Here is a 57,671-nt window from a genome sequence, read left to right on the forward strand (position 1 = left end):
TCAAAGTGACCGATCGCCTCTGGGCGACCAAACTGCGCCAGCGCCAGCGCTCTCAGATAACCGGGATAGATCCACCAGCCATCGAACGGATGGAAAAGACGTCCGAAGTACGCACAGCGCGCTGCAGCCTGAAACCGGTACTGAGCAGCAAGCACCTGGGTCCGGCGAAAGCTAATCAGGGGTAGAACGACGAAAATGACCCACACGGCACCGCCCAGAAGACCAGCGGTTTGCGGTTGATGCAACCACAGCACCCACATCAATCCCAAAATCAGGCCGGACACAGCCACCCACCCACCTGCAGTTCGATAATGCTGCAGTCCGCGAATGAGATTGGCCGTGCAAGAAATGCAGACCAACCAAATTAAAAGGCGATTGAGATCCATATAAAAATTGCGGCGACGAGCCTCAAGGCTCCTGCGAAAGGGTCCACCCCAAAGATAACGATTCTATCTTGGCAATATTAAGACGGCTAAGGTCGCCGCCCTCAAACCACAGCCTCTGCTGGCAGCCGCTCGCCCGTAATGCTGAAAGACCGAACCTCTGTAATCTTAACCGGCACCAGTTGCCCCTGCAGCTCAGCAATGTTCCCTGGGAAAAAGGTTAGGCGGTTCCCTCGAGTGCGCCCCATCACCTGCGCTGGATCTTTGGGATTTTGATCCTCCACCAAAATCTCTTCAACTCGACCAGCATAGCGATGGGAGCGCTCCGTCGCCATTTGGCTCATGAGATGGTTCAGCCGCTGGAGACGATCGCTTTTGACCTCTTCTTCAAGCTGATTCTCCCAAACAGCGGCAGGGGTTCCAGGCCGAGGGGAGTAGGCCGCAGTATTAACCAAATCGAACTCTAGGTGTTCAACCAATCGCAGCGTATTTTCAAACTGCGCCTCTGTTTCACCCGGGAAACCCACAATCGCATCGGCACTGATGGCCGCATCCGGCATTAACGCTCGAATCTTATGAATAATCCTGCGGTATTTTTCATGGGTATAGCCCCGCGCCATCGCTTTCAGAACATCATTATCACCTGACTGAAACGGGATATGAAAATGCTCACACACCTTAGGCAGCTCGTGACAGGCCCGAATCAGCCGCTCCGTGAAATAGCGGGGATGGCTAGTGGCGAACCGAATCCGCTCAATCCCAGGCACATCATGAACGAAGTAGAGTAAGTCCGTCAGCGTGTTCTGCCGCCGTCCTTCGGGGGTGATGCCAGGTAAGTCTCGACCATAGGCGTCAATATTTTGGCCCAGCAGCGTCACTTCCTTATAGCCCTGCTGACCCAACAGCACCATATCCTGCCGAATCGCTTCAGGGGTGCGGGACTGCTCAACGCCGCGAACGCCCGGAACCACACAGTAGGTACAGCGCTCATTACAGCCGTAGATAACGTTAACCCAGGCGGTTACAGAACTATCCCGACGGGGCTTGGTGATGTCTTCAACAATATGGATGGGTTCGGTGGCGACCACTTGATTGCCGTCAAACACCTGCTCCAATAAATCCTGGAGGCGGTTAGCGTGCTGCGGCCCCATGATCAGATCCACTTCGGGGACGCGGCGCAGGAGGGCTTCGCCTTCTTGCTGAGCCACGCATCCAGCGACAATTAACGTTAGCTTTGGATCGTGATGCTTGCGCTTGGCCTGCCGCCCCAAATAGGAATAGACCTTTTGTTCAGCATTGTCTCGAATGGAACAGGTGTTGTAGAGAATCACATCCGCCTGCTCTGGCGTATCAGACCACTGCAGTCCCATATTTTCTAGGACCCCCGCCATCCGTTCGGAATCGGCTTTATTCATTTGGCAGCCGAAGGTGGTGATGTGATAGCGAGACCGAGCAGTCATGAACGTTAATCCGAAAAACAATCTTTTCTATGGTAGTTGACGCTGAGGAAAGTCTTCTAGGCCAGGAGCCTTCTGACAGTGCATAAGGTAGCGAACTCGGATACAGTAGGTAAAGTTACTTAACTTCTATTCATATTAGAAACCCCAAGAATTTTGGGATAAGGTCTTGAGTTCTCTGCATTAGTCTCCGAAAGCCCCCGCTCTAGGGGGCGTTGGGTGTCAGGCCCAAAATTCTGACAGGGCGCCGCGAATGCAGACGTCAGCTACAACGGCTGGCCGTAGAAAGTTAAGGAATATGGCTATCACTGAATACCAGGAGAAATAACCTCAGTTATGACTGCCTCTTTAATTAAGCCTGAATCGAAGCTTCGGAGTCTGGACAATCCCGAAGTGACCATGCAAAAGATTATCCAGTCCCTTCCCAAGGCTTGCTTTGAGAAAAATGCTCGCAAGGCATGGACAGAGGTCGTCGTGACCGTTCTAGGTGTGGCGCTGGGCTATGCAGCCATTGTGTTCTCTCCTTGGTATCTCTTACCCTTCGCCTGGTTTTTCACGGGTACGGCCCTGACGGGATTTTTCGTCATTGGTCATGACTGTGCCCATCGTTCCTTTGCCAAAAAGCGCTGGGTTAACGATGTTGTCGGTCATATTTGCATGATGCCGCTGATCTATCCGTTCCACGGCTGGCGGATTATGCACAATTTTCATCATGTGCATACCAATGAGCTAGACGTTGATAATGCATGGCGGCCCTTTAGCACTGAAGAGTATGACGGGTGTGGTCCCGTTGTGGCTGGCGCTTACAAGGTCATTCGCGGTCGGCTCTGGTGGATCGGTTCGATCATTCACTGGTTCAATTTGCATTTCGACTGGCGACAGTATGACGAGAAGGACCAGGCTGATATCAAGCTGTCGGTGGCTGTTGTAGTTTTGTTTGGTGCGATCGCATTTCCGACTCTGATCCTGACCACTGGCGTCTGGGGCTTTATTAAGTTCTGGCTTCTACCTTGGATGGGCTACCACTTCTGGATGAGCACTTTTACGCTGGTGCACCATACCGCACCTGACGTTGCGTTTAAGCCGACTGACGAATGGAATCCTGCAGAAGCGCAGCTTGTGGGTTCCATTCACTGCGATTATCCCTGGTGGATTACGTTTCTCTGCCACGACATCAACGTCCATATCCCCCACCATGTTTCCACAGCGATTCCGTCCTATAACCTACGCATGGCCCATGAAAGCCTGAAGGAAAACTGGGGTGAGTACGTCTGTGAGACAAAGTTCGATTTGGAACTGATCAAAACCATTACAGATGACTGTCATCTCTATGAGCCGGAGAAGGCCTACCAGTCTTTCAAAGAGCATCAAGCAAAAGCGGCTCGTTCTTAAGGTCCGCTGAATTCACAAAAAATTGATCACAGGATCCCTTCAGTTTTGGAGGGGTCTTTTTATTATCTTTTGCTTCCGAACAAAGGCAGGAATGGTAGAGGAGATTATACATTACGCATATACAACGTATACATTTGGCCGGGAATCCTAACGATAGGGTCCACCAAAATATTCTGCATCTATAGCCGTCGCCAGCTAAGTTAGGACAGCTCTTCTTCAGCAGAGATAGGTTTCAATGACCTTGATGTCCGACTTAGATATGTCGAAGGCTATATTTCAGAGTCATGCTTAGGCAAAGCCCCGTCCAATTTTCTAGAGCTTTTGACTCAGCGCATGGTTTCTCTCCCACATTCTCGTTCCCGTGATTTTGAGTCCAGTTCTATCGAGACCCCGCAGCTACTCTTAAATTCTGAAGCGGGCTTGCAAACATTCCGCCTCAGCAACCTAAGAACTTGGACCCTAGGCCGGAATCAAGCCAATACAATTTGTCTGCAGGATCCCTGTACGTCTCGCTGCCATGCCCGCATTGATGTGCAGCAAAATCACGACTGCTACTTCATTGATCTGGGCAGCGCCAATGGTTCGTCGGTGAACGAGCAGCCGGTGACGGAACCCGTGTTACTGAAGCATGGTGATCGCATCAAGATAGGCCAAACCGATCTATTGTTTCAGCATCGTCCTTCACCCAAGGCTGACGCATACGCTCTCGTTGACCAAGTCCTGATGCTGCATATCTCATCGGTACAGGGCAAAGTTTGGCAAGATATTTTCTGTTCTCAGGGAATTCCGGTGGCGTGGGGCAATCCGGGGGTGAGCCTGCGACAGACGGTGGAGTTCAGCGCCATGTCCTGCAGGTTACCGAAAATCTTGCTGGTGGATATTGCTGCCTATCGCAATCATTTTGGGGAGTTCTGCCGCTGGTGTACGGTTCAGTATCCGCAAATGAGCATTGTTTTTTTTGATCGCAAGCAGGCGGCTCCCAAGCCATCTGCGACCCTGCTGCCCCACGTGCATCGGGTTACGGCATTTCCTGAGCGGCACCTATTTCAACACTTAGGGCGTATTGAGGCACAGACCCAACAGTTACTGCAGATCTATGATGGACGCGGGTTGCGATCTCATCCCCTCCACAAAGCTCTAGAAAGCCTAGAGGAGCTGATACACCAGCTTCCTGATGACAATGCGCTGCAGCCTCACCACCTAAACGTAAGCGACGAAGACGTCACGTCTTTTATGACACCTCGAGATCGCAACACCCCCATCTATCTGTAACTCTCAATGCCGAATAAGTAGGCGAGATAAACTATAGACGTTGTTTGTTGCTAACCCATGAATACCCCTGCCCACATCGTTATCAACCTGCTGTGCTTAGGGCGTTCGGGGCAAGGTCTGAAACCCATCGTCACCGGGGCACTTTTACCTGATGCGCCCATGCTGGTGTTTTATCTCGTAGAGAAATTGCGCGGGACATCGGAACAGGACATTTGGCGTCATGCTTACTACCAACCCCATTGGCAAAATTTCATCGATATTTTCAACTCGATTCCCTTAGTAGTTCTAGGGATGGCGATTATGGTCGCGGCTGGATCGGTCACAGGGTTAATCCTCGGAGCCAGCATGTTGCTTCACCTTTTAGAAGATCTGCCCGTACACCATGACGATGCCCACCGCCACTTCTTCCCGTTGTCGAACTGGCGTTTTGAGAGTCCGATCTCATACTGGGACTCCAATCACTACGGCGGGATTGTCTCAGCCCTAGAGATTGTAGCGGTGATTGTAGGCTGTATTTTTCTATGGCGCATCTATCGAACCTGGGGCGCTAGATTGATGCTGGGCACCATCGGCCTGCTCTATGCCAGCTTCTTTATTTACGCCTTTACAACTTGGATTTGAGTCCTGGAATCTTTTGCCGGAGGCGGTCAAGAAATACGTTAACCTCTGGTAGCTTCAATTGCCAAACCACAAGTATAAACACGATCATTCCGGCTGTACCCGCTGTGGCAAGTTCGCCAACGTAGCTCAAAAGACCATCAGCGGTGACAAGGGCTTCATATCCTTGAGATGTCCCCCAAGCAACAACTCCAGTCAAAAAGCTGCCAATGGCTAATCCTACAATCGGTCCTGCCGTTGTCCGCCAAGGTAGGCCACCTAAGCGACGATTCAAAATCCACAGGAGGGCGATCAAAGAGAATAAATTAACTCCCACCGTTGCCATCGCTAGCCCTTGAGCTTGGAAAGCACTCGTGAACAGATAGCAGAAGAGCGCATGGAAGCCCAAACCCACCAGAGTGATTTTAAATGGAGTCTTCCCATCCCCTAGACCATAGAAAACGCGGACCAATACATCCCGTGCTAGGTAGATAAACATTCCCAGTCCGTAGACAGCCAAAATGGAGGCTACCAACTGAGAATTGGACGCAGTAAATTCTCCTCGCTCCAGCAAGACACGAATGATGGGCAGGGCCAAGGCTGACATTAAGGCTCCGATGGGCATCATGCTCATGGCTGTGATAATTAGGCTTTGGCGAATTCGACCCTTAAGTTCGGGCCAGTTCTCTGGGGCCGATAGCTTGGAGAAAATCGGCATGTAGGGAACCAGAATGACATTAGAGAGAATCCCTAACGGCATTACAAAGAGCCTCTGGGCATACTGAAGCGCCGCAGGTACACCCACACCAATCAAAGAGGCGAACTGGGTACTAATCAATAGGCTGATTAGCAGCATTCCAGATGAAACCGTAGCTGGAATCATGAGGCTAAAGATTTCTCGAACGCCCGGTCGGTTGAAATCAAACCGGAGACGGGGTTTTCCCATTCCAGCTTTAGACTGGGCAACGATCTGCGCCAACCATTGCAAAATACCTCCGGCAAGGGTACCCCAAGCCAGGGCTGCAGGGCCAAGATAATCGGCAAGTAGCAGCGCGCCCAAAATGACCGTTAGGCTGGAGAGTAAGGGACTAATGGCAGGGAGCCAGTACTGATCAGATGCATTTAAGGTCCCAAAGCCAATTCCAATCAGGACGGACAGGACGCCCAGCGGAGCCATGATCCGAAACTGTTCCACAGCGAGCATCTGCACCTCTGGCGGTGCCCCTGGGGCAAAAAAGCCCACGATCGGGGCCGCGAATAGCATCATCCCAGCAACTAGGATCAGCAATAGTCCACCCACAAGGGTATTGACAGTTTCGATTAGGGGAGCCGCTTCTTCCTTGGTTCGCTTCGCCAAGACGGTGATAATGGCGCTGTGAAAAGGACCGTTAATTCCCCCCAGCAAGATAAACAGAAAGCCAGGAACAATGTAGGCGTAGGCAAAGGCATCAACCCCAGCACCTGCTCCAAATTTAGAGGCGATCGCCTGCTCTCTAACTAAGCCCGCGATTTTGCTGATTAGGGTTGCGATCGCAACAATCGTTGCAATACTCGCCAAAGAGCGCTGAGGTTTCGGAGGCAAGGCAATCACCCATACTGAAGGAACGGAATGCTTAAGGAACGTAAAGAATCCTCACCTATTTAACCGTGAATGGGGCATTTAAGGCGACGGTCAGTGGGAGTTGCCCTGGGACTGCTTTGCTTTAGCTGTTACGGTGACAAAAGTATCTGCCTGCGACGCCTGTGAGTAAACCGCTTAACTCAAAGCCTGAATCACCCGAAATCGAACCCCTAAGCCGAAGTCAAGTCCTGATTGCGATGGGGGTCACAGCAGTCTTACTGCTGGTCGCAGCTAAGATTTGGCGCTACTTCGACCCTGTCCCTACCCTACCCTTCGTGTGGGACGTCACCCAGGTCACCATCGGCATCGGCCTAGGGTTTGGAATCACGCTTGCCAGCGCCGTAGTCTATCAACTTTGGCCCAAGTACCGCGAGTCGGCAGACCTCTATTTAAAGCTCATTCTATCGCCGCTCTTTTGGCCCGATCTAATCTGGCTAGGGCTGCTTCCTGGCCTCAGCGAAGAGTTACTCTTTCGCGGCGTCATGCTCCCCGCATTCGGCCTCAATATAGTCGGTCTCATCATCTCTAGCATTTGCTTCGGCGTCCTACACATGAGCGGCCGCAATCAGTGGCCCTACGTCGTCTGGGCCACCGCCGTGGGAATGCTGCTGGGCTACAGCGTTATCTTGACGGGCAACCTTCTGATTCCGGTGATCGCGCACATCGTCACCAATCTCATCTCCAGCATCACCTGGAAATTCAGACATTCAGATCCACCCCCCCTCGAAAAAGTCCAAAATTAGCTCGACTCTCTAGCAGTAAACGGCGGAGCTAGAACAGCCCTTCACCAGCACAGATGGGTTTCAGCTATTTTTATGTCCTAGTCAATACGTGTAGTGCTACAAAACCTGATCGAGCGTGAGCTGTTCTGCCGTTGAAGTAGCCTCACCCTTCGGTAGATAAATCGTCTGAATATCTTCTGGCAGAGCTTCCTGCAGGCATCGATAGGCGTAGCGGAGCTTCGGCTGAATTTGCTCAATTGTGATCTCCTCCCCCTCGGCCTGCAGCACCGCCGCGATTCGGGAATCCGGCCAGCGAAAGACCTGCGAAAGCGTCAGCAATAGGCGAGAGAGCGGCGGCAAATCTTCCAGCGCCATCTGCAAATAGCACCACAGAGGCGGAGAGGCAGCTTCCAAAGAATATTGAATTGTCTCAATGGCCGGGACTTCATCTTGATTAATACATAGAGCAATTTTATTGACCACCCAAGGCTGAAGCGAAAAATCATCGGGTGCGTTGCTGGCATCAACCGGCAGATACCTCAACTCATAAAAAATGTTGCGCCACAGGCGCGCAAATAGGTAATCCACCTGCATTGCCACTCTGGCCTTATTCCGTAATAGCGAGTATGTGAGCACGCCATACCGACAAAAGATCGCCACAAAAAATCGACCCTGCTCGGGGTGTAGCTGAAATCCTTGAGTCAGCTCAAGATCGCTCTGCTCTAGGCAAGGACCTACAAGTGGGTGGCCTGCTTCAGGGAATTCAGGTAGCTTCATGGACTCAACAGGAATGGTGAATGGGCTGGACGGCACAGGGCAGCAGTTCCATCACAGCAAACCTTAGCATCAACTGGAAAATCTGCGAAAGTGGCGACCATTAGCGAAAAGCAGCAGCCATTCACCTAGCGCTCTTAAAGAGACCACTCAATCCAACGATGGATCCCTTTATTAAGAAAAGTAAATATAATAGTTAATAGAACTTAATCATTCTGTTAAGCCTCACGATGAATACCACTCCTTACATACGCTTACGGCGACTCTCAACGCTGATCGCTGTTTCAATCTTGACTTTGTTTACCCTGTCTGGCGTGACCGGCATATTACTAGCGTTTTACTATGACCCAGCAGCAGGAGAAGCCTACAACTCTCTCCAAAATATTGTGGAGAACGTCTCCAGTGGCTGGCTGATCTACAGCATTCACAATCTGGCCGGGAACGGCATCATCACTTTAGCAATGGTGCAAATGGTGATCTTATTTCTAGGACGGCAGTTCAACCGCCACTGGTGGCTGTCTTGGATTAGCGGCGGTCTGTTGCTGCTAAATCTGATGGGCCTGGGCTGGACCTCAATGATTCTGGGCTGGAACCAGGAAGGATTTTGGCGCTTGAAGATCGAGCTGGGCCAAATTTCTGGCATTCCGGTCGTGGGTGAGACCTTGGCTCGCATCTTGACAGGAGGCGTAGGCATCGGCACAGCAACCATTCAGCACCTATATACGCTGCACAGCTATGTCCTAGCCTTGACGGCGCTTGGTTTAGCAGTGACCCACCTGACTGTTCTCATCCGACAGCAGCAAGACGATCGATTGTTCGTCTTGGACAAGCTGGAGAAGCTAGTCCAAGGGTCTGAATTGTCAGAAGAAGCGGCGTCTGAAACAGCAACATCTGAAGAACGAGAGAAGGTGACCTCTGCTTCCTAGCGAAGGATGCCAGGAATCTAGAAGTTTTCCACCATCCACTCTGAGGCTCTGCCCCCTAGCTCAACGGGAATGCTCACGGCTTTACCCAGACGAGGTCGCTCTTTAGTATTCTGAACGTAGTCGGTAATCTGTTGGCCTGCGCCCCAGCCTTTGATGTAGGTTGCGATCGCATCTAAATGCTCTTGATATTCTAGCTCCGTCATCGGGAACGACGCCTGCTCTAAATAGCGCCACATCACCTGGACAAAGACCTTGCCCTGGGTGCGCCGCAGTTGAACATCATAGGAACGGCCCCATTTTTCAAGTAACAACTGGTGTAACTCCGAGCCAGTCATAGGTCAGTCCTTATTGATCATGCGCATCTTCTCAGGCTATACCAGATTTTGAGTCGATGCGACAGGTCAAACTATCACTAAATCCGCATAATTTCCGTTGCAGGTGGAATTGAGACTCAACAAATGGGATAATGATGTCAAGAAATGTAATGATGCCCCTCGAATTTTGGTTGTGACCTCTCTAACGTCAATCTTGCCAGCCCCTCTGTTTGCAACATCAGAGCTGTCGGCAAATGAAGTCATCGCCCAAACGTTAGGGGACCGTGCAAAGCTGTTGATACCCACATTAAGATCATCGTAAATCATGGCTCAAGTCTCTGGATCCGCTGATGTGCCCGATATGGGCCGTCGTCAATTTATGAACTTTTTAGCGTTCGGCGCTGTGACAGGCACGGCTATCGGCGGCCTGTACCCTGTTGTTCGATACTTTATCCCACCTTCAAGTGGTGGATCGGGTGGCGGCATCAACGCAAAAGATGCCCTCGGTAACGACATTGTTGTCAGCGAGTACACCGCCTCTCACCCCGCAGGCGATCGCAACCTAGCCCAGGGACTCAAGGGTGACCCAACCTACGTAATTGTGGATGAAGACGATTCCATTCGCAGCTACGGCCTCAATGCAATCTGCACTCACCTGGGCTGTGTTGTGCCTTGGAATGTGGGTCAAGACCGGTTTATCTGCCCCTGCCACGGTTCTCAGTATGACAACACCGGTAAAGTGGTTCGTGGTCCCGCACCTCGATCCCTAGCCCTTGCCCATGCCGACGTCGTTGATGACAAGCTGGTCTTTAGTACGTGGACAGAAACAGACTTCCGTACCGACGAAGATCCTTGGTGGGCCTAGGCGCACAGGTAAGTTTCAGAACTTTCTAGCAGCGAGAGTTCTGACATTTTATTTTTTTGCTGATTCCTTTGATTTGAGTTTGACTGATAATGAAGCGAAGCTTTTTACCCATAATCACTCGGACGGGCCTTAGTTTCTTGAGTGCGCTCCTTGTCTGCCTTGGCGGCATCGTCGCACTACCCAACGTAGCTCAGGCTTATCCCATCTACGCGCAGCAGGCCTACGACAGCCCGCGCGAGGCCACGGGTCGGATCGTGTGCGCGAACTGTCACCTGGGGGCCAAACCGACTAAGGTGGAAATTCCTCAGGCAATTCTGCCCGACACCGTATTTGAAGCCATTGTCGAAATCCCCTACGACACTGACGTCCAGCAGGTTCTAGGTAACGGAGAGTTAGGGCCGCTCAACGTGGGTGCGGTTATTGACCTGCCCGAAGGCTTCAAGCTAGCGCCTGAAGAGCGGATTCCCGAAGAAATAAAAGAAAAAACCACCGGTCTCTTCTACCAGCCGTACAAAGCTGGCGAAGACGGAACCTACGTGATTGGTCCAATCTCTGGCGCTGATCACCAAGAGATTGTCTTCCCGATTCTGTCTCCTGATCCTAAGACTGACCCCAATGTTCACTTTGGCAAGTATTCCGTTCATGTCGGCGGCAACCGAGGCCGAGGTCAGATTCAGCCAACCGGTGACAAGACTAACAACGCAATCTACACGGCTTCTGTCGCGGGCCAAATCACCGGCATTTCCGCTGGAGACTCCGGTGCAACGGTAACCATTGCTGCGGAAGATGGCGGTACCGTCACTGAGACCATTCCAAATGGACCGCAGATCATTGTTTCTGAAGGTGAGGATATCGCGGCAGGCGCACCACTCACCAACGATCCTAATGTCGGCGGCTTTGGTCAAAAAGATGCCGAGATCGTGCTACAGAACCCCACACGGATTAAGTGGCTGATGGCTTTCTTTGCAGCCATTATGATTTCTCAAGCCATGCTGGTTCTGAAGAAGAAGCAGGTCGAGCAAGTTCAAGCTGCAGAGATGAATTTCTAGCAACGAGTCTGGCTTGCTAAATTGAATGTACGAAAGGCGCTTCCTCATGGTTGCGCCTTTTTTTAGAACGTTTGAAGAATTAGAAATTTGCTTATGTTTTCAGAGCAGTCGCTCGAACAGCCTCAAAGTCATATTCCTTCAGCAGGGTACCGTTTTCATAAACCGTTGCCAGAACACTTTGGTCATGCTGAGCTTGTCCTTCTAGGGCGACTGTGCAATATCCTGTCTTATCTATAATCAGGTCCAGACGACCCGCTTTACTCCGCTTGCCTGGGTCGGTAGCAGGATCTTTAAAGACGGGGGTCGCATCTCCGTCGATATTGATGCTGCTGCACTTGTAGGCAAACCGTTGGGTATCGCGATCCACTCGCTGCAGAAGAGCACCTCCCATACCAAAGGCAACATTAGAGGCACTGAAGCCTTGCTGCATCATGGCATCTAAAACGTCTGCAATACTTTGCGGGTTCATGCCGTCCCCCTGAATTAAGCGGACGTGTTGAAGAACTTTGTATCCCTTTGTATTTTTGACGGTACCGAAGGCATCCTCTAGAAGGTGCAGGCAACGCATGACAACAGTCTTGGGGTCTCCAGAATCAGGACGAATGACAACTGTTGCACCGGAGTCGATCACCTGCTGGCGTAGTTTTTGGCCCCAGAGATTTGCGATCGCACCCCAAATATCATAAGAATCCGACACCACAGCCACCGTTTTTCCCGGCTGAGCAAAACGCTGCAGCATATTCTGATAAGCATCCACCTCTCGAGATCTGCCCCAGGCCGTCATCGTAGAGTGTTCTGCTGCCGGAATCGAGAACCCCGCCATCGGGCAATTGTAATAACGGTTGGCGTATAAAACACCCTGTACAGTATCGCTGCCTTTAAAGTTGACTAAGTTAGCCATGCCGCCAATTCCAGAAGATTCACAGCTAGAGACCCCTCTCGCTCCGAAATCGTGAAGCTTAAAGTCAATCTCTTCGTCAGGCTGATCAGCCGTTTTGACCAGATAGTCATAAATGAGCTGGCGAATGTAGTAGCTTTGGGTCGCCACCGTTGTCGGATACCAGACCCTCAATAGCATCGTTTCTAGCCAAGAGACCAGCCAGAACGATTTGGGATCCGTCGATTCCACCGTCATTAGAACATTGTGAACCGGCACCACAGAGCCTTCGGGGACGGCGCGGATTCTGACCGGCAGTCTACCGTCTAGTCGCTGAACAATATCGGTGAAGCCTTCGGCATTAAAGGGAACACCGTGGGCTTGATAGAAAGCTTGAGCTTCATCCACCATCCACTGTTCGAGGGGCTGGCTGAGGTAGGTTTTGAGAATATACTGCAGGCCAAAAAAGACGGTGGCCGGATAGCGTCCCCCTCGACTTTCGGCGTAGGAGAACATGCTGTCGGTGCCGGGTGGATACTGCAGCCAGTGGCTTGCTTTGTACGAATCAGTATCAAGCAGTAAGTTATACATCGTGAATTCCTTTGTCGCGCTCCGCGACAGATATGTATGCCCTCGGTCTATCTGAGGGTTTGAGGTCCAGTTGATTAGGGGAAATTGGAGCTTGCGATCTTATCGGGGTATTGGTTAGCTGAAGAACGAGCAGAGATTTTGCACTGGCCCCCACTGGCCCCCCTAGCCCCCAATTCTGGGGGAAAGTACTCAAATTGTTTAGGCTTTCCCAGAAAATGATTGTCGTTCGCAGATAAGCAGCATTGTGCCTTAGAAGAAACAGCCTTGAGCGTTTAGATGGCCACTAGAAGAGGGCTTAGCCTTTACGATCTCTCAACACTTACATACACTCTCCCCCCAGAATTGGGGGGCCGGGGGGCCAATGCAGCAGCTCCAAAAAGCAGCCGTTCCCAGAAAAGCCACTCCCACAGGAGGTACGGCTAAATCTGGCTAATAAAGTGCTGAATGATGTGAAAGTGATCCTCATAAAAGCGAGGCTCATCTTTCTCAAGGCTTGATAGCGACATCCACCAGGCTTTATCAGCATCATCACTGCCCTTAACGCGGGGCAAGGGGCCAGACTTGAGCTGAATAAAGAAGGCGTGGGTAATTGTGCGGCCCCTCAGAGAGCGGTCGGGGTTATCAAAAACCTGCCGTCCCACAATCGATCCTTGGAGAACCGGAACCGGAACTTTAATACCTGTTTCTTCTCTCAACTCCCGGATCATGCCATTTTCTAGCGTTTCCAATTGATCAATAAAGCCACCCGGCAGCGCAACCAGACCTTTCCCCGGAGAAGCTTTGCGACGGACCATGAGCACGTGGCCGGACTGCACCACGACCGCATCAACCGTGACGTGGGTCGGCGGATAGGGAGCCACTGACCAGGATTCTTTGTACTGCTGAATGAACCGCCATTCTTCACAAAGGCGCTGGTATTCTGGGTCGGACTGGAAGGTTTTCAGATCATTGAGCACGGAAGGGGGAAGCTGTGAGGACTGCTTCCAATTGTCGCTGCCGCTGAAGTATCGGGTCCGAATTGCAGTGGCGTTTAAGCCCTGATAGTTATCAACAGGCACATAGTCCCACTGGGGAAACAAGTCGAGGTAGTAGGAGCTGTTGTCCTTTTGATGGCCGATGATGGCGACGCTATCGGAGGCGTCGGTGATCATCTCGACCTGTTTTTGAATGTCGGAGACCCAAAGGTTGTCACTGTAGAGGCGATCACGGGCATAGGCAAAGATGATGCGATTCTGGGTTGCAGCATCAAAGCAACCAGAGATCATTGATTGCCGATGCTCAGAACTCCAGGGGTTTTTGATATTGGGAGCAACCTGATGGCTCCCTAAAAAAACAATAACCACCTCTGACAACTGCAACGCCTTCTCGACGGTGTACAGATGTCCTAAGTGGAACGGCTGAAATCTACCAATGTAGACACAGTGGCTGTATTTATAATTCATCCCAGACTCCCTAGGAAAAGTGGTGTCTTCTCTCCGAAGACGTGATACCACGCTAATCAATCAAATTTAATCTGTCAATAGTCAGTGACGAATTCTGTGCATGCTCAGCCTGTGATCTAGACAGCAGGATAAGCTTCTATCCATTCAAAAATTCTGTTGACTTGTGGCAGAGAGACCAGTCCAAACTTCCAAAGAATCACAGGGAGATGATTGAGGCTTGAGATCTCCTGCCGTAACACAAGAGAAATGGCTTCTTGCGAAACGCTCAAGTCTTTTTGCAAGAATTCAGTCAGATGAGCGGTGAGTTGTGGTGACATATCTCTCATGCACTTGCTGATGACAATTCAGAATATATCGGCAAAATCTGAGAGAGTCCTGATACAGTTCTAAATTTAGCGGAGGGAGTCTCTAAGAATAAATGAGCCAAGCAAACTTACCGACTCCAAGACTAATGTACAAGAGAAGTGCGATCGCAAATACTCCGACAAAAGATGAGATCGCAACCCAATCAGCTTTCCCTAACACCGACTCATGCAGATAGGTCCGGTCTGCGCTTCCTGAAAATGCCTTAGACTGGAGCACCACCTCTAGCTTTTGCGACTTCATCATCGCTCCTAGAATCAGCGGTACCGCCACCCCACCATAAACCTGCACCTTCTGCAGCGGATTCATTTGCTCCAATGCCAGTCCTCGCAGGCGCTGCGCCTCCACAATGCTCTGCAGTTCTTCAAACAACAGCGGGAAAAAACGCAGCGTTGAAGAAAAGACAAACACAATCTTGTAAGGCACCTTCGTCTGCACCAGCGCCACGATCATATTGTTGATATCCGTCGTCAGCATCGCCAGCGGAATGACCAAAATCATCGTCAGCGTTTTGAAAACAATATTCAACCCGTAAAGCGTCCCCTCCACTGACAGTTGAGCACCCCCAACCCAAAGCCAATTAACAGGCAGGGTTAGCAACGGCGTCAGCACCTCTTTATTAGTGAGTGCCTTGACCTGGGCAACGTTGAAGAATCCCATACTCAACAGCAAAAAAAAATAGAGCGGAATCATCACCTTGAGCAAAGTTGTCAGATAGCTGCGCTTCACGCCCACCAGTAGGCTAGACACGATGACCGCAAGCGTCAGCAGCCCCCCTGCAATCGGGCTTTCCCACAGGAAGGCAATCACGGTGATGAGAGCGACGATCACAAGCTTGGCGCGGAAGTCTAAACGAGTGAACGCTGATTCACGAGTGACGGTTTGCAGTCGAGTGACGGCCATTATCGTTCCTTGAGGACTAGATGCCAATAGGTCAATACAGCCCTCATCAAAAGAAACAGGCCAGTCGACAGCAGAATCCTGGCAAAAGTGGTGAGTCAATTTGATCAGAAGCTAAGAGTGTTGCCATCAGGAGAAGTTGAGCACCTTCCCGCCGATAAACTTCCAGTTGCTTTAGTCGCCAGTCAACAATCCAGTATTCTTGAACGCCCTTAAGAGAATAAAGTTTCAACTTCGCTTCTCGGTCTCGACGTTCATTGGTGTTGCCCGCCGAAAGCACTTCGATTATGAGTTCAGGTGCATCAGTGAGATGACCTTCATCATCCATAATTTCTTCTAAACGCTCACTGCTGACCCAAACTAAATCTGGAATGACGTTATCGGCATCAGAGAAAATAACTCCCGGCGTAATCAGGGGTATCCCCAACGCTGTCTCATTCGACCAGCTCAACAACTTGGCATAAATTCGCCCAAGGGAATTTTGATGCCCGGCGTGAGGCGCACGGGTCACAAAAAGCTCTCCATCAATAATTTCATAGCGCTTCCACTCATCAGCCGCTAACAACTCTACATCGGCGCTTGTCCAGCGTACTTTACCTGTGGCGGTCTGAATCATAGGTCGTGACGCCTAAAATGAGCGTTGCCAAGTTACTCTTGCTAAATCACAAAATATCTAGCCTTATTCACGATTGTAATCGCAATCACTCCAAGCCTATTCAAGACTACCTCTCCCCAATACGTCAGGCTGGTAGTTACAGTGTTAAACCTCGTTCAATGGCGGAAGATTATGGTTTATTTCGTTCCTTGTCGCTTTCCATCTCCACCAGACGGCGAGAACAGCAAAGCAGGCTAACAGAAGAAGCCATTCAGCCGGTTCAGGAACTGCCGAGACAGGTGCGATCTCATCCTGCGGATCGGGCAACTGCTGATCTTCAACTTCACGATTAAAGCGATCGCTGGCTTCAGCCTCTTTGAGCTGCCGTTTCTGCTCAGGATTGACCAACACCAGCATCGACGAATAGGGCGTCACAATACTGTTCTCTTTCGCCACCTGATGAATGGCATCCAACTGGTTAAGCTGGTCCGGTTTGACTGCTTGACTCACCTGCGCAATCCACTGACGAGCGGCCATCGGAGCCACCGCTTCTACCGTCTTCACATCTGAATCAGGAGTGGAACTGAGAAACCAAGCATAGCCATCCACAACGTTTAGCAGAGAAGTCCCCTGTCCCAGGCTGGGTTGGGTCGCAATTCGAGTCATGACTGTTTTGATGTCAGCCGCCACATTACCGCCGGTTTGCTGAATTGTTGCTAACGTTGCATCGTCATAGGCCGCCTGTAAACCGCCTAAGTGAACCAACCAGAGCGGTGCCGCAAGTGGAAGCGGTGAGCCATCTTGAGTTAGCTCGTAACTACCAGAATCGGTCAGTAAAATAACGGCATCATAGTTTTGAGCTTCAGCCACCTGCTGATATTGATCTAGCATTTGGCGAGTCTGAAGCGAACCATAAAGAACCGTTTTTCCGGGGTCAAACGCGTCCAGGCTGCTTACCTTCTGAGCTTGGGTTCCATCAGCCCTTGTTAGATAAAGATCAGCAGAGTTAGCACCTAGCAGATTATCTTTTAGCCATTGGAAACTATCCTCCAGCTCTTTTCGATGGGCCTCCATGCTGTAAGAGCGATCCACAATAAAGGCAAAATGCTGACCCTGAGGAAGTTGATAATCTTGCTCGGCGAGGGGTTTTGCAACAACGTATCCCCCTGGGAGCTTAGCCTGCAATGCTGACGCGGGTTCACTCACATCAGCAGGGATAGAGGCGGGTAGCCAAGCGTCACTTTTTTGCTGAGGTTTACCATTGAGCGTTCGCTGGGTGTCTTGGGTCCAGAAGATATTGCGTTGTTCATTGAGGACCGGCAACATCCACTGATCGTTTTGCTTCATCACCTTGTAGGTCATCCATAGGTGCATCCGATCAGGCTGACCATCTTGAGGGAGTAAATCCCGACCCGCAGGCGGAATGGGAAAGGCCCGCAAGCGATAATTCCGTGGTCCTACCTGTTCAAGTAAGGCCGGATCAACCTGCCGCCGAACTTGGTCCGTGTAAACCTGTTGGGCTGCACCCCGAGGAGCCACGACATATTCATATCGCTGGGCGAGATCGGCTGTTTCTCCTAGCCACAGTCCTGTGATGGTGGCGCTTTCCGGTAGCGAGAAGTAGTAGAGAATTTCTGTATTTTCAAAGGTAGTATTGGCATAGACTTCGTGCAGTTTGATCTCAGCCCAGTCTCCCTCAGGCGTAATCGAAACATCCTGCTGCTGTAGTCGAACGCGCTCGGCACCAATATCTAAGAGTCCTGCCTTTGCCTCTGTCCGATTAAAGTTTGAGAGGACTGCATTTTGGATTGTGCTGTGTTCGCCGCGAAGGATTGGGGTGTCGAAGAATTCTGCATAGAGCTGGGCCGCCTTATCTTTATCCAGCGCATTCCCTTGATAGGCAAAAGGTGTCAGTACCGTCCGATAGGCATCCTGAACAGTCTCGGCGACTGCGTTTGGTGCTCCTAACAAGTTTGAATACATCCGATACATGCCTTTGTCTTCCAGCAGTGGGTAGCGGTAGGCACTGAGATATGCATTCAGTAAGCCTTTGCGAATGGCATCAGCATTTTGCAAAAGGGCTTGACGCTCTCCTTCAGACTGAGGTTGCTTTTCTAAAAGGGTAAAGGCTTGGGTTTGAGGCTGCTGCTGTAACAGCAAGAGTAAACCTAGCCATACGGCCAATACTGTTCCTACCCAAGCGCGGGGAAGGGTTTTGCCATGCTGTTGAGAGAGAGACTGTAGTGTTTGTCGCCAAGACCTGAGAAACAACCGCAACATCCCCCAGGGCATCATCACTAGACCAGAAAACACCATGATGAAGGGAAAAAAGATGGGAATCAGGACCACTAAGAAAATTGAAAGGTAAAGCGCACTTCCCATAACCACAATCAGCGGCAAAACGTAGAAGAGAGCAATCACGGACAGATACAGCGACAGCACTAGCATGATCGTTAAGCCTGCCAAATGCATCCAGCTGGCCCATGAAGATTGACGGTGATGGCGATGTAATAACCAATGTGCCAAGGCAATCGTCCCGACAGCGAGCGAGATAAACAGGAAAGAACTCGCAGGTGTCAAAGCTCTGAGAAAGAAGAGGCGAATTGTGCAGGCCATCAGCAGCGGCGCTTCTAGCCCAAAGAAGATTTGGAATAGTGAGATCGGCTGGGGCATTGGCCCTAGAGGGGCTGCAGGCTTCAGGTTGCTAATCTTGTTGAGCTGGCGCTTCCGTTGAATGCCGAGCGCGGTGGAGGTCGTGGGCACCCCAATCAGACCAAAAACAGGAATCAGGATGCTGAAGGGGACTTCGCCTCTGAGGGCGTCATTGAGAATATCCATGGCTAAGAACGGGAGGAAGCCAATGAATATCACGAGTAGCAAGGATAGATTAAACAGCCAGAAAAAAGCTGTAAATAGAGAGCGAGACTTGGGCGACACTGAAGTTGTCATGAGAAATACGTCAGATCTTCTAAAGATATTTAAGTGCTGAGTCTCTGAATTTAGACTTCTCACAGAGACTTAGGGATGATGGTGATTTCTGCGGCTCTTCGGAACGGGGGTTAAGTCATGGCGGTTGAGATTGCATCATGCACATCTGCTAACACCGCTTGCACCGCTGCATCATCAGCGGACACTGACTGATCAAAGAGGATAGAAACCATTGTCCAATGGGGTTCTTTGCGAATCATTTCACTCCAGACGCGATCGAGATAGTGATCGGTTGTCCGCTGCGAAGACTGGAACCAGTAGGCTGCTTGACGTTGGCCCTGATCAAGTGAAAGCCAGCGTCCGGTCACTTGGCTCGTCAGCGTTCGCTTCTGCATGTCGTCTATTTTGAAGCCGCTGGCTAAGAAACAGAGTTCAGGCGCATGGTGAGCCTGCCAGCTTGGACTGGCCACAAAAATCATAGACCCTGAAATATTCTGGGTTTTGAAAGCTTGCTTCTGGGCAACAACACCCGGATATTGGGTAAAAAACATCTGTTCCGGCCGCGTCAGATTGACAGATTCGGCCTGCATTGAGGTCGGCCACTGTAGCGAGTCCCAGCCGACAGCAGCGGCAGTTGGATGCGGAATCAAGGCTAGACCCAGCAGCAAACCCAACGTTATGAGCGCATTGCGGATATTTGCAGCGGGCGACTGAGTCTTTCTGGACTCTTGAAGCTTTGTTGTTGAAGGACGCTGATGGGGAACAAATTGGAGCAGCAACAGCGTAAGCAGACAAACGCTGATGAAGCCACATAACCCAAGCGGTACATGCAAAATTTCTGCTACAGTGCGCTGCTGCAGGACAAAGGTGAGGGTGACAATGACAAAGATTCGGGCGATATTAGCGACAATCAGCAAGGCAAAATTCGTTACCCCGACCAAAAACCACCGGAGGCCCATCTGCCTGCGTTCTAGCATTGATGCAGCGATAAAAAACAAGCTGCCAATCTCAATATTTTTGAATCCGCTGCAGGGGATATCAACAAAGGCAACACCGGTACTGAGAACTAAAATGTCTTCAGAAGTGATGGCGTTGACGCTAAAGGGCTGCAGCAAGTATTCAACGATTTCTGCAATTCCGGTACGGGCCAGATGGCCTAAGTCTGTAAGCTCTAGAGCGAACAGAAAAACCAGAATGGCGAAGGCACCCACGAACGGAATGTTACGCTTCCAGGTTTGGGTGTCGCAGAAGAGGCCCATGAGTCCGTAGGCTCCGATAATGGCCCCGACTGCTGAGAGGTTTTCTAGATCGAGAAAGTTTCGAGTCAGGAGAGATGCGATCGCAACTCCAACCATCACCAACAAAGGCAATCCTTGAAAGGTCGGCTCCAGCGAAAACTTCCATTGATCTCGGCAACGAAATCCCTGAATAAAAAGCACTGCAGCCGCCCCGGCTAGCAGCAATATATTGAATAGAGAAAGAATCTTGAGCAGATGCGTGAATCCCATTAACTCTGGCAAGAACAAGACGAGCCAAAGGAGAATGGTTATCACCCCCAGCAGCCGATTGAGCGACAGGACATGCGTGGGGTCAGCTTCAAAACGAGCAAGAGGGTTATCGTAGGTCATAGCTCAGTCCTCCAACCGTCAACTGAGCTGCAGATCGTATTGAGACCATGAGACCGTCCTTCTTCTGAAACCAACGTGCCACCAGCTTAGCCAGCACATAGTCGGATTGTCAGTCGGGCAAAGTCGGACGTTTCGGCATGGGTCTGACAAGCCGAAGAGGAGACATAAATATTATGGTCCTGCCCCGCAAGGTGCCAAGCTGATCCACTCGACCCAAAACTCAAAGCGATTGAGATAAAACTTGCTCTACGAGCGTATTAAGACTGACGCCCTTAATCTGAGCCTTTTGGACGGCTTTTCGATGCAATTCAGGCGGAATTCTCAGATTGAAGCGGCCTGAACAAGGCTTATCTGGATCTTTACCGACGCGTTGACAATCTTCTAGATACTCATCAATGACAGCCTGAAAGGATGATTCCAGCTCGTCTACTGTTTGACCATCAAAAACAATTACATCTCTGGTGCCAACCACTCGACCGAAGAAAATACGATCTTCAGCATCAAACTCAACAGTCACCTCATATCCCCTATATTTCATCTTTGATACCTGCCTTTGTTAGAAAATCACGTACAGCCTGAACTTGATAACGCTTTAGCTCATTCCCAGGATGAGGAGAATGAATATTTAAGGCAACGCTATTAAGATCGAAGCGCGCTCGTGAACCACTCCCTTGCAGGACATCCCCGCCCAGTCCCTTGATCAAATTAACGACATCAGGCCATGAGATATTTCTGCGAATCGGTTTTGCAAAAATTGCCGTTAGCGTTTTTCGCTGCTTGCTGTTCATTGATGCATAGTACCACTACATAGTACCAGACCCTAGTAAGACTGTTCTAGAAACACGTTTAATTCCTGGATAATCCATTCTTTCTCGCAATCGCTGAGCCTTGCACCAAATTTATACGTTTGGTTACCAACATAAATCGTGCAGACCTTTGTGGATGGACCGCTGTAACCAGGAGTTGTCTGGAGTGCAACCTTCTTTAGCTTATTTACGTTGCCTTGAACTTTTCTTTTGAGAAAGAAGAACTGCCACTGAAGTTGAAATTTTCGTTTATGAATCCATAGGCGTGTGCAGCCAGAACTCCAATAGAGCAAGCGTATCCCCATTCCTAAGCCAGCAAGCAAAAACGGGATTAAAAATGGGACAGGTGAAAAAAACAAGGTGCCACCGGAAAGCCAACTGCAGAGATAGACAAAAAGAAAGCCATTCCACACCAAGGTGAAAGTTGCGAGAGATAATGTTTCCCCCCGTAAGCCCGTTGATGGAATAGTTAGCAGCAGTCATGCGTTTGTTCTCTGAAGCTGAACCAAGCTACCAACGGGTTGACTCAGTTCACCTCTTGTCAAAACGGGGGCCATGAACCGAAGAGGAGCTTGGTCTAATGCATTTAATGCTTCCTGTGCGGTCGGAAAGCGATCTTCAAGATGGGGGTTGATCATTTGATCAAGCCAATCTGCAAAGCTTGGCTCAATTTGCCCCTGTAAATGTTCTCTAAACAACAGCTTGAGGCGCTTCTGCGGAAGATCTCCTGGACAGATATGAGTCAATAAAAAGAGTAGAGTTGCTCCTAAAGCATAAAGATCAGTTGCACCATAGGCTTGTCCTTGTAATTGCTCGGGTGCCATATAACCGTAGGTGCCTACAATCGTACTGCCGTGAACTGTTGTGTTGCGAAGCACAGCTTGAACAGCTCCAAAATCTACCAGATGGATGTGACCATCATTGCTATACACAATGTTTTGGGGCTTAATATCCCGATGGACAACGGGTGGCGTTAAACCATGCAAATAAATCAGGATGTTGAGAGTCATACGAGCAATGCGTTGAACCTCAGCCGGATTTGGACACCAGCCTTCTTCAATGAGAGTCGCCAGCGACTTGCCTGGAGCTAAAGCTTGGGCGATATAGAAGAGGCGATCATGCTCACTATCAATCTGGAAGTAATTCAAATATTGAGGAATCGCGGGATGCTTCAGACATGAGAGTACTTGAGCTTCACGTTCAAACAGCTCCAACTGCTTCCAATTCTGCATCCCTCGGAAGGACATAGCCTTAAGAGCTACCCGCTGATAGGTCTCAAGATCCTCCACTTCATAGGTTGTACCAGAACTGCCCTGTCCGATTAGAGTAACGATGCGGTAGCGGCCAAGGACAATCTCATCGGCAGAGTGCAGGGTCTTCAACACAGCAGGTCTCAGTTTTGCCAGAGGTGGCGGTCTATTCTAAGTGTGCCTTGGCAGCATAGAAATCTTTCAGCTTGAACCCGTTGAAGAATATATATTTTATGCTCTAGAGATGCCAAGCTGCTGGCACAGCTCTTGTGAAGATTTCATTGAAAAATAGAGCTTCGTCGGCTTTGGACCGGGATATCGTATCTACTTTGGGCAAGTTGATGGCTTCATCGTCGTTCTGCTTTGTGGCGGTGATAAAAGTACCCAGAAACAGAATATAAAGAGCGCTATCGCATTGTGGGAGCTTTACCGTAATGAAATTGAGAGATATCTCCGAGACTTTTGAGGCAGACCTGCAAGACTCTGAGTTTGTTCAGGTGTATTTAGAGGAAGCCATGCATGATGGCACACCTAATCTTCTCGTAGCTCTACGAAATGTAATTCAGGCCAATGAGGGCATGGCAGACATCGCTCAAGAAGTCGGTGTCGGGCGTGAAAGTCTATACAAAACTCTCTCAGAAACTGGGAACCCCCACTTTGCAACGATAGAGAAAGTAATCAAGGCTCTGGGACTGAGATTGACTATCGCTCCAGCGGCAATGGCGAAAGCTTCATCAATCTGATCTCTTCTGCTTAGCGAAAACAACTAGCCACCTCAGCAGGGGTTAGCAAAGGATAATCTTTCTCTGTCAGTCGGCCTAGATGCTGCGCTAGCAAAACAGCTTGGGGAGGCGCTAAGAAAGTAGATTTCAGAATCTCAGTCTGGTGGTAAGCCTCTCGCAGTGACGTATCAAGCAAGACTGTCCCCTGCCCCATAATGACGGCCCGCTCAGCATAGTCTGGCATTAGATGCAGATGGTGAGTAATTACAATCAGCGTCTTGCCCATCTCATGAAGCTGCCGACTCACCTCCAAGATTGCATTGGCTCCGCGATCATCCTGACCAATAGTGGGTTCATCCAAAATGATGATCTCTGGCTCCATTGCCAAGATGGCAGCAATCACGATCCGGGCACGATCGCCCTTCGGCAGCGAAAGCGGATGAACCTGACGCTCTTCGAGCAAATTCATCGCAGCTAAACTCTCCGTCGCTCGCTGCTGAATCGTTCCCGAGTCATAGCCTAGATTCCGCAGCGCATAGGTGACTTCTTTCTCAACGGTAGAGTTAAAAATCTGGTTGTCTGGATTCTGCGCCACATAGCCAATCCGGCGCGCTAACTCACTCATCTTTAGCTGCGCGGTGGACTGCTGCCCCAGCATTACGTTCCCAGACGTAGGCTTGAGCAAATTGAGAAAGTGCTTCACTAGCGTGCTTTTACCGGCTCCGTTCTGGCCAGCAATCAACAGATATTCACCCGGAAAGATGTCCAAAGAAATATCCGTGAGCGCTTGCGTACCGTCAGTATAGGTATGGCTTAAATTCCGCACTGAGATTTGGGGGGGGGCACCTCTGGGAGAAGACTTCTCAGCTTTCGGGGCTGGAGATAAGTCCCGCAGACGGATCAATTTCTCTAGAGCTTCCAGGCCCTCCGAGAGAGTGACAGGCATCTCTTGCAAGGCCGGTTCATTAATCTGGGCCATCGTCTGCGTCACCTGAGGGGGCCGAAGTCCCAGAGACTGCAAAGGCGCAAACTGACCATAAATTTCTGAGGGCGCTCCGGTGACCTGAAGTTGCCCGTCAGAGAGCAGCGCAAGGCGATCTGCGTAGGTTGCCATCTCTTCAGCGGCGTGGCTGACCATGACGACGGTGACGCCTAGGGTTTGATTAAGATGCTTGACGGTGGCGAAGACTTCTTCGGCCCCAACAGGGTCAAGCTGGGAGGTCGGTTCATCAAGAATGAGGAGATCGGGCTGGAGGGCTAGGGCAGATGCGATCGCAAGTCTCTGTTTTTGCCCCCCCGACAAATCCTGCGGATGCTTATCTTCCGTCCCTTCCAATCTCACCGCTGCCAACACGCGGGGAATCCTAGCTCGAATCTCAGGCGCTGGAACCTTGAGATTCTCTAAGGCAAAGGCAATTTCATTTTCTACTGAGGTCGCCGTGAGCTGTACTTCAGGATCTTCGAAGACAGCGGCAACGTGTCGCGCAAGATCGCTAATCGGATGGCTGAGGGTATCTTTGCCTGCGATGGAGATGTGACCGAAAAAACGACCGCCATAGAACTGCGGCACAATTCCATTGAGCGTCAGGCAAAGGGTGCTTTTCCCCGCTCCTGTGGGGCCAATGATACCTAGAAACTCTCCTCGATAGATCTCTAGGGAAATATCTTTCAGAACCGGGGCTGTGGACTTGGGATAAAGGTAGTAGACATTTTTGAGGGTTGCGATCGCATCCATAGCCACAGGGGTTAAGGGGAAGTCAATAGCATGATCGATCTCAGCGGATAAATGCAACTCAAAGGACTGTGAGCCTAGATTTTGCTGACTGGGAGTCTCTGTCAAAACAGAGCATTGTTTCCATCACAGGAAATAAACAATGATCAACCCAACTCATTCCCGTTCACATTATTTAATTCCTCCTTATTAGTTTTTAACGATTTCAGCACAAAATATGGGAGAAGATGAACGCGAGGATAAAAGCAAGCTGTTTTTCCCTATATTTTATTAGCGAAAAATCATTGAAGCCGACATTTTTGAGTTTCTCACCCGTCCCATTTCTATAGATATCTGCAATGACCCTTGTTAGGCCAGTCCATAACATCAGGTATTTGCTATGAGATTTTCTGAGAGTTTCAACGGTATTCTGTCCAAGAAATATTTTCAAGAAAAGCATCAAAAAAATTCAAGATTAAATCAAGAAGTATTTAAAGAATCCCCAAATTCATTTGGAAAGTATTATCGAGGTCTAGGTCATGGAAGTGCTGCAGTCCTTGCTCAACAATTATCTACTTCTCCCTCTACAAAGAAAGTCTCTCTACCCAATTTCAAAGGAAAAGGACGAGAAATTTTCTCTCGCCGATTTGATCCTGAACGGCTAAATATCGCTGAGCAGCAGCTAGGCTTTTCTGATGAATACAGTGCCCTCATCAGAAGAATAAAGAGTGCTCTGAGCTTAGAAAATCGTCATGACTTAAGGGACTCTATTGTCCAAGTCGACAAAGAGCTATCACAGAAAAACCCTCATCAGAACACACCACAACAACAGATAGCCTTTGAAGGATTTCCCTATCTTTCAAATTTTGTGGAGCTATCCAACGATCTCAACATTCACTATCTAGATGAAGGGAGTGGAGATCCCATCGTTTTACTTCATGGAGTCCCCACATCTTCTTACCTCTGGCGAGATATTATTCCTGAATTAGCAACAAGAGGACGAGTGATTGTTCCAGATCTAATCAATTTTGGGCTTTCAGACAAAACAGAGGATCCACTTAGTTTCGTTGAGCATGGCCAACTTTTTGGTGAATTCGTCGACACCTTAGACCTTGAAGACATTACCTTTGTAGGTCATGACTGGGGTGGTCCGATTGGATTAAACTACATTGTTGATAATCCTGACAATGTGGAAGCACTGGCATTCTTTGAGAGTCCCATCGTTCCTTTACCAAATGTTGACGCCCTCAGAGCATTACCGGGTAATTTTTTCGATACTTTTATCGACCCTGCAAACAGTGCATCCAATATTGTTGATGAAAATTTATTTATCGAAGGATATTTATTTAATCCTGAGTTCGGTGGGGTCGCGGAAAGCCCCACCGACGCGGAGAAGACAATTTACAGAGATCCTTTTTCAAATGCGGAAGATAGAGATCAGCTCCTTTCTTTTCCACTAGAGATACCACTCCTAAATACAACCGGTCATCCCGTCTATGATCCTGATGGTGTAGGTGGCTTACCTCCTGAACCCGTTCCGAATATTGCCGAGTTTTTGAACTTCGCGAACTACCTAAGTACAACAGATATTCCTCGACTGCTCATCGCCGGAACACCAGGCTTTGCTCCAGCAGACGTGGTCCTTCCCCTTGCTGAAGCCATCCCTGGTCTTGAGGTACAGACCGTGGGAGATGAGATCAACAATCCGGCCTTTCACTTTTTACAAGAAGATGTACCAGAGCAACTGAGCGAAGTTTTAGGAGCATGGATTGATTCGACAAACGCTCCTCCTGAACCTGAACCGCCCTCAGCAACAACCTTACAAATTACCGTAGAGAACTTAGCGCCGGAAAATGGCATTGGCTTTGCGGCCCTATGGTTTGGCCTCCACGATGGCAGCTTTGATACATTCAACCCTGACGATCCAGCTTCAGAAGCCCTAGAGTTCCTGTTTGAAGATGGTTTAGTCGGCTTAGAAGAGGCTGTCTTGCCTGGGATTTTAGAAGACATAATTGCCGCCGGTCTAGATCCAGCTCAATTGCCGCTGTCTATCCAACAGGCGTTGACTTTAGGGCTAGATTTACCGACGCTACCTCCTCCTCCAGGAACGCTCGCGGGAGAATTCCTCCTCGATCCTGCAGGCGCAAATGGTGGAACACAGGGGATGGTAGTAACCAGCATCAGAACCAATCCGGAACTGTTTGACTTGCTCGACGACCCGAGTGCCTTCCCCCAAAATGTTTTAGACAGTGTCACGAACCCATTCTTCTTTATCCAAGCCTCGGGAGAGACTGAAACCTTTACGGTCACACTCAACGGCACACCAGAGGAAAATCGCTACTTCAGCTTTGCCTCAATGCTGTTCCCCACCAATGATGGCTTTATCGGCAATGATGATCCTGAAGCGATAGAAATCTTCGATGCGTCAGGCAATTTCGTCGGTGCAGATTTTATTGTGACGGGTGCAGATGCCTGGGATGGTGGCACAGAGGTTAATGACGAAGCTCCCGAAAGCCTCCTTTATACCTTCGAAGCATTTGGAGACGGTATTGATGAAGGTGGAACCATTCAACCTTTCCCTGGTTTTCGGCCTCCGGGTGATGGAGGAGCCTTAGACTTTGAATTCAATGGCAATCTAGTGGCTGAGAATGCTGATTTTTCCAGTACAGACCCAATTGCCAGAATCACTGTTACAGCGGTCGATGCGCCAGAAGTGCCGACTTCACCAGAGCTTGAGCCAGATTTTGGCACCGATGGTGACGACATTTTAGAAGTCGCCAATAGCAACGAATTAGTTTTTGCAGGAGCTGGCAACGATTTAATTGATGCTTCCCCTAGTCAAGGGGGAAATCGTATCTTTGGCGGGGCCGGGAACGACACCTTTATCTTAGGGACAGGAGATGTCTCGGCGGGTGGAGAAGAGAACGATCGCTTCTTCAATCAAGCTGGCGGTGAGAATCAGGTCGCTGGGGGAACCGGGGCGGACCAATTTTGGATAGCGGTGGCGGATCTACCGGGCGTAGCTTTGGTGATTACTGATTTTGAGCTAGAGGCTGATGTGATTGGTATCGCAGGGATTGGTGCGTCATCTGCGGCTGACTTAAGTTTTAGTCAGGAGGGTGATAGCGCAATCATTAGTTTCGGCAATACGGATTTAGCGGTTTTACGAGGTATTGAGAGCAATAGCCTTGAGCAAAATGCAACCTTTGCATTTGTCTGAGGATGGTGGTTTAGGGTTGCGATCGCAACCCTAAAAGAGAACCTGAAGAATAGCTGCCAGAGTGATGGAGATAAGCCGTTCAATATAGTTCAAAGGTCAGTGAGGCTTAGAAAGCCTCACTGACCGACACCGTTCCGAGAACGCTAGGCTAAGTCAAAGCGATCGAGGTTCATCACCTTGTCCCACGCTGCCACGAAATCGTGCACAAATTTCTTCTGAGAGTCCGCACAAGCATAGACTTCCGCGAGGGCGCGGAGTTGAGAGCTAGAACCAAAGATTAGATCAACACGAGTACCGGTCCACTTGAGTTCACCCGTTGCGCGATTGCGTCCCTCAAATACATCTTCAGCCTCAGAAGTTGCCTTCCAGGTCGTGCCCATATCGAGCAAATTCGTGAAGAAGTCATTGGTAAGACTCTCAGGCCGCTTCGTAAACACACCGTGCTGACCCTCGACATTCGTATTTAAGACGCGCAGGCCACCGACAAGGACAGTCATCTCCGGCGCAGACAGCATCAGCAACTGCGATCGATCCAGCAATAACTCTTCCGCAGAGACAGGGTATTGCCCCTTGAGGTAGTTACGGAACCCATCCGCGAACGGCTCAAGAACCGCGAAGGAGGCCACATCGGTCTGTGCCTGCGAGGCATCCGTGCGTCCTGGCTTAAAAGGAACCGTAACGTCATACCAACCCGCCTTCTTCGCCGCCTGCTCAACGCCAGCACATCCACCCAGAACGATTACGTCTGCAAGCGAAACCCGCTTGCCGCCAGACTGCGAGGTGTTGAAGGTTTGCTGAATCGCCTCCAGAGTCTGTAGCACCGTTGCCAACTGAGCAGGCTGGTTGACCGCCCAATCTTTTTGTGGCGAGAGACGAATGCGCGCCCCATTTGCACCGCCGCGCATGTCAGATCCCCTGAACGTTGAAGCCGAGGCCCAAGCCGTCGAAACGAGCTGGGAAACCGATAGACTCGTTGCCAGAATTTGACTCTTAAGAGCAACGATATCTTGCTCATCAATCAGCTCATGCGTAGCTGCGGGAATCGGATCCTGCCATGCAAGCTCCTCTGCAGGAACCTCTGGACCCAGATAGCGCACGCGAGGCCCCATGTCACGGTGGGTCAGCTTGTACCAAGCCCTAGCGAAAGTATCGGCAAACTGATCTGGGTTCTGAAAAAAGCGTCGCGAAATCGGCCCATAGAGGGGGTCCATTCGCATCGCCATATCCGCTGTCGTCATCATTGGCGCATGGCGCTTCGACGGATCGTGGGCGTCGGGCACCGTATTGGCACCCGCGCCCCCCTGAGGTACCCACTGATTAGCACCCGCAGGACTTTTCGTTAGCTCCCACTCATAGTTAAATAGGTTCTCGAAGTAATTGTTGTCCCACTTCACTGGATTGGTGGTCCAGGCACCTTCGATACCGCTGCTGATCGTATCAACGCCTTTGCCCGTACCAAAGCTACTTTTCCAGCCAAGACCTTGCTCTTCAATACTGGCTCCTTCTGGCTCACGACCAACATGTGCATCATCGCCAGCACCGTGGCATTTACCAAAGGTGTGTCCACCCGCAACGAGGGCAACGGTTTCCTCATCGTTCATCGCCATTCGCCCAAAGGTTTCGCGAATGTCTCGTCCAGACGCAACTGGGTCAGGACGACCGTTCGGCCCTTCGGGATTAACGTAGATGAGACCCATTTGCACGGCACCCAGCGTCCCTTCGAGTTCGCGATCGCCTGTATAGCGCTTGTCGCCTAGCCATTCGGCCTCAGTGCCCCAGTAAATATCTTCTTCGGGTTCCCAGATGTCTTCGCGACCACCAGCAAAGCCGAAGGTCTTGAGTCCCATCGACTCTAGGGCGCAGTTGCCGGTGAGGATCATCAGATCGGCCCAAGAGATTTTCGCACCGTATTTTTGCTTGATCGGCCATAGCAGCATACGTGCCTTGTCGAGGTTGGCGTTGTCAGGCCAACTGTTGAGAGGCGCAAAGCGCTGGTTGCCGGTACCTGCACCGCCACGACCGTCACCGATGCGGTACGTGCCAGCGCTATGCCAAGCCATCCGAATAAAGAGCGGTCCATAGTGGCCGTAGTCAGCGGGCCACCAGTCTTGGGACGTGCGCATTAGTTGAAAGATATCTTGCTTCACAGCCTCTAGGTCAAGGCTCTTGAACGCTTCAGCGTAGTTGAACGCCTCACCCATGGGATTAGATTTGGAGGAGTGCTGATGGAGAATATTCAGGTTCAGCTTATTCGGCCACCAGTCTCGGTTAGACGTGCCACCGCCAGCGGTGAACTTTAGATCTCCGCCCATAAACGGACATTTACTTGCGCTGCCATTTGTGCCGCCACTTACGCCGCCAATAGTGCTAGTCATAGTATCGCCTCTCGTGTATTGCAATGTGGATGCTGGGGACTGCGAACCGACAGCCTCTTCGAGCGGTTGTGCCTCGCCAACAACAGGAGCTGACGCTGGAGACTGACTCACAAACAATCCGAACCTTGAAAACAGTGTTAGCACACGCTTAATAACAGCCACACAGCCCTCTCTATTGATTCACTCACTTTTGAAGCAGGGTATCCTGCTCTTATCCACTTATATCAGAATAGTTCTAACTTAAGAGTAAATAAACAAAAATAATTATTCAGATTTAAGTTTTACTCAGAAAGATGAATATCTGTAGACTAGAGAAGTGGGGCTTGTTATAATAAATCCTTAAACTTACGCATTGAGGTGGGGTTTAGCGCGTCTCCGGAGGAATCATCGATGCAGCAAACGGCAGATAGAATTGTTCAGCAAATGAAGTCGAAGGGATTGCGGGTAACGCCCCAACGCTTTGCAGTCTATGCCCACTTACTGGCGCGTTCGGACCATCCGACGGCAGAGCAGATTTCAAGTCATCTGAATCAAGACGTACCGACCTCTTCTCAGGCAACTGTGTACAACTCGCTCCAGGCCCTGCGAGAGGTGGGACTGGTGCAAGAGGTTCTCTTGGAAGAAGGAGTTTGCCGTTATGATGCCAACATTGCCCCTCACCACCATTTTCGATGTCAGTCCTGCGGTGTAATTGAAGATATCGCCTGGGAAAAGCTCCAGAATTTAGAATTCAAGGGGCTGCGCTCAGGATTGCAGGTAGAGAATTATGAGATCACCGTGCGTGGATATTGCGATTGCTGCAGCCCTAGAAGGTAAGCAACAGCAATACATCACCCACAAGCTACCCTGGCAGACCTTTGCATCATTCAATGCTTGGCAAGGTTAATAAAGAGCAGCGGGTGGCTTAATCAAAAAGAGCACCCGCAACCCAGTAATCACCCGTGCACCAATTAGCGTCCCAACGACACAACGCACGACCTGCTCAAAAGGAATAACCGGAATCAGCGTAATCCAGATCTCCTGGGGCCAGTTGAAAACCGCATAGGAAATACTCATCTGGAACAGATGCGCGACGCCTCCAGAAATCCAGGTTCCTAAAACTAGGCCCATCGCCAACTGGATCAGATCAGAACTTTGCAGCCAGCGGCCCACCAGCTTACGAACAGGCAAAATCAGAAAAATCAAAGCTGACCAGTCAATAAAAGTGCCAGCAACAAATATTTTGAGGTCTACCCCATTCTGAATCACAGCCCGAGCCGCCAGAAATAAATAGGCCGGTACTGCAAAACCCACCAAAATCCAGCACCACCAACCCCGCCGTGCCCCCATTAAGCCAGCAGCAAGACTCGCAACAGCAGCCCCTCCCACCGTCAGCGGCAAAATCCCAGCCGTATAGGGAGCCAAAAAGGCACCGATAAACGTGCCAATACTGCAGGCCACAGCCCCTGCTACTGGTCCTAATAAAAAGCCAACTAAAGGTAGAATGCCGCTGCTCAAGGGAATCGCGCTCACAGACGTCCCCAGGGTCACCGAGAACGGAATAAACGAGAGCGCCGTCACCACAGACGCCAGCACAACAATATACGCAATCGGCGTGCCATCAATCGAAGCACTCCCCAAAAAGCGAACCTCACGCTCCTCAGCCTCGGGGGGAATCTGACCTGTCATCGCACCACACTTTTCCGCTAACCTTTGGGGAAGCGTAACACTATATTCTCAGCTCCGCCGTGCAACTTTGTCTGCGACCGACTCCCCTCAAACCCGGAGACCGCCTTTGGGTGACGATGCCCAGCGGTCCCCTACGAGATCCAGACCCCTTTCATAAAGGAATCGAGATGTGGAGGGATCGTGGCTATCAGATCGATCTATCCCCCAGCTATAAGCAGCAGTGGGCTTACCTCGCAGGCACAGACCCAAAACGGCGGGCCTCGCTTGAACAAGGACTGAGAGATCAGCGATACCGGGCGATTCTCTGTGGCCGGGGTGGCTATGGCGGTGCCCGACTGCTCGAAACATGGAAGTGGCCTGCTGTACCGGAAAAATGGCTGATTGGCTTTTCCGATATCACCAGCCTACTCTGGAGCTTGGCACAAACCGGCATATCTGGTGTTCATGGCCCCGTTCTCACAACGCTAGCCCAAGAGCCAGACTGGTCAGTACAGCGTCTATTTGACTGGGTTGAAGGTCGAGCCATCGCTCCGCTCAAGGGCGCTGGCTGGGGCGGTGGCCGTACCACCGGTAAACTTCTGCCAGCCAATCTAACTGTAGCCACTCACCTGCTTGGGACTGCCGTGCAGCCTGATTTATCCGGTGTCATTTTAGCCTTTGAAGACGTAGGCGAAGCTCCCTATCGCATCGACCGCATGCTAACCCAATGGCGAATGACGGGGGCACTACAGTCCATCCGAGGAATTGCTCTCGGGCGGTTCAGTGACTGTGAGAATCCAGGGGAAGAAACCGTTACAGAAACATTACGCGATCGCATCGGCGACTTGGGCATTCCAATCGTCGCGGACTTACCCTTTGGCCATCAAGGTGCCAACGCAGCACTTCCGGTTGGCGTAATGGCGCATCTTGACGGCAACCAAGGAAGTCTTGAAATTGACAGCACTTAGGCTCACCAAACCTTAAACACCTGTCTCAAAAGAGATCTTTGTGTTTACCCAATCCACTGAACTTCATCTTCGTCAGGTGACTAGATTCGAGTCGTTTTCGCTTGCGATAGAGTAACCTTCGCGTCTAGTTTAGGATCCAGCTGAATATTGCTCTTTTCACGCTGAGATGGGGCGGAATGCTTTTTCATTAGCATCCCCGCAAAGCATTCTTCAGGGAATAAATGGAGCAGGAAAAAATCCAGCGTCGGCTGCTTCATCAGCCCGAGCAAAACGACGGCTGTTATCGCTGCTCACAACAGATGCGCTCAACTTGGTCTGTACTCAACAATGCTGCAGCTCACCCAACCAAAGCTTATGGACTTGACCAAGCAAATTGGGCCACTGCTCAACGAAGAAATCAGCTGTCTCCTATTTGAGCTAGCCGCGAAGGGCTAAGATCTCTCCAAAGAGCAGATTGGCATAAGAAGATTCGTCATGAGCTGCGACTTCAATCCGTGCCTCAGAAATCAATTCAGCCCTCAGCAAAAGCTTACCCAAGCGGCGAGGAGGACTCGATTTTAAACCTACCTAGGCTTTGTGATTTAGCGATAACGGCGCACACCACCTTATAAAGGCCCTTTCTTAGCTCAGCAGAAAACTCGAGGCAAATTAGAGAAAGTAATGGATGTGGTGAGCAACTTACTGGATCTGCTCGTTGGGAGAAGTCGTAACAGGCTGCAGTTCAGGCTTGGCTGTGGAGGACTCTAAACTTACCTGGTAGACCTGCCATACGGCGGTACCGCCTAATGCCGTCATCGTGCATAGTAACAACCCCGAGAGAATTTTAATTTGACTGCGAAGCTGCTTGATCTCTCGAACCTGTGAGCGAGGAATTGCGCTTTTTTGAAGTAGTGCGGCTTCAGAATTATCAGATGACACGACTTCAGCAACGGATGGAACAGGCTCCGGATCCGGATCCGGCCGGAGCGAAACCTTGGACTGTAGCCAATTGACGATAAGAGTCGGGCAATTCTTCTTAAACCACCTTAGAGCAAGAACTTTTGCAGCTGGTTTCGACATTCCAGCCAAAGTGCGGGCAACACGATTCTGGCGCTCTCCAGTTACTTTTTGGTTAATTAGATTGACGGCACCTACGTCGTATAGACAACCAATAATTAATTTCAAGGTCGTCTCTTCATTCTCGACTAAATGATTCAGCAGCAGCAAAACGTTCTGCATTTGCTCTGCTTCTTTCTGACGATCCTTGGATATTTTGTCGATGGCCATGGGTCTACTGAGAGTGACGTCTTTAGTATGGAAGAAGAGCCATCAGTTTTCTTCGATGGCTGTTGGCCAACCCTTAGGCCGACCGCAGGACTGACGCTCCTCTCTCACAGACTCAGAAAACATCGCATAGCCTCAACCTGCTCCATAGAGCTGTCTACAAGCCAATGTATGCAGATCTAACTCAATATATAGGAACCATGGAACCTACACCTACCTGATTGTAGACGCACCTCAAATTTTTGAGCAAGATTGAAGGCCAAGCTTTGTATCCCCTACCATAAGGGAAGATACAACCCTACTCTCTTCGAGAAGAAATAGCATGCCTGTACGACTTGACAAAGCAGCCATCACAGAAAAGACATCCACTTTACCAGACTGGAAAACGGATGGCGAAACCCTTCACCAAACAAAAAAATTTCAAGACTTTGTAGAAGCGATCGCATTTGTCAATAAACTTGTATCGCCAGCTGAAGCAATTGGCCACCACCCCGACATCAGCATTAGCTACAACAAAGTCTCAATCACAATCACAACGCACGACGCGGGAGGACTAACTGAGCTGGACTTTCAACTCGCTCAGACAATTTCTAATCTAGTCTAAACAGACCTACGACCAAGCCAAAACAGCAAACAACACCAAAAAGAACCCCAGCATCGCTAGGCGGCCGTTCCAGAGCTCTGCATTGCGGGTCCATCCCCACTTCCATGCTTCATGATGCTCAACGGCTGCAGCCTCCACGACAGAATTTGACCTGGGATTGGCTTGGGTGGATAAGTTAGTGTACATGAAGCAACTCTTAAACTGCAGTAGAAAGACAAAATCGGCAACAATTGCGGCAGCAGCTAAGCTGACACCGAAACCGCTTAAACTATCTTAACAAATTTATGTAAACTTGCTTACCCAGCGCCAAGCGTCGAACACGGAAGCAGAGATTAGTGCATTGACATCAGATAAAGATAAACCCCTAGCCGTCTGCTTGGCTAAGGGTTTGGTGGGGTTGCTTAACCGTGGGGGTACACTGCTAAGCGTTATCTACAATTTAGCCTCCACTTGTGAAGAAGTCGGGAAAAAATCAGCCCATCTAACAGTGCACGTATTCATCAAGACTATTTAGTGGATGACATCAGGCAATACAGTAACTGAAATCAATATTGGCAAAATGAAGAACTACCCCAGCTCAACGGACTACGGCTAAAGTTAAACCCCTAGCCGTCTGCTTGGCTAGGGGTTTGGTGGGGTTGCTTAACCGTGGGGGTACACTGCTAAGCGTTATTTACTAATTTAGCCTCCACTTGTGAAGAAGTCGGGAAAAAACGGGCAGAACAAGAGAGAAAGTTAAACCCCTAGCCGTCTGCTTGGCTAGGGGTTTGGTGGGGTTGCTTAACCGTGGGGGTACACTGCTAAGCGTTATTTACTAATTTAGCCTCCACTTGTGAAGAAGTCGGGAAAAAGCCAAGCCTTGCAAATCGAAATTGATACTGAAGCAACCTTCAGATTGTTCTAAATGCATAGAGTCAATCAATAACGGTCTATTTTGGTGAAAACGACTATAATTAAAATAGTCAAAATTTAACCTAGCCATAAAGGTATTGAGACGTGTTTACTGCTCTTCGTTCGTCGGACACTGCGCTGCCCTTAGACTTAGTCTCAGCAATTCAAGAACTCAAGCGCGAGCTCAACGCCGTAGTTTTAGCTCACTATTACCAAGAGTCTGAAATACAGGATGTTGCGGATTACATCGGTGACTCCTTGGGATTGTCTCGACAGGCAGCCAGCACCGATGCCGATGTGATTGTCTTTGCTGGCGTTCACTTCATGGCGGAGACCGCGAAGATTCTCAATCCAAATAAGCTAGTACTGCTGCCGGATCTAGAGGCGGGTTGCTCTTTGGCAGATAGCTGCCCTCCCGATCAGTTTGCAGCTTTTAAGGCCGTTCACCCCGACCATTTGGTGATCTCTTACGTCAACTGCACTGCTGCGATTAAAGCAATGAGCGATATTATCTGTACTAGCTCTAATGCCGTACAAATTGTGCAGCAAATTCCTGCAGAACAGCCCATTATCTTTGCCCCCGATAAAAATCTGGGTCGGTATGTGATGGCTCAGACCGGACGAGATCTGCTGCTTTGGGACGGAAGCTGTATTGTGCATGAGACTTTTTCTGAACGTAAGCTTATCGATTTAAAAGTTCAGCATCCTGAGGCAGAGGTTGTGGCCCACCCTGAATGTGAACCGACAATTTTGCGCCATGCCCATTTTGTGGGGTCGACAACAGCACTGCTCAACTACACGCAGCAAAGCCCCAAACAGGCGTTTATTGTGGCGACTGAATCCGGCATTTTGCATCAGATGCAGAAGCAGGCTCCAGGGAAAACCTATATTCCCGCCCCGCCAACACAGAATTGTGCCTGTAATGAATGTCCCTATATGCGCCTGAACACTCTAGAAAAGCTTTATACGGCCATGAAGGAACGCTCCCCTGAGATTACTTTGCCTGAAGAGGTGCGTGTTGCGGCTCTAAAACCAATGGAGAGAATGTTAGAAATGAGTGCTTGATTCAGCCCCAAAACATGGGGCAATAACTAACACCCCCCGCAGCTCAAAAGCTGCGGGGGGTATTTGATGCGGATGGCGAGAATCGAACTCGCAAGGCTTACGCCACACGCCCCTCAAGCGTGCGTGTCTACCAATTCCACCACATCCGCTCGCAATTTAACTAGCGATTGAGTTTCAGAACTCTAGGCTAGTTCAGAAGCTCAATTAGTATACCAACATATTTCCAGTCCTGACCGCCATTTTGGGCGATGCTGTAGCGACATCTGCGAAATATACGTATGTAGGGAGTTTGAAGGCTGATGGCAACCGTCAAAAGTTCAGTGGTTTCCCCTTGGGCAATCTACTTGGGAGTGGCGATAGTGGTGTGAACAGGTTATTTCACCTCTTTTGAACACATCTATTCTTCCCAGGCTCCCAAATGTCAGTTTCTTTACAGCAGAAGTTTATTGAGTATCTACAAACCGAGCTAGATATACCGACTAACTCCATTACGGTTGTGCAGCGCTGTAGTGGCTACTGTCCAGGTCAGCTCCACATGCTCCTTTGGCAGTATGGGTTGATTACGCTGCAGCAGCTAGAACGAATTTTTGACTGGCTAGAGACGGCTGCGATGCCTGCGGTACCCGCAGAGCTATAGAAATCGTCAGAAGTTGAGCGATTCAATAAATATTGAGTGAAAAACAGTACGGTCCCCTCATGATCTGCTCTTGGTCTGTTTCGAGGGTATGAAAGATGATGCTCAACGTCAGATTTTAGAGGTATGCCACTCTCCTGATTTCCCGCCCTGTTTGTGCAATAGATGAATGTTCTCAATGCGGATCGATTTTTCCAGTGCTTTGGCCATGTCGTAGAGGGTGAGTGCAGCAATCGAAACAGCGGTCAGTGCTTCCATCTCTACGCCTGTCTCTGATTTCGTTTTCACGATTGCTTGAATAACATAGCCCGAGCGTTGGGCATCAGGGGTAATCTCAACCTTAATTTTCTGCAGCGGTAGGGGATGACAAAGGGGAATAAGCTGAGCTGTTTGCTTCGCTGCCATAATTCCGGCTAAACGGGCAGTGCCGAGAACATCGCCTTTGGGAGCATTGCCAGCTTCAATAGCGGCAAAGGTTGCCGCGGACATCAGGACTTGCCCCTGTGCGATCGCAACTCTAGCAGTCACCACTTTTTCGGAGACATCGACCATATGGGCCTGCCCCTGAACATCTAGATGAGTGAGAGTAGGAGAGTCATCATGGGGGGGCTGAAAGCCAGGCCCACCATTCCCCTCTGTAAATTCTGTTGTCATAGGTACAGCTATGGTAAGATGGAGTTCCTCTGAGGGCTTGTAGCTCAGTGGACTAGAGCACGTGGCTACGGACCACGGTGTCGGGGGTTCGAATCCCTCCTAGCCCGTTTGATTTGTCAGTATACGCTTTCCCCTTGATGTCGGTCAGATGTCTTGGGGGTTTTGCGTATTGGCCGCGTTTTTCAATTTTATTGCCGGCGAACCGCTATTCTAAATCCCGGATAAAATCTAAAAGCTGGTGAGCCATCGATAGCTTGCTACAGTTTGAAACTTCAAGCTGGCGACCGGTTTTATCAATCAGAGTGGCTTGATTCTGACTGCTGCCAAAGCCGCTGTTGGGCTGGTCTACCGGGTTAGTTGAGATCGCATCCAACCCTTTCCTCTGCAGCTTGTCTTTAGCCGGTGTCACAATATCTCCGGTCTGAGCCGCGAACCCAATCAGTCTCTGGTGGGGCTGTTTAAGCCGACTGAGTTCCGACAAAATATCAGGAATAGGCTCTAGAGCTAATGATTCTGGAAGTGACTTTTTGGGAAGCTTTGCCGTCGAGTATTGTGCGGGTTTAACGTCGCCGACTGCTGCTGCCATGATCGTCCAGTCTGCGGTGGGGAATACTTTTAGGAGTTGCGTTCTCATTTCCTCAGCCCCTCTCACCGCAACAGCATCAATATTTGAGACCCGCGACAACGGCTCCACCAACGGCCCATGCACCAAATGCACTCTTGCCCCGCGATGCCAAGCGGCCAACGCCAGTGCTACCCCCATTCTCCCCGTAGACGGATTACCAATAAATCTCACCGGATCGAGATGTTCACGGGTTCCTCCTGCACTAATTAGCAGCGTCTTACCCGCCAAATCTCGGATACCCTGCGAATGCTGAAGTGAAGCTAAATAGCTCAGTATATCTGCTGGCTCTACCATACGCCCCAAACCCACCGTGTCGCAGGCTAGTAAACCGGATCCTGGGCCAACAGAGTGATAGCGCGACTCTTGCTGCAGCTGCTCCCAATTTCGCCGTACTGAAGATTGCTGCCACATCGTCGTATTCATCGCGGGTGCCACTAGAATCGGACAGTCAGACGCTAAAACCGTATTCGTCAATAAATTATCGGCCAGCCCACAGACAAGCTTAGCCAGCGTATTTGCCGTTAACGGAGCCAAAAGCATGAGATCAGCCCAGTCCGCCAGCTCAATATGCAGAGGCCGTTCATGGATCGGTTGCCAAAGGCTCATATCGTCATAGACCGGGTAGCGGCAGAGCGTTGTCACCGTCAGCGGCGTCACGAATGCCTGAGCGGCCTCCGTTAGCATTACCCGCACCTCTACCCCAGACTTAACGAGGGTAGAAATAACCTCACACATCTTATAGGCCGCAATACCACCACCGATGCCAATTAGAATGCGTTGAGCCACAGTTTACCGTAGGAAAAGTTTCCCAAAAATATCAACTTGCTCCCCAGAAGCAGCAAACCAGCGAGATCATCCAGGGTTTGAAGACTACTCCTAGATACAAATCACCAAAGAAATTGCCTAAAAGGTGCCCCATCCCCCCTAGCCACCCTAAAAAGGGAATAAGAATCTAAAAATCACCCATCAAACGAGGGGTTTAGAGAGATCTAGCAAGGCTTGATATTAACCCTCAAGCCTCTCGCCCATCCTCTAGGACTCGTCAAAAGCTTCTAAGTCCAGCAGATGCATATAAGGTTCTGCCAACTCTGGCCGCTGAAAGGCAACAGCTCTTAATAGATGCCAGTCACCTAAAGCCGCAAACGGAGTTTCATAATCATCAGCATCAAGGCGCTGCGCTAGTTGTTCTACATCTGCAGTTGTGTAGTCGGTTAGCTGTGCTTGTTGGGTGTCAGGAACGCTCATAGGGTTGTGCTTCACTCACTGCTACTATCTTAAGATCAATATCCTCATGTGAGATCAAACTGTTACATCCAGCATCATCGCCCCTTGGTTGTGGGCGCAGCAATCTATTACTGCGTACAGCAGTCGTGATACTCTGACACCAGCAAATAGGGCACGGCCCCTCCACAGGCAATCACAAGCGCCACATTTGCATCAGATTATCGGCTAAGGATCAAAGCTTTATGGCAGTTATAGACGCGCAAGGTCGTTTGTTTGGCAAAGTTAACATCCTCGACGTAGGCGCGGCCCTTGTGATCTTGTTCGTCGTTTTAGGGATATTTGTCCTCCCTGGCAGTGGAGGACCCGTTATCGGGAATAGCGGCTCAAAAACCGTTGAGGTTGACGCCGTAGTCCTCGGTCTCAGCGCTCGCAATCCCAAAGAACTCATCAGGGCAGGTGATAAAACCAGCTTCATCATTCGCAATGCCCCAGCCGGTCAAGTCGATATCAAAAACGTTGAATTTCTACCTCGGAACCTGGCGATTACCCAGCCCGATGGCTCCGTTAAGCCTCTGCCCGATCCCAGGGTAGAGGCCCAATTTGTCTCAAACTTATTAATCACCTTAGAAGGCAAAGCCGAAGTCAAGGGCGACAATATTAAGCTGGGCGGCACAGACATCAAAGTGGGCGTCCCCGTCGAACTAGGGGGGCAACAGTACAACTTCAAAGCCAGCATCATTGATATCAGACCCCAATAACCTAGCGGCTCAATATCCTTGAGCCGCAACATCAAGCTGAGGCAGATCAATCTGAACTCGCTGCACCTCGCTTTCAAAAGTGCCATCCGGGTAAAGCTGTAGCAATCGGAATCCTGGCCGGGTTTCGTCAAGGGCAAACGTTTTTTGGTGCGGTGCAAACTGTACACAGGTTGAGGGTGTACTCAGATAAGCAATCCCCCGTCGATGCTGTTCAACCTGCTGATGAATGTGGCCAAAAATGGCGAGCTTCACATGGGGATAGCGCTCGACAACGGCAAAAAACGCTTCTGAATTTTGCAAGCCCAGATTATCTAACCAAGCTGAGTCAATGGTCACAGGCGGATGGTGCAAGGCAATCAAAGTTGGGTTAGTATTTGCCTGCAGTTGCTGCTCTAGCTGCTCTAAGTGCTGCGCTGAGAATTTCCCATGTACCTGCTGAGCGACTGTGGAATCTAGCATCAAAAACTGCCACCCCCCCATTTGAAAAGCCTTATCGAGATAAATCGGAGGTTGGTTCAAAATAGACGCCATACTGGGCGAATGGTCGTGATTCCCCGGCAGCCAGTAGGTGGGAATGTTAAGCGGTGCTATTCGCTGTGCTATTTGCTCATAGGCAGCCGACGATTCATCCTGGGCCAAGTCCCCCGTCAACAGAATCACATCAGGCTGCTGCGGAAGCTGCCTCAGAGCATCTAAAATTGCGGCAAATGACGCCATTGTCTGCAGACCGAGCAGCGTCTGTTCCGGTGTCGAGAACAAATGCAGGTCAGACAGTTGAGCAACAAGGAGCGGCGAGGATGGGGACATGGGTAAACGGGGCGTCTGTAGTAACCTTCACCAGGACAGTCAATACTTCATTTAAAGATGGCAACACAGACTAAGTAACCTGAAAAAATACGGCCATCTAAACTGTTCTAGTTAACCGCGATTGTAGACAGCAAAACACAAAATCAGGGTGATGTATATCACACGGTTGATTGAACCTGCTGTTCAATCAATTGGCAGCAGTCTTCTACAGAAGCACGTTGGTTCATAGCCGTAACCAAGGCATTATAAGTTTCCCAGTGGGTTTGAAGCAGTTGCTGCGCTCGCCGACCGGCAACCCGCTCCTTTAAAACCGCATCTCCGACGTCTAGCTGGGTGAGAACGCTCCGCAGGGTTTCGAGATCGTCAGCGCCTCCTTCCACATTGTCGTAAACCAGCGATTCAGCGACGCCCCCAGCCATCCAGATAGTGCAATAGCGCTCTAGCTCAGAAGCGGTGATGGTTTCGCCAAAATCTGGCGTCTCGACGCGAACGCCACCTTGACCAGAATGGCCCTGACGAAAGGCTTCCCAGGCTGTCAGGGTGTACCCCACCACCGTAGCGCCCAAAAGCTGAGCCGTCAGGAAGTGGCCTGCCTCATGGTGAATGACCCGCTGACGATGGGCTGGAGAAAGCTGGGAGAATCCATCTAGCAGGAGTCTGCTCCCCAAACCATTGAAACCAAAGGTATCGACAGCAGCCAGCACCAACACACCCAGCGTAATCGCGGCTGGAACCGCTGAAGGCAGATTCAGATAGGGACCCAGAAGAACGGAGAAAGAGAGGAGAGCGACGGAAAGTGCGATCGCATTTAAGGAAGTTTGCTCATTCATGGAGCGTCCCCCTCGGCAGCACTAGTCTCTTTGAGCTTCCGAGCACTATAGAATGTTTTAAGACTCGGTTGATCTCCCACATAGCGCCAGTGCCAAGGCTCGTAGCTCACACCCTGGGAATTCCCCTTAGGGAAAGAAAGCTCAAAGCTAAAGCGAGCTGCATTGGCCGCTAACCACTTAAACGCGGGCGTCTGATCAAAAGACTGACTCAAGTTTGTAGCAGATCGCGTAGCATCTCCCAGATCAATGGCATACCCTGTGTGGTGTTCACTATGACCTGGAGGCGCACTCACATCAGCACGCTGCGCCGTCGCTTGGGCACGCTGTTCTTTGACTTTAAAAAAAAGATAGTTCTGCTCTTCAACCGTACGAAACGCAGAGATGGGCTGGAGACTAACGCCTGCGGCTTTAGCAGAGGCCAGCATCCGCTGATAGGCTTGGGCCGCCGAGGTTCGTAGCTTCAGGCGTCCGTCAGCAGAGATGGGCTTCAACTCCTGCGGGGGTGCCTCTTCGTAGGATAGATGTCCCAGCAAGTCATCCGTGGTCGGCTCTGCAGAAGGCGTCGGGCTAGGTGCTGCAGGAGCAACCTCAGAAATACTCTCAGAGGGATTTGTATTCAAAGCACTCAGCGTAAACCATCCCCCCGCAGCCAACACCGCCAGCCCCAAAGCACTCCCCACCCAAACCAAAGGGGTCGCACGCGGTGAGGAGGATTCAGAAACGGGTTGTCGAAAAGCTTCAGGAATATCGTCGTGCATAGATTCAGCACCTGCGAGCTGAGTATGTCATGAATTGTAACGGTTATCGGGTGCCTAAAGATAGGACGATTCTGTGCAGAACAGTCCTTCTGAGGCTGCTACCGGGTGCTTATGCTAGCTCAATCGCAGAGGCAATCGCCACCCTCAAAGGGACTAACACCATAGCCACCCAACTAAAAATAGGGCAAAATTAGCAGTGTTCATCTCAGTGCGCTACGTCATGACTCTTGCATTATTAAAACGCGCTTGGTGTCTCTTGAATAAGAACGCTTGGGCAACTCGCGCATTGGCCGGATTGTGCGCTTCACTACTTTGTCTAGGCGTTTTCAGCGTAGCTCCCGCTGCTGCAGGAATTACCGACGATCATTTTGATGGCAATATTTTCGTTCTGTACGCCAGCAACGGTTCATTAGTGCCACCTAGAAGCAGTCTCGCTGAGTCCAAACAGAGAGAGCGGCCTTCTGTGCTGATGTTCTACACCGACGATAGCTCAGAGTGCAAGGATAATTCCTTGGTGATCTCGCAGCTGCAGGCCTTCTATCGTCAAAACGTTAACTTTATGCCCATTGGCGTTGATACGCTTCCGGCGGAAAACACTTACACCCCTGAAGAAGCAGCCTATTACTACAACGGCTCCTTTGTGCCTCAGTTTGTCGTCATTGACCCTGAAGGCAACGTTGCACTCGATCGGGTGGGACAGACCCCCTACGAAGTCATCGACGATGCACTTCGAGAAATCAAAGACCTTCCACCCCGCCCAGAATCCTTTGCCATTGAGCGTCCGGCTTTTTCACCGTCACCCAGTGCCGACACGACCTTTTGGACGGCCCCTGTTAGAGGGATCGAGGGTATTGATAACGCTGACTTACCGGCTCCTGCCACTCGCAGCTAGAGCAACCGGCGACCTATTTCCTTGTAAAATAAGGTTCTAAATTCTAAGTCACGACTTCTATCTATGTGATGGAAGCGCGTAGCAGGCTTTGGGCAACGAACCACTCAACTTCACTCTGATTAAGGAGACTGCTTTGCTGACTGACACTTTGAATACCACGAAGTCAGAAGACATTTTTGCCGCCGCTCAAAAGCTAATGCCCGGTGGCGTTAGCTCCCCTGTGCGGGCTTTCAAATCTGTGGGCGGTCAACCCATCGTCTTTGATCGGGTCAAAGGCTCACAGGTTTGGGATGTTGACGGCAACCAGTACACGGACTACGTGGGCACCTGGGGACCGGCAATCTGCGGTCATGCTCACCCTGAAGTACTATCGGCACTCAAAGAAGCCCTTGAGAAGGGAACCAGCTTTGGTGCGCCCTGTGCCCTAGAGAATGTCCTCGCCGAAATGGTGATCGAGGCAGTACCCAGCGTCGAAATGGTACGCTTCGTCAACTCTGGTACAGAAGCCTGCATGGCTGTGCTGAGACTGATGCGGGCCTTCACGGGGCGCGAGAAGCTGATTAAGTTTGAAGGCTGCTACCACGGCCATGCAGACATGTTTCTGGTGAAGGCCGGTTCAGGGGTCGCAACGTTAGGACTACCGGATTCTCCCGGCGTGCCGAAGGCGGTCACCAGCAGCACTTTGACAGCCCCCTACAACGACCTGCAGGCGGTTCAAGAGCTATTCGCAGCTAACCCAGGAGAGATTGCAGGCGTTATTTTGGAGCCCGTGGTAGGCAACTCTGGCTTTATTGCCCCTGATGCTGGTTTCTTAGCGGGTCTACGAGAGATCACGAAGGACGAAGGTGCTCTCTTGGTTTTTGATGAGGTGATGACCGGCTTCCGGATTGCCTATGGCGGCGCTCAGGAGAAGTTTGGCATCACGCCCGATCTAACCACGCTGGGTAAAGTAATTGGCGGTGGTCTACCAGTGGGTGCCTATGGCGGACGGCGCGACATTATGAGTATGGTAGCCCCTGCGGGCCCAATGTATCAGGCGGGTACCTTATCGGGTAATCCTTTGGCGATGACGGCAGGCATCAAGACGCTGGAGCTATTGGGACGCCCTGGATCCTATGAGCAGCTTGATAAGATCACCGGAAAATTAATTACGGGGCTTTTGCAAGTTGCCAAGGACAACGGCCATGCGGTCTGTGGTGGACACATTAGCGGAATGTTTGGCCTATTCTTCACCGAAGGTCCAGTTCACAACTATGAGGATGCTAAGGCGGCAGACGCCCAGAAGTTTGCCAAGTACCATCGAGGAATGCTGGAGCAGGGCATTTATCTTGCCCCCTCAGCTTTCGAAGCGGGCTTTACATCTTTGGCTCATACCGAGGAGGATATTGACCGAACGCTGAAGGCCGCTCAGGTTGTGCTGTCTTCAATGTAGGTTCGAGAATAGTTTCATAAAAAGGAGGGTGTTGAAGTCGGCACCCTCCTTTTTATTTTTAAAATCGTCAGACTATTGGCGAATGGGGCCGTTGTAGTCAATGGTTAACTTGTTGTCCTGAGCAACGGTAATCTCCGACTCTAGCAATTGTGCTTCGGCACCGGGACTTCCTCCACGAAACTTGAAGGTAATGCTGCCGTTCGTATTCTTGACGTGGGGTGCTTGGGACGCAGGGCCAAACATCCGAGGATCAGGTCGATACTGACCTAAACCACCATTCGTCTGGATTGCAGCTTGTCGAGCGAGGTTCTTGGCTCGTGCAAGAAAGAGGTCAGCGTTCAAGGCGGTATCAGCGGCGGCTGATGGAGCTACTGCAGTAGTGGCCTGAGGCTGGGGTGACTGGGGTCGCGGAACACTAGCAACAGTCGTAGGAGCAGAGGGAGTCGGCAGTTCCTGCTCGAAGGGGCGAATGGTCACAGGTTGCGGACGTGAAGACTGAGGGCTGAGTTTAGGTAGGTCATCCCGTGGAGCAGAAGGAGCCGATGGAGCAGGGGCGACCGGCAAAGACGGCAGCGTCTGCAATGGTGCGGGAGCGGGCCGTTGCGGTACAGGGGGAGCTGCTGTCGGCTGTGGTGCAGGGGCAGGAGCAGCAGGAGTCCAGCCAGGTGACGGATTTGAGGAAGGAGCCGATGGGGGCGCAGCCACGTTGGAGCCACGGATAGGGCCGTTGTAGTCTAAATTGACCGCACCGCTACTGACAACGGTCGCAACGGTTTCGATGGTTTGGGCACCTCCGGGCGGGCCACCTTTGAAGGTGAAGGTCAGGCTACCATCAGCATTTTCGACGAAGGGGGCGGTTAAGGCTGGACCTGACATCGCAGATTCTGCCCGATATTGGCTCAGGCCACCATTAGCTCGCTCAGCAGCTTGTCGGGCGAGGTTCTTGGCCCGACTGCGAAAGTAGGGTGACTGCCCTGGTTCAGAGGGTGCGCTGCTCGCTGGCGGCGGTGAGCTAGAGGGAGTCGAAGGGCTAGGAAATGGTTCAAATCCCTGTGCCCCAACGGAAAGGGGAAATAGGGGAACCGCTAGAAGCGTAAAGAGAGGCAGATTACTTAGCTTAAACATAGGAGGAGACACCCAAAACCATAATTCACGACGCCGGAATGGAGCGCTACAGGATCAGACGCTATAGGCCACTCGGTGTTCCTAGCTGCTGATGAAAGCCAGGAGATTTATGTCTATTTTAGCCTAGCCCTCAGCCTTGGTTGTCAGGCGAGGAAAGGTCTGTCCTATGGGTCTGGCTGATGGTTGGGGTAGGGAAACGGTGAAGGTTGTCCCCTGCTGGATACGACTAACGACCTGAATGTGACCCTGATGGTTTTCGATAATTGTCTGAACGATGGCTAACCCTAATCCTGTGCCTGAACTTGTAGGCAGAGCAGACTTTCTCCGGGCTGGATCCACTCGATAAAAACGATTAAACAAATATGGGAGCGAGGTGTCAGGAATACCGATACCGGTATCGCTAACGTCCACTTTCAAGTATGGCAATCCTTGACGCTGGGTTTGCTGGAGATGAATTTCGATACTGCCGCCAACAGGGGTGTACTGCAGGCTATTGCTCACTAAGTTGGTAAATAGGCGAGCAAGCTGATCATAATCACCGAGAAGTGTATAGGGTTCTTCTCCGGGGAGAGAGGCTAAGTCACCCAAATCTAGGGATAAGTTAATTTGCTGGGTGGTTGCGATCGCATCTTGTTCTTCCACCACTTGCATCAGGAGGGCATCAAGCGGACAGGGCTGCATTTGCATCTGCCCCACCCCACCCTCTTGACGGGCCAGGAATAGCAGATCGTCCACCAGTCTTCCGAGGCGCTGGGTCAACCGTTCCACGACCATGAGCTGCTGTCGCTGATCTTGAGAATCGGCATCGGTCTCCGTGAGCGCCACTTGAACGTTGGTTTGAATCAGCGCAATAGGATTGCGTAGCTCATGGGATGCATCAGCCGTAAACTGCTTGAGCTGCTGGTACGACTCCTGAATCGGCTCAATGGCTAGGCGTGAGAGGAACCAACCCACCGCCGCCACTAGTGCAATCAGCAAGCTGGTACCTAAGCTCAGATCAATCACCAACTGTCGGGCTGGTTTGGTGACCTCAAACCAAGGATGACTGACTCGCAGAAAGCCAATCACGTCTTTTCCATCCGTGAGCTTACGGGTCACCTGGCGCAGCCAATAGTCCGGCGAGATCTCAACCGTAACGCCCCCCGGACTCAGGCGAATCGGGACATCAATCGGCTCTTTAAAAGTTGACCACAGCAGAACTCCGGTGGGGCCATACCATTCGAGATCGATGCGATCGTCTTCCACCGCTTCCGGGGGACTGCCAAAGCTGGCCTGTAAGTTGATCCGATCTGCCGCCATTGGCGCACTTGCGTCCACAACCAGCGAGCGCTGCACCACCTCTACGACATGGCTAAGGGTGTCGTCAACGCGCTCAATCAAAGTGCCACGAACATAGATATAGAAGCCGCTGGCAAACAGCAGCAGCAGCACCGCCGTGACGACGGTATACCAGAGGGCTAGACGGCGGCGGGTGGCTTGAAACATTGCGATCTCAACCCCGAAATTTACTCAGCAGCCTCCATCGCTAGCTTCTCCTTATCACGCTTACGCTTCTTGGCGTATAGCTGAATCGTCACCACCATCGCCAGCACCATGCCAAAGACAACCCATACAGTCGCATCGGTGGGCAAGCTATTCTTAAACACCGCCAGCAGTACGATGACCAGCAACAAAATTGTCGGAGCCTCATTCAACGCCCGCAACTGCTGCCCCGTCCAGCCGCAAGTACCCGCAGCCAACTGCTTCATCAAGCGGCTGCAATAGAGGTGATAAACCACCAGACCCGCCACAAACACCAGCTTGACCTGTAGCCAACCTTGTTTCAGGACCTCTGGCTCAGTGGTGAGCAAGCCAATCGCCATCACAACCGTGACCGCCATTCCAGGCGTCGTGATGATCGTGTACAGCCGCTTCTCCATCAACGCATACTGATTCTTGAGAATGGACTGAGCGGGTTCTGGTTCCTCATTCGCTTCAGTGTGATAGATAAACAAGCGAACCAAATAAAACAGGCCCGCGAACCAAACTACGACGCCAATAATATGAAAGGCTTTAAACCAAAAATAAGGCATGACTGTCTGCTCCATTGCGACCCTTAGAATCAATCCTAAACCAGCACTGCTCCAATCATGCAGGCTGTATCTCAACCATTAACTTCCATGAAGTATTCAGAAACTCTACGCTTTCATTAGTCGTTCTCAAATTACTCGTAGCCTCATCGTTCTGGATGACCTAGCTGACCTTAGAGAAGCTGAGCACCCGGCTTGCCCGCTTCTACGGCATAACTCTCCAAAGTCCGAAGACCTGCATCTGGCTCCTTGACGGTATCAACGACTTGTAGCCGACTGACCCATTGCTGCGGCTCAATCGTGCATTGTACATAGCCCCGTAGGCGGCTCTCAAAAAACTTGATGTGGGGATTATCAGGTAAAAATAAAGAAAATACATCGTAGTTTGGTCCACCCGAGCTAATAGAGGTTCCCACAAACTCAGTGGCGACCACAGGTGCCTCGTCATCTTGATAGTCAGTCTTAAGATCGGTGACCCAAAAGGAATGAAGATCACCTCCCAGCATTACCGGATTAGAAAGCTGACGTTGTTCGATAAATTTCAGTAAACGCTGACGGGTGGGGGCATACCCATCCCAGCCGTCAGACCAAAAGCCAGGAACTTCCCCTAGCTTCTGCGCCAGTTGAGCCATGAGCTGCTGCTGAGCCAGCACATTCCACTGAGCCTGGGATTTCGTCCATCCATCCAGCAGCCATTTTTCCTGCGTTGCCCCTAACATTGAGCGCTGCGGATCAAGACGCTCCTCGCAGCCGTAGACCATTTGACCGCCTCCCTTCCCATTGCCATCACAGGCTTGGTCATCTCGATACTGGCGGGTATCGAGAACGCTAAACTCCGCTAGATTGCCAAATCGGAACCGGCGATAGAGCTGTAGGTTGGGGCCACTCGGTCGAGCACTGGGCCGCAGCGGCATGTGTTCGTAGTAAGCCTGATACGCTGCGGCCCGTCGTTTGAGAAATTCTGCCCCTTTGACGAACTTCTGCGACTCATCACTGGCGTAATCATTCTCGACCTCATGATCATCCCAAGTGACAATAAAGGGAACCACGGCATGCGCTGCCTGCAAATCAGGATCCGTTCGATAGAGAGCATAGCGCAGCCGGTAGGTCTCTAGATCAACAGGATTGCCCCCCACGTGCTGACGGATGCGACCCGGCCGAGGTTTGCCTTCATAGATGTAGTCGCCCAGGTGAAACACAACATCTAAATTGGCTTGCGCGAGATGTTTGTAGGCGGTGAAATACCCTTTCTCATAATGCTGGCAAGAGACCATGGCCAGCTTCAGCGACTGATCACCATCTCCAGGGGCAGGCGCGGTGCGGGTTCGCCCCACCGGACTCATCTCGCGACCCGCCTTAAATTGATACCAATACCAATGTCCAGGTCGAAGCCCTTCAACCACCACGCGGACAGAATGTGCCAGCTCCGGCGTAGCCAAAACAGTACCCTTCGCCACCACCTGACGCATCGCTTCGTCAGTAGCAACCTGCCATTGAATCGGAATATTCGTTGGGGGTAACGACGGCTCTCGCAAAGGATTGGGGGCTAATCGAGTCCAGAGCACAACGCTCATGGGCCAAGGGTCACCGGAAGCAACCCCCAAGCTGAAGGGATAGTCAGAGAATCCAGATTGAGGAGTAAAGGTGCTGCTGGAGCCCACCGTTGCCCCACCCTTAACGAGGCTGCAACTGAGGGCGCTCGTCGCGAGTAAAAAGTGTCGCCGTTTCATAGGGGTAGAAAGGTTGACATCACTTTCTACAGACTACCTTGTCCTAGCGAGGCTTGGACGCTGTGGCAAGCTTCTCTAAAGCCTGGTCGAGGGAGTGTTCTAAGCCATCAAATTCAAGGGGGGACTCAGTGAGCTGTCGTCGATAGAGAGCCTTCATTTGGGTCTCAATCTCAGCTCTAAGATTTTCTAAGGCTCTCCCTTTTGCAGTTGTTTCAAGCCTTAAACAGACCACATAGGCACCCTCTTTTTCTTCGACCGACTGCATCAAAATTTCAAGGTCTACGTGCTTTTGCCGAACACCTCGCAGAGCCAGCAACAGGGCGAGCCAATCAATGCCTTGGATGAAGGTAATTTCGACGGTATCAAAGGCCACTGTCCGCACTTTTATCCATTGCTCAAACTCACCCGAGACAAAGACGCTGCTGGGAGCTAAAGGCATTCGTTCAGCGAATGTTCTCTTTTCAGGGTCAAGTGTGCGAAAGATGTAGTGGCACTGTAGATTGTGAAGCTGAGTCGAACGCCCGAGCTGCCACTCGGCAATACAGGCTCCTGTCAGTATGGCACCACTGAAATCAGTACCAACCACTCTGGTCATACTCAGATCGACATGGGTTAGATTGGTCCCTCTAAAACTGGCTTCGCAGAGATTCGCCCCACGGAGGTTAGCGCCTGTCAGGTTAGCGCTGCTTAGGTCGTGGCCGCTTAAATCACGCCCGCTGAGATTGACACCGCTGAGATTAACGCCGCTCAGGTTGGCCCCCTGCAAATCAGAATCACTGAGATCAGCGTGATGGAGAATGGCTGAGCTGAGGTCGGCAAAGCTCAGATTCGCTGAACCAAGATCGGCAAAGCTCAGATTAGTTGAATTAAGGTTGGCTCTGACGAACGTGACCGAGTTGAGGTTTGTCTTCATGAGATTGGTACGCCTGAGATTGGTACCGCTGAGGTCAGCAAAGTTGAGGTTGGCTTCGCTCAAAACGGTCTCGCTGAGGTTAGCCCCACTCAGATTGGCCTTAATCAGAATTGCCCTAGTCAAGTTAGCACGGGTCAGATTGGCCCGAATGAGATTCGCTCTACTGAGATTGGCGTCACTGAGATTGGCCTTTTTAAGGTTGGCAGAGGTGAGATTGACTCTGATCAAAATGGCACCGCTCAGATCAGCATCGTAGAGATTGGTATCGCTGAGGATGGCATCACTCAGATCGGTATTGTGAAAGATCACAGAACTCAGATCGGATCGAATCAGATTGGACTTGACAAAAATCGCCCGACTTGCGTCGGCTTCACAGAGGTTGGCACGGTTCAGAATGGCTGCGCTCAAGTTTGCTCTGTGGAGGTTGCTGCTTCCAAGATTCGCGCCACTTAGATCAGCTTCAGTCAGATCGGCACGGTTCAAAATAGCCTTGCTTAAATTAGCTCTGATTAAGTTTGTTCCTCTGAGGTCGGTGTTGTGGAGGATTGCTCCACCGAGATCGGCCTTAATTAGATCTGCATTGCTAAGGTTGGCACCGCTGAGGTCAGTTTTGCGCAGGTTAGCACCACTGAGATTGGCACCGCTGAGATCCCGACCGCCAGCACCTTGATTGACGATTTCCCAAACGACACGCCACTTCTGGGTCAGTCGGGTTCCAGAGCTAATTTGAGTATCACGCAGGGTAGCAGCACTGAGATCGGCTTTCAGAAGATTGGCGTCGCTCAAATTGGCTCCACTGAAATCGGCCTCAGTCAGATCAGCGCCACTAAGGTTAGCGCCGCTGAGATCAGCGCCACGCAGATCCACTTTATGAAGCAGCGCGCCATTGAAGTTGGCACCACTGAGATCGCTATGGCTGAGACTGGCGCGACTCAGCTCGACCTCGCGGCAGTCGGCACCACTTAAGTCGGCACGCTGAAGATTCGCCTTGATGAGAACGGCCCTAGTGAGAACAGCCTCTCGGAGATCGGCACTTGTTAGATTGACTCCGCTCAGGTTGGCTTCGCTCAGGTTGGCTTCGCTTAGGTTAGCTGCACTCAGATCTCTGCCGCTAGCACCTTGATTAATAATTTCCCAAACGAGATGCCACTTTTGAGCTAGCTGAGTCCCACCGTTGATGCGAACGCCACAGAGGACAGCCCCACAGAGATTGGCTCTACTGAGATTAGCATCGCAAAGATTAGCGTCGCAGAGATTGGCATCGCGTAAGTTGGCACCTTTGAGGTTTACCGCACTGAGGTCAGCATTCTGCAGATCAGCGTTGTGGAGATTGGCAAAGCTAAGATTAGCGGAACTAAGATTAGCAGAGCTGAGACTAGCAGAGCTGAGACTGGCAGAGCTGAGATTAGCAGAGCTGAGATTAGCAGAGCTGAGGTTAACGGCACTAAGGTGGGCTCTGAAAAGATTGGCTCTAAAGAAATCCGTGGCGTGGAGGTCAAGACCACAGAGATCAGCGCTACGAAGATCGGCACCTTCTAAAACAAGCCCATCAGATTGTTGGTGTCGCCACTCATTCCAATGTTTTGGACTCTGACGCAATATTTCCTGTAGATCCCTGTCTGAATCAAGGATATCTTCATTGCTTAGCACCATTTCTTGATACCTACTCACCAACAACAAACGTCGCCCTCTAGAGTCAGCCCTTCCAGCCTCTAGATTACTTTGAAGCAAGGTTGTTTCACACTGGCGAGAGAAAATTTTTCCTCGCTCTATCTAAGCAAAAGAGAGCGGTACATCAATTACGGGCTTTGCAAATAGATTTTCAGCAGGCTTCTAGAAGGGAAAACGCTCTCGTTCACTTGGGTCATCTTGCTTTGAGTGGTGGGCTATACTGCAGGCCCATGGCTCCCCCTCCAACTGAACTTCACTCAGCACTTTTAGTGAAGCTCCTCTTAATATCAGATGGTATTGACGCGTGACTCAAAAGGTTGAGATCGCAACCTTCCCCGACAACAGGTCAATATTAATCATCTATCCACTATAAACCCGTTATCGTCTGAGTGCCCTCGGTAACGCTGCCTATTGCCCCCGCCCAGATGCCGTACTGCTCAAACCAAGTAACCAGCTCAGGGGCCATGTCGGCTGACACCACTAACACATAGCCAATCCCCATATTGAAGGTATCAAACATGGCCTCACGGCTGACGTGGCCAGCCGTCGACAGCCATGTAAAGATGGGGGGCACCGTCCACGTTCCTGGGTCTAAGTGAGCTGCCTGATTTTTTTGGAGACAGCGCGGTAAGTTTTCGGGCAAGCCCCCCCCGGTAATATGAGCCATGCTGTGAATGGCAAACCCACTTCGCAGTGCTTCTAACACGGGCTCAACGTAGATTTGAGTCGGCGTCAACAACATTTCGCCAAGGCTTTTTGTGAGCAGCTCAGGCCGATCATTCCAGCCAAAACCTCCGTCAGCAACAATCTTGCGGACGAGACTAAAGCCGTTACTGTGGACGCCTTGGCTGGCGAGGCCCACCACCACATCACCGACCTGTACCTGAGAACCGTCGAGGATCTTGGCTTTCTCTACGAGACCCACACAGAACCCGGCGAGATCATATTCTTGCGGCTGATAAAACCCTGGCATCTCAGCGGTTTCGCCACCGAGAAGGGCGCAACCGGCTTGCTGACAGCCGGCGGAGATACCGGCAACCACCTGGGTAAGCTGATCAGGTTCCAAGTGACTGGTGGCGGCATAGTCGAGAAAGAAAAGTGGCTCGGCTCCGCAGGTCAAAACGTCGTTGACGCACATGGCCACGAGATCAATCCCCACTGTGTCGTGTTGATTGAGAGCCTGAGCAAGCTTCAACTTTGTCCCAACGCCGTCGGTGCCAGCCACAAGCACAGGTTCCTGGTAGCCCGTGGGCAGTTGAAATAAGCCGTTAAAGCCTCCGAGACCACCCAAAACTTCAGGACGGGCTGTTTGAGCGACTAAATCTTTGATGTTGTTGACGAAGGTGCGTCCGGCTTGGACGTCTACACCCGCTTCGCGGTAATCCATTAGGCTGCGGTCAAGGAAGCCAGGGCATCAGGGATGGCCTCTGAGGGACTTTGAAATTCACCGACGGCGACGTATTCAAGGCGCAGCTTCAGCCACGTAATAAATTGAGGGCTGGTGGAGATAATGGCGGCACAGGGTTGGGGGCACTTGGCTTTGACGGCCTGTAGTTCCGGTGATTCCAGGAAGGCGGGCTGCTTTACCAGCCAAAAGTCGACTTCTTTGTTGTTCTCTTCGTAGTTGCGGTATCGCTCTTTGAAGACTTCATCGAGGGGCTCTTCCTCTAACAGAAATTTTTGGCTGGCGAGGGCGTAATGATAGGTTGGCATGGGTTGCGATCGCAAATAGTCAAGACAGGGCCATCAACAGACAGCCGGTTCTTTATTATCTCAGCCGACCTGCGCTTTTGGGAGCCAAAATCTCTAGATGAAATCAATGCAGCAAGAGAAAGGAATTATCTTAGGCGTCACAGAACTTGATGAACAACGGATTTTTGAGTTATCTATTCAAAAAGAGCCACTAGATGATTCGATAGTCATCAGCACAGCACGAATCAATCGAAAGACAAAAGTTGTTTCAGTTATCATCTCCAATCTAGAGAAAAAGAACAGTGCGTTACCTTAGGAGACTGCCTACGCTAAATTCCCACGAAGTTTTTCTGCTCTATCCCAGTAAAAACATGACGAGTAAGAGTGAGAACCAGCGGCTTGCATTGTTCAGATCAGCCAAGACAAAGATTGAGTTCATTATATTGCGCCTCCCATTGCCCCATTAAATTGGAGCGGCCCCTCAAACCTGCAAATGCTTCCGCTCCACGTTGGCGATGGTGCGTCGGACCTGCGGGACAGACTGCTGATCGACCGAAACTGCGGTGATTCCCCATTCGACTAGCTTCTCAAGAAGACGAGACTCTACTTGACCGCAAAGCGAGCAGGGAATATCTAGTGTTTTGGCTGCCTGGATCAGTTGAGAGATCGCAGCCATAACAGCCGGATGACCAGTGTTCAAAGATCTATCCAAGAGAGGCCGGTCGCGATCGACCCCCAAAATGAGCTGAGTCATGTCATTTGAGCCGATTGCAATCCCCTGAACACCTGCCTTAACGTAGTCTTCGAGTAGGAACAGAACGGAGGGAACTTCAGCCATAATCCACACTTCAAATTTGGGAGATTGGAATAGACCTGCGGTGGAGATGCGATCGCAACACCAAACAAACTCCTCCACTGAACGCACAAAGGGCAACAGCAGCCGCACATTGTCCCAGCCCCGTTGCTGCAGCTCAGCTAGAGCCGCCAGCTCACAGTCAAACAGTCGCGGATCGGCTTGATAGCGAGCAACTCCCCGCAGACCCAAGGCTGGATTAACCTCAAACGGCTCTACCTCTCCGCCGATTAAGCCCGCTAACTCACGACTACTCCCATCTAGGGTGCGGTAAAAGACAGGTCGTGGTGCAAAAGCTTCTAAGAAGATCTGGAGACGGTCAACCAAATATTCCGTCAGGATGGCCTGCTTTCCCTGCTGAATCCACTGTTGCGGATGGTGACGCTGGAGCAGATCTAACAGCAGCCATTCAGACCGCAAAAGTCCAATGCCGTCCACAGGAAGTTGACTGGCGGCATCCGCATTATGGAACTGGCTGAGAGTCACCCATACCTGAGTCTTCAGAGAGAGAGCCGTCTCAGTCAGAATGCCTGAGGGCAGAGGGATTGTCTGTTGAGCATCCGTCAAAGGATAGACCGCTCCCCGATCTCCGTCGAGCCTCAGTTGCTGACCGGTCTGAAGCAGGGTAGTCGCATTTGAGAATCCCACAATAGCGGGCAAACCCAGCTCCCGCGCCAGAATTGCGCCGTGGGAAGTCAGACCTCCCTGTTCGCAAATTAAACCTGCCGCCTGCCGCAGCCACGGAAGATCACTGGGCTGGCAGTAGGGAACGACCAAAATAGTATTAGCGACAGATTCTGGAGACTGGGCCTGGAGATCGTGGGTGATGTGGGGGGATGCGATCGCAACTCCAGGCGCAGCAGGAAGTCCCTCCACCAAAGCCCCAGAAGTCCCTGAGACAAAGTTCACGTTTAAATCGAACAACGACCGAGGCAGTTCCGCCGCCAGCTCATGGATCCATAAACGGGGTTCTGATTGATGGCAGAGAGACCATCTAGCACGTGAGGCTCCCGCCACCATATGAGGCTCCAGTTCAGTCGCTAGGGCCATCATTGCTTCTAGTTCCGCATCACTGAGGCTGAAAGCAGTCTCGGTTGATGCTAACGAAAGCTTTAATTCCCCTGCCTGCGAGACTAGGCCATAGGCAGCAGAAGAACCGCTGAGCTGACTAGCGATAACCCCTGTGCGGCGATTGACCTGGAACAAACTGGGACTTATATCACCCAAAAGCAGACCAACAGGAAGCCCTGAAACGACCTGAATCAAAAGATCCTGCGCGGTCAACTGGAACCAACCTGAAACCGGCGCAGCGGGTAAAGGCTGTAGGATGATTGCCAACTTCAAATGCTCGAACGACAGACCCGACTGTTCCCAGAGATAAAGAATTTGTGCCTGAAAAAGCTGTTTCCAGAGCTGTTTGACGCTGTGAGCTAACGCTTCGGGGGTGAGGCAGCAGTACTGGGGCGTGATCAGGTTCGTTAACCCAGCCAAACTAGATTCGCACTCCGCAGGCAACCACAGAGAAGGCGTAAGACTAACCCGCAGGTGAGCCAGTCCCTCAACAGGCCGTCTCTCGTCCGCGCAGGTGAGAAGCTCCTCCCGATCACTCCACTCCTGAAGATTGCGGACCCAGTCTTGGCTCCACAGCAGCGGTAAATCGGTTTCTTCAACGCTAGCCTGCAGCGTCTGAGCCACAGACTGGAGCTGATCAGGCTGGTCTAGATTAAAATGCAGCCTCAAATGCGGAAAATCTCTCAGCAGCGGCGATTGCCACTCCAGCCGCTCT

General features: G+C 50.9%; 53 protein-coding genes and 2 tRNA genes (2 of these 55 running past the window's edge). 19 read left to right on the forward strand and 36 right to left on the reverse strand.

The annotated features are described in order from the left end of the window. Both C1752_RS06410 and miaB read right to left on the reverse strand, forming a co-directional pair. A protein-coding gene (locus C1752_RS06410; protein WP_110985230.1) for a rhomboid family intramembrane serine protease crosses the window boundary here: on the reverse strand, positions 1 to 386 show its start. The gene continues 1,207 nt to the left of window position 1, outside the view; the window shows 386 of its 1,593 coding nt (coding positions 1-386); its start codon is at positions 384 to 386; the stop codon falls past the left edge of the window. Between the two features lie 101 nt (positions 387 to 487). Next, a complete protein-coding gene (miaB, locus tag C1752_RS06415) occupies positions 488 to 1,843 on the reverse strand; it encodes a tRNA (N6-isopentenyl adenosine(37)-C2)-methylthiotransferase MiaB (protein ID WP_110985231.1) in 1,356 nt (451 codons plus the stop codon). Positions 1,844 to 2,176: 333 nt separating this feature from the next. Between miaB and C1752_RS06420 the strand changes: the two genes are divergently transcribed. The 3 genes from C1752_RS06420 (at position 2,177) to C1752_RS06430 (ending at position 5,125) form a co-directional block, all read left to right on the forward strand. Then, positions 2,177 to 3,232, forward strand: coding sequence for a fatty acid desaturase (locus tag C1752_RS06420; RefSeq protein ID WP_110985232.1), 1,056 nt, complete (start codon positions 2,177 to 2,179; stop codon positions 3,230 to 3,232). A gap of 333 nt (positions 3,233 to 3,565) precedes the next feature. After that, the gene (locus tag C1752_RS06425) at positions 3,566 to 4,504 is read left to right on the forward strand and encodes an FHA domain-containing protein (RefSeq protein ID WP_110985233.1); all 939 of its coding nucleotides are present in this window, start codon (positions 3,566 to 3,568) and stop codon (positions 4,502 to 4,504) included. A 57-nt stretch (positions 4,505 to 4,561) separates the two neighbouring features. Continuing rightward, the gene (locus C1752_RS06430; protein WP_110985234.1) at positions 4,562 to 5,125 is read left to right on the forward strand and encodes a hypothetical protein; all 564 of its coding nucleotides are present in this window, start codon (positions 4,562 to 4,564) and stop codon (positions 5,123 to 5,125) included. Here the strand turns inward: C1752_RS06430 and murJ are convergent. Further along, a complete protein-coding gene (gene murJ / locus C1752_RS06435; protein ID WP_110985457.1) occupies positions 5,109 to 6,689 on the reverse strand; it encodes a murein biosynthesis integral membrane protein MurJ in 1,581 nt (526 codons plus the stop codon). The two genes, C1752_RS06430 and murJ, sit on opposite strands and share 17 nt — an antisense overlap. Before the next feature lie 230 nt (positions 6,690 to 6,919). Here murJ and C1752_RS06440 point away from each other — a divergent pair, with 230 nt between their 5' ends. Beyond that, positions 6,920 to 7,465, forward strand: coding sequence for a CPBP family intramembrane glutamic endopeptidase (locus tag C1752_RS06440; RefSeq protein WP_110985235.1), 546 nt, complete (start codon positions 6,920 to 6,922; stop codon positions 7,463 to 7,465). A gap of 96 nt (positions 7,466 to 7,561) precedes the next feature. Here the strand turns inward: C1752_RS06440 and C1752_RS06445 are convergent, their stop codons facing one another. After that, entirely contained in the window at positions 7,562 to 8,221 is a 660-nt protein-coding gene (locus C1752_RS06445) for an RNA polymerase sigma factor (RefSeq protein WP_110985236.1), read from the reverse strand. A 227-nt stretch (positions 8,222 to 8,448) separates the two neighbouring features. Between C1752_RS06445 and C1752_RS06450 the strand changes: the two genes are divergently transcribed. Next, a complete protein-coding gene (locus C1752_RS06450; protein WP_110985237.1) occupies positions 8,449 to 9,144 on the forward strand; it encodes a cytochrome b N-terminal domain-containing protein in 696 nt (231 codons plus the stop codon). A gap of 17 nt (positions 9,145 to 9,161) precedes the next feature. On the opposite strand, the gene C1752_RS06455 is transcribed toward C1752_RS06450, so the two are convergent. After that, positions 9,162 to 9,479: a DUF3067 family protein gene (locus C1752_RS06455; RefSeq protein ID WP_110985238.1), complete on the reverse strand. Its 318-nt coding sequence runs from the start codon at positions 9,477 to 9,479 to the stop codon at positions 9,162 to 9,164. 304 nt (positions 9,480 to 9,783) lie between these two features. Between C1752_RS06455 and petC the strand changes: the two genes are divergently transcribed. Both petC and C1752_RS06465 read left to right on the forward strand, forming a co-directional pair. Then, complete coding sequence (gene petC / locus C1752_RS06460) at positions 9,784 to 10,323, forward strand: cytochrome b6-f complex iron-sulfur subunit (RefSeq protein ID WP_110985239.1); 540 nt, start codon at positions 9,784 to 9,786, stop codon at positions 10,321 to 10,323. A gap of 89 nt (positions 10,324 to 10,412) precedes the next feature. Further along, positions 10,413 to 11,372: an apocytochrome f gene (locus tag C1752_RS06465; protein ID WP_110985240.1), complete on the forward strand. Its 960-nt coding sequence runs from the start codon at positions 10,413 to 10,415 to the stop codon at positions 11,370 to 11,372. 91 nt (positions 11,373 to 11,463) lie between these two features. On the opposite strand, the gene C1752_RS06470 is transcribed toward C1752_RS06465, so the two are convergent. The 11 genes from C1752_RS06470 to C1752_RS06515 form a co-directional block, all read right to left on the reverse strand. Further along, on the reverse strand, positions 11,464 to 12,840 hold the full coding sequence (locus C1752_RS06470; RefSeq protein ID WP_110985241.1) for a nicotinate phosphoribosyltransferase: 1,377 nt from the start codon (positions 12,838 to 12,840) through the stop codon (positions 11,464 to 11,466). Positions 12,841 to 13,259: 419 nt separating this feature from the next. Then, entirely contained in the window at positions 13,260 to 14,282 is a 1,023-nt protein-coding gene (locus C1752_RS06475; protein WP_110985242.1) for a bifunctional nicotinamide-nucleotide adenylyltransferase/Nudix hydroxylase, read from the reverse strand. Positions 14,283 to 14,398: 116 nt separating this feature from the next. Then, entirely contained in the window at positions 14,399 to 14,599 is a 201-nt protein-coding gene (locus C1752_RS06480; protein ID WP_110985243.1) for a DUF2949 domain-containing protein, read from the reverse strand. Positions 14,600 to 14,690: 91 nt separating this feature from the next. Then, on the reverse strand, positions 14,691 to 15,548 hold the full coding sequence (locus C1752_RS06485; RefSeq protein WP_110985244.1) for an energy-coupling factor transporter transmembrane component T family protein: 858 nt from the start codon (positions 15,546 to 15,548) through the stop codon (positions 14,691 to 14,693). 46 nt (positions 15,549 to 15,594) lie between these two features. After that, on the reverse strand, positions 15,595 to 16,161 hold the full coding sequence (locus tag C1752_RS06490) for a Uma2 family endonuclease (protein WP_110985245.1): 567 nt from the start codon (positions 16,159 to 16,161) through the stop codon (positions 15,595 to 15,597). 144 nt (positions 16,162 to 16,305) lie between these two features. After that, positions 16,306 to 19,089 (reverse strand): TIGR02921 family PEP-CTERM protein, encoded by a 2,784-nt coding sequence (locus C1752_RS06495; protein ID WP_110985246.1) that lies wholly within the window; start codon positions 19,087 to 19,089, stop codon positions 16,306 to 16,308. A gap of 110 nt (positions 19,090 to 19,199) precedes the next feature. Beyond that, positions 19,200 to 20,696, reverse strand: a complete 1,497-nt coding sequence (xrtO, locus tag C1752_RS06500; RefSeq protein ID WP_110985247.1) for an exosortase O — start codon at positions 20,694 to 20,696, stop codon at positions 19,200 to 19,202. Positions 20,697 to 20,916: 220 nt separating this feature from the next. Beyond that, a complete protein-coding gene (locus C1752_RS06505) occupies positions 20,917 to 21,234 on the reverse strand; it encodes a type II toxin-antitoxin system HicB family antitoxin (RefSeq protein ID WP_110985248.1) in 318 nt (105 codons plus the stop codon). Next, on the reverse strand, positions 21,224 to 21,484 hold the full coding sequence (locus C1752_RS06510) for a type II toxin-antitoxin system HicA family toxin (RefSeq protein ID WP_110985249.1): 261 nt from the start codon (positions 21,482 to 21,484) through the stop codon (positions 21,224 to 21,226). Before C1752_RS06510 ends, C1752_RS06505 begins: the two co-directional genes overlap by 11 nt. 32 nt (positions 21,485 to 21,516) lie before the next feature. Continuing rightward, positions 21,517 to 21,918: a hypothetical protein gene (locus C1752_RS29205; RefSeq protein WP_233501413.1), complete on the reverse strand. Its 402-nt coding sequence runs from the start codon at positions 21,916 to 21,918 to the stop codon at positions 21,517 to 21,519. A gap of 63 nt (positions 21,919 to 21,981) precedes the next feature. Next, on the reverse strand, positions 21,982 to 22,887 hold the full coding sequence (locus C1752_RS06515; RefSeq protein ID WP_233501417.1) for a serine/threonine protein kinase: 906 nt from the start codon (positions 22,885 to 22,887) through the stop codon (positions 21,982 to 21,984). Positions 22,888 to 23,186: 299 nt separating this feature from the next. Between C1752_RS06515 and C1752_RS06525 the strand changes: the two genes are divergently transcribed. Beyond that, positions 23,187 to 23,495, forward strand: coding sequence for an addiction module antidote protein (locus C1752_RS06525; protein ID WP_110985250.1), 309 nt, complete (start codon positions 23,187 to 23,189; stop codon positions 23,493 to 23,495). Between the two features lie 10 nt (positions 23,496 to 23,505). On the opposite strand, the gene C1752_RS06530 is transcribed toward C1752_RS06525, so the two are convergent. Further along, on the reverse strand, positions 23,506 to 25,209 hold the full coding sequence (locus C1752_RS06530; protein WP_110985458.1) for an ABC transporter ATP-binding protein: 1,704 nt from the start codon (positions 25,207 to 25,209) through the stop codon (positions 23,506 to 23,508). Between the two features lie 376 nt (positions 25,210 to 25,585). Here C1752_RS06530 and C1752_RS06535 point away from each other — a divergent pair, with 376 nt between their 5' ends. Next, positions 25,586 to 28,405 (forward strand): alpha/beta fold hydrolase, encoded by a 2,820-nt coding sequence (locus C1752_RS06535; protein ID WP_110985251.1) that lies wholly within the window; start codon positions 25,586 to 25,588, stop codon positions 28,403 to 28,405. Positions 28,406 to 28,548: 143 nt separating this feature from the next. Here the strand turns inward: C1752_RS06535 and katG are convergent, their stop codons facing one another. Next, positions 28,549 to 30,780 carry a catalase/peroxidase HPI gene (gene katG / locus C1752_RS06540; protein WP_110985252.1) on the reverse strand — a complete coding sequence of 744 codons (2,232 nt, stop codon included), beginning with the start codon at positions 30,778 to 30,780 and terminating at the stop codon, positions 28,549 to 28,551. Positions 30,781 to 31,170: 390 nt separating this feature from the next. On the opposite strand from katG, the gene C1752_RS06545 reads away from it, so the two are divergent. After that, entirely contained in the window at positions 31,171 to 31,596 is a 426-nt protein-coding gene (locus C1752_RS06545) for a Fur family transcriptional regulator (RefSeq protein ID WP_110985253.1), read from the forward strand. 66 nt (positions 31,597 to 31,662) lie between these two features. On the opposite strand, the gene C1752_RS06550 is transcribed toward C1752_RS06545, so the two are convergent. Next, positions 31,663 to 32,448: a hypothetical protein gene (locus C1752_RS06550; protein WP_110985254.1), complete on the reverse strand. Its 786-nt coding sequence runs from the start codon at positions 32,446 to 32,448 to the stop codon at positions 31,663 to 31,665. A gap of 59 nt (positions 32,449 to 32,507) precedes the next feature. Here C1752_RS06550 and C1752_RS06555 point away from each other — a divergent pair, with 59 nt between their 5' ends. Then, entirely contained in the window at positions 32,508 to 33,395 is an 888-nt protein-coding gene (locus tag C1752_RS06555) for a S66 peptidase family protein (protein WP_339373370.1), read from the forward strand. 678 nt (positions 33,396 to 34,073) lie between these two features. Here the strand turns inward: C1752_RS06555 and C1752_RS28885 are convergent. Then, positions 34,074 to 34,661: a hypothetical protein gene (locus C1752_RS28885; RefSeq protein WP_199464308.1), complete on the reverse strand. Its 588-nt coding sequence runs from the start codon at positions 34,659 to 34,661 to the stop codon at positions 34,074 to 34,076. Positions 34,662 to 34,980: 319 nt separating this feature from the next. Between C1752_RS28885 and C1752_RS06565 the strand changes: the two genes are divergently transcribed. Next, complete coding sequence (locus C1752_RS06565) at positions 34,981 to 35,262, forward strand: 4a-hydroxytetrahydrobiopterin dehydratase (protein WP_110985256.1); 282 nt, start codon at positions 34,981 to 34,983, stop codon at positions 35,260 to 35,262. Positions 35,263 to 35,268: 6 nt separating this feature from the next. Here the strand turns inward: C1752_RS06565 and C1752_RS29850 are convergent, their stop codons facing one another. Continuing rightward, a complete protein-coding gene (locus tag C1752_RS29850) occupies positions 35,269 to 35,448 on the reverse strand; it encodes a chlorophyll a-b binding domain-containing protein (RefSeq protein WP_110985257.1) in 180 nt (59 codons plus the stop codon). Between the two features lie 810 nt (positions 35,449 to 36,258). On the opposite strand from C1752_RS29850, the gene nadA reads away from it, so the two are divergent. Beyond that, positions 36,259 to 37,218 carry a quinolinate synthase NadA gene (gene nadA, locus C1752_RS06575; RefSeq protein WP_110985258.1) on the forward strand — a complete coding sequence of 320 codons (960 nt, stop codon included), beginning with the start codon at positions 36,259 to 36,261 and terminating at the stop codon, positions 37,216 to 37,218. A gap of 67 nt (positions 37,219 to 37,285) precedes the next feature. On the opposite strand, the gene C1752_RS06580 is transcribed toward nadA, so the two are convergent. Next, positions 37,286 to 37,367 (reverse strand) — tRNA-Leu (locus tag C1752_RS06580). Between the two features lie 269 nt (positions 37,368 to 37,636). Here C1752_RS06580 and C1752_RS06585 point away from each other — a divergent pair. Continuing rightward, positions 37,637 to 37,855, forward strand: coding sequence for a DUF2949 domain-containing protein (locus C1752_RS06585; RefSeq protein ID WP_110985259.1), 219 nt, complete (start codon positions 37,637 to 37,639; stop codon positions 37,853 to 37,855). Between the two features lie 108 nt (positions 37,856 to 37,963). On the opposite strand, the gene moaC is transcribed toward C1752_RS06585, so the two are convergent. After that, on the reverse strand, positions 37,964 to 38,506 hold the full coding sequence (gene moaC, locus C1752_RS06590; protein WP_110985260.1) for a cyclic pyranopterin monophosphate synthase MoaC: 543 nt from the start codon (positions 38,504 to 38,506) through the stop codon (positions 37,964 to 37,966). A gap of 33 nt (positions 38,507 to 38,539) precedes the next feature. Here moaC and C1752_RS06595 point away from each other — a divergent pair. Beyond that, positions 38,540 to 38,613, forward strand: a tRNA-Arg gene (locus tag C1752_RS06595). A 98-nt stretch (positions 38,614 to 38,711) separates the two neighbouring features. On the opposite strand, the gene coaBC is transcribed toward C1752_RS06595, so the two are convergent. Beyond that, the gene (coaBC, locus tag C1752_RS06600; RefSeq protein ID WP_110985261.1) at positions 38,712 to 39,917 is read right to left on the reverse strand and encodes a bifunctional phosphopantothenoylcysteine decarboxylase/phosphopantothenate--cysteine ligase CoaBC; all 1,206 of its coding nucleotides are present in this window, start codon (positions 39,915 to 39,917) and stop codon (positions 38,712 to 38,714) included. Between the two features lie 246 nt (positions 39,918 to 40,163). Then, positions 40,164 to 40,376, reverse strand: coding sequence for a protein IsiD (gene isiD, locus C1752_RS06605; protein WP_110985262.1), 213 nt, complete (start codon positions 40,374 to 40,376; stop codon positions 40,164 to 40,166). A 221-nt stretch (positions 40,377 to 40,597) separates the two neighbouring features. Between isiD and C1752_RS06610 the strand changes: the two genes are divergently transcribed. After that, positions 40,598 to 41,113: a DUF4330 domain-containing protein gene (locus C1752_RS06610; protein ID WP_110985263.1), complete on the forward strand. Its 516-nt coding sequence runs from the start codon at positions 40,598 to 40,600 to the stop codon at positions 41,111 to 41,113. A gap of 9 nt (positions 41,114 to 41,122) precedes the next feature. Here C1752_RS06610 and cpdA read toward each other — a convergent pair whose 3' ends face one another. The 3 genes from cpdA to C1752_RS06625 all read right to left on the reverse strand — a co-directional run bounded on the left by cpdA (position 41,123) and on the right by C1752_RS06625 (position 43,508). Next, positions 41,123 to 41,920 carry a 3',5'-cyclic-AMP phosphodiesterase gene (cpdA, locus tag C1752_RS06615; RefSeq protein ID WP_110985264.1) on the reverse strand — a complete coding sequence of 266 codons (798 nt, stop codon included), beginning with the start codon at positions 41,918 to 41,920 and terminating at the stop codon, positions 41,123 to 41,125. A gap of 158 nt (positions 41,921 to 42,078) precedes the next feature. After that, a complete protein-coding gene (locus C1752_RS06620; RefSeq protein ID WP_110985265.1) occupies positions 42,079 to 42,750 on the reverse strand; it encodes a hypothetical protein in 672 nt (223 codons plus the stop codon). Continuing rightward, a complete protein-coding gene (locus C1752_RS06625; protein ID WP_110985266.1) occupies positions 42,747 to 43,508 on the reverse strand; it encodes a M15 family metallopeptidase in 762 nt (253 codons plus the stop codon). The genes C1752_RS06620 and C1752_RS06625 overlap by 4 nt, the downstream gene beginning before the upstream one ends. Positions 43,509 to 43,728: 220 nt before the next feature. Between C1752_RS06625 and C1752_RS06630 the strand changes: the two genes are divergently transcribed. After that, entirely contained in the window at positions 43,729 to 44,400 is a 672-nt protein-coding gene (locus C1752_RS06630) for a thylakoid membrane photosystem I accumulation factor (RefSeq protein ID WP_146242284.1), read from the forward strand. 133 nt (positions 44,401 to 44,533) lie between these two features. Then, positions 44,534 to 45,832 (forward strand): glutamate-1-semialdehyde 2,1-aminomutase, encoded by a 1,299-nt coding sequence (gene hemL, locus C1752_RS06635; protein ID WP_110985459.1) that lies wholly within the window; start codon positions 44,534 to 44,536, stop codon positions 45,830 to 45,832. A gap of 72 nt (positions 45,833 to 45,904) precedes the next feature. Here hemL and C1752_RS06640 read toward each other — a convergent pair whose 3' ends face one another. From C1752_RS06640 to C1752_RS06670, 7 genes are all read right to left on the reverse strand, one after another. Continuing rightward, positions 45,905 to 46,957: a hypothetical protein gene (locus C1752_RS06640; RefSeq protein ID WP_110985268.1), complete on the reverse strand. Its 1,053-nt coding sequence runs from the start codon at positions 46,955 to 46,957 to the stop codon at positions 45,905 to 45,907. Between the two features lie 123 nt (positions 46,958 to 47,080). Further along, entirely contained in the window at positions 47,081 to 48,442 is a 1,362-nt protein-coding gene (locus C1752_RS06645; RefSeq protein WP_110985269.1) for a sensor histidine kinase, read from the reverse strand. 20 nt (positions 48,443 to 48,462) lie between these two features. Continuing rightward, on the reverse strand, positions 48,463 to 49,029 hold the full coding sequence (gene hemJ / locus C1752_RS06650; RefSeq protein WP_110985460.1) for a protoporphyrinogen oxidase HemJ: 567 nt from the start codon (positions 49,027 to 49,029) through the stop codon (positions 48,463 to 48,465). 170 nt (positions 49,030 to 49,199) lie between these two features. Then, positions 49,200 to 50,756: an alkaline phosphatase D family protein gene (locus C1752_RS06655; RefSeq protein ID WP_110985270.1), complete on the reverse strand. Its 1,557-nt coding sequence runs from the start codon at positions 50,754 to 50,756 to the stop codon at positions 49,200 to 49,202. A 43-nt stretch (positions 50,757 to 50,799) separates the two neighbouring features. Then, positions 50,800 to 53,322, reverse strand: a complete 2,523-nt coding sequence (locus C1752_RS06660; RefSeq protein ID WP_110985271.1) for a pentapeptide repeat-containing protein — start codon at positions 53,320 to 53,322, stop codon at positions 50,800 to 50,802. Positions 53,323 to 53,707: 385 nt separating this feature from the next. Then, on the reverse strand, positions 53,708 to 54,727 hold the full coding sequence (gene purM / locus C1752_RS06665) for a phosphoribosylformylglycinamidine cyclo-ligase (RefSeq protein WP_110985272.1): 1,020 nt from the start codon (positions 54,725 to 54,727) through the stop codon (positions 53,708 to 53,710). Further along, positions 54,727 to 55,053: an MgPME-cyclase complex family protein gene (locus C1752_RS06670; RefSeq protein WP_110985273.1), complete on the reverse strand. Its 327-nt coding sequence runs from the start codon at positions 55,051 to 55,053 to the stop codon at positions 54,727 to 54,729. Before C1752_RS06670 ends, purM begins: the two co-directional genes overlap by 1 nt. 97 nt (positions 55,054 to 55,150) lie before the next feature. Here C1752_RS06670 and C1752_RS06675 point away from each other — a divergent pair, with 97 nt between their 5' ends. Further along, entirely contained in the window at positions 55,151 to 55,348 is a 198-nt protein-coding gene (locus C1752_RS06675; protein ID WP_146242285.1) for a hypothetical protein, read from the forward strand. A gap of 165 nt (positions 55,349 to 55,513) precedes the next feature. Here the strand turns inward: C1752_RS06675 and C1752_RS06680 are convergent, their stop codons facing one another. Beyond that, positions 55,514 to 57,671, reverse strand: partial view of a putative PEP-binding protein gene (locus tag C1752_RS06680; RefSeq protein WP_110985275.1) — the 3' portion only. 176 nt of this gene lie beyond the right edge of the window; 2,158 of the gene's 2,334 nt are visible here — the last part of the coding sequence; its start codon lies beyond the right edge, outside the window; its stop codon occupies positions 55,514 to 55,516.

The organism is Acaryochloris thomasi RCC1774, assembly GCF_003231495.1.
Lineage (GTDB): Bacteria > Cyanobacteriota > Cyanobacteriia > Thermosynechococcales > Thermosynechococcaceae > RCC1774.

Coding starts and splice junctions, on each gene's coding strand:
- miaB (WP_110985231.1), bottom strand. CDS start 1,843: ATGACTGCTCGGTCTCGCTATCACATCACCACCTTCGGCTGCCAAATG.
- C1752_RS06420 (WP_110985232.1), top strand. CDS start 2,177: ATGACTGCCTCTTTAATTAAGCCTGAATCGAAGCTTCGGAGTCTGGAC.
- C1752_RS06425 (WP_110985233.1), top strand. CDS start 3,566: ATGGTTTCTCTCCCACATTCTCGTTCCCGTGATTTTGAGTCCAGTTCT.
- C1752_RS06430 (WP_110985234.1), top strand. CDS start 4,562: ATGAATACCCCTGCCCACATCGTTATCAACCTGCTGTGCTTAGGGCGT.
- C1752_RS06440 (WP_110985235.1), top strand. CDS start 6,920: ATGGGGGTCACAGCAGTCTTACTGCTGGTCGCAGCTAAGATTTGGCGC.
- C1752_RS06445 (WP_110985236.1), bottom strand. CDS start 8,221: ATGAAGCTACCTGAATTCCCTGAAGCAGGCCACCCACTTGTAGGTCCT.
- C1752_RS06450 (WP_110985237.1), top strand. CDS start 8,449: ATGAATACCACTCCTTACATACGCTTACGGCGACTCTCAACGCTGATC.
- C1752_RS06455 (WP_110985238.1), bottom strand. CDS start 9,479: ATGACTGGCTCGGAGTTACACCAGTTGTTACTTGAAAAATGGGGCCGT.
- petC (WP_110985239.1), top strand. CDS start 9,784: ATGGCTCAAGTCTCTGGATCCGCTGATGTGCCCGATATGGGCCGTCGT.
- C1752_RS06465 (WP_110985240.1), top strand. CDS start 10,413: ATGAAGCGAAGCTTTTTACCCATAATCACTCGGACGGGCCTTAGTTTC.
- C1752_RS06470 (WP_110985241.1), bottom strand. CDS start 12,840: ATGTATAACTTACTGCTTGATACTGATTCGTACAAAGCAAGCCACTGG.
- C1752_RS06475 (WP_110985242.1), bottom strand. CDS start 14,282: ATGAATTATAAATACAGCCACTGTGTCTACATTGGTAGATTTCAGCCG.
- C1752_RS06480 (WP_110985243.1), bottom strand. CDS start 14,599: ATGTCACCACAACTCACCGCTCATCTGACTGAATTCTTGCAAAAAGAC.
- C1752_RS06485 (WP_110985244.1), bottom strand. CDS start 15,548: ATGGCCGTCACTCGACTGCAAACCGTCACTCGTGAATCAGCGTTCACT.
- C1752_RS06490 (WP_110985245.1), bottom strand. CDS start 16,161: ATGATTCAGACCGCCACAGGTAAAGTACGCTGGACAAGCGCCGATGTA.
- C1752_RS06495 (WP_110985246.1), bottom strand. CDS start 19,089: ATGACAACTTCAGTGTCGCCCAAGTCTCGCTCTCTATTTACAGCTTTT.
- xrtO (WP_110985247.1), bottom strand. CDS start 20,696: ATGACCTACGATAACCCTCTTGCTCGTTTTGAAGCTGACCCCACGCAT.
- C1752_RS06505 (WP_110985248.1), bottom strand. CDS start 21,234: ATGAAATATAGGGGATATGAGGTGACTGTTGAGTTTGATGCTGAAGAT.
- C1752_RS06510 (WP_110985249.1), bottom strand. CDS start 21,484: ATGAACAGCAAGCAGCGAAAAACGCTAACGGCAATTTTTGCAAAACCG.
- C1752_RS06525 (WP_110985250.1), top strand. CDS start 23,187: ATGAAATTGAGAGATATCTCCGAGACTTTTGAGGCAGACCTGCAAGAC.
- C1752_RS06530 (WP_110985458.1), bottom strand. CDS start 25,209: ATGGATGCGATCGCAACCCTCAAAAATGTCTACTACCTTTATCCCAAG.
- C1752_RS06535 (WP_110985251.1), top strand. CDS start 25,586: ATGAGATTTTCTGAGAGTTTCAACGGTATTCTGTCCAAGAAATATTTT.
- katG (WP_110985252.1), bottom strand. CDS start 30,780: ATGACTAGCACTATTGGCGGCGTAAGTGGCGGCACAAATGGCAGCGCA.
- C1752_RS06545 (WP_110985253.1), top strand. CDS start 31,171: ATGCAGCAAACGGCAGATAGAATTGTTCAGCAAATGAAGTCGAAGGGA.
- C1752_RS06550 (WP_110985254.1), bottom strand. CDS start 32,448: ATGACAGGTCAGATTCCCCCCGAGGCTGAGGAGCGTGAGGTTCGCTTT.
- C1752_RS28885 (WP_199464308.1), bottom strand. CDS start 34,661: ATGGCCATCGACAAAATATCCAAGGATCGTCAGAAAGAAGCAGAGCAA.
- C1752_RS06565 (WP_110985256.1), top strand. CDS start 34,981: ATGCCTGTACGACTTGACAAAGCAGCCATCACAGAAAAGACATCCACT.
- C1752_RS29850 (WP_110985257.1), bottom strand. CDS start 35,448: ATGTACACTAACTTATCCACCCAAGCCAATCCCAGGTCAAATTCTGTC.
- C1752_RS06585 (WP_110985259.1), top strand. CDS start 37,637: ATGTCAGTTTCTTTACAGCAGAAGTTTATTGAGTATCTACAAACCGAG.
- moaC (WP_110985260.1), bottom strand. CDS start 38,506: ATGACAACAGAATTTACAGAGGGGAATGGTGGGCCTGGCTTTCAGCCC.
- isiD (WP_110985262.1), bottom strand. CDS start 40,376: ATGAGCGTTCCTGACACCCAACAAGCACAGCTAACCGACTACACAACT.
- C1752_RS06610 (WP_110985263.1), top strand. CDS start 40,598: ATGGCAGTTATAGACGCGCAAGGTCGTTTGTTTGGCAAAGTTAACATC.
- cpdA (WP_110985264.1), bottom strand. CDS start 41,920: ATGTCCCCATCCTCGCCGCTCCTTGTTGCTCAACTGTCTGACCTGCAT.
- C1752_RS06620 (WP_110985265.1), bottom strand. CDS start 42,750: ATGAATGAGCAAACTTCCTTAAATGCGATCGCACTTTCCGTCGCTCTC.
- C1752_RS06625 (WP_110985266.1), bottom strand. CDS start 43,508: ATGCACGACGATATTCCTGAAGCTTTTCGACAACCCGTTTCTGAATCC.
- C1752_RS06630 (WP_146242284.1), top strand. CDS start 43,729: ATGACTCTTGCATTATTAAAACGCGCTTGGTGTCTCTTGAATAAGAAC.
- C1752_RS06640 (WP_110985268.1), bottom strand. CDS start 46,957: ATGTTTAAGCTAAGTAATCTGCCTCTCTTTACGCTTCTAGCGGTTCCC.
- C1752_RS06645 (WP_110985269.1), bottom strand. CDS start 48,442: ATGTTTCAAGCCACCCGCCGCCGTCTAGCCCTCTGGTATACCGTCGTC.
- hemJ (WP_110985460.1), bottom strand. CDS start 49,029: ATGCCTTATTTTTGGTTTAAAGCCTTTCATATTATTGGCGTCGTAGTT.
- C1752_RS06655 (WP_110985270.1), bottom strand. CDS start 50,756: ATGAAACGGCGACACTTTTTACTCGCGACGAGCGCCCTCAGTTGCAGC.
- C1752_RS06660 (WP_110985271.1), bottom strand. CDS start 53,322: ATGGTGCTAAGCAATGAAGATATCCTTGATTCAGACAGGGATCTACAG.
- purM (WP_110985272.1), bottom strand. CDS start 54,727: ATGGATTACCGCGAAGCGGGTGTAGACGTCCAAGCCGGACGCACCTTC.
- C1752_RS06670 (WP_110985273.1), bottom strand. CDS start 55,053: ATGCCAACCTATCATTACGCCCTCGCCAGCCAAAAATTTCTGTTAGAG.
- C1752_RS06675 (WP_146242285.1), top strand. CDS start 55,151: ATGAAATCAATGCAGCAAGAGAAAGGAATTATCTTAGGCGTCACAGAA.